The sequence below is a fragment of the Streptomyces sp. LaPpAH-108 genome (assembly GCF_000373625.1).
GTDB lineage: Bacteria > Actinomycetota > Actinomycetes > Streptomycetales > Streptomycetaceae > Streptomyces.
Map to the genome: position 1 here is coordinate 1,295,168 of NZ_KB891987.1, position 43,273 is coordinate 1,338,440.

At 71.0% G+C, this 43,273-nt stretch carries 34 protein-coding genes (1 of these 34 only partly in view); 19 read left to right on the forward strand and 15 right to left on the reverse strand.

Translation table 11 applies throughout. The annotated features are described in order from the left end of the window. On the forward strand, positions 1-1,734 hold the 3' portion of the coding sequence (locus B079_RS0105900) for a S1 family peptidase (protein ID WP_018544855.1). Its footprint begins 1,620 nt before the window's first position; the window shows 1,734 of its 3,354 coding nt (coding positions 1,621-3,354); its start codon lies off the left edge, out of view; its stop codon occupies positions 1,732-1,734. 188 nt (positions 1,735-1,922) lie between these two features. After that, positions 1,923-2,870, forward strand: coding sequence for a bifunctional riboflavin kinase/FAD synthetase (locus tag B079_RS0105905; protein WP_026248396.1), 948 nt, complete (start codon positions 1,923-1,925; stop codon positions 2,868-2,870). A gap of 108 nt (positions 2,871-2,978) precedes the next feature. Here the strand turns inward: B079_RS0105905 and B079_RS31405 are convergent, their stop codons facing one another. The 3 genes from B079_RS31405 to eccE form a co-directional block, all read right to left on the reverse strand. Continuing rightward, positions 2,979-5,852 carry an SCO5717 family growth-regulating ATPase gene (locus tag B079_RS31405; protein ID WP_037801284.1) on the reverse strand — a complete coding sequence of 958 codons (2,874 nt, stop codon included), beginning with the start codon at positions 5,850-5,852 and terminating at the stop codon, positions 2,979-2,981. Positions 5,853-6,208: 356 nt separating this feature from the next. Next, entirely contained in the window at positions 6,209-6,988 is a 780-nt protein-coding gene (locus tag B079_RS0105915; RefSeq protein WP_018544858.1) for a hypothetical protein, read from the reverse strand. Next, on the reverse strand, positions 6,985-8,322 hold the full coding sequence (eccE, locus tag B079_RS0105920) for a type VII secretion protein EccE (RefSeq protein WP_234016745.1): 1,338 nt from the start codon (positions 8,320-8,322) through the stop codon (positions 6,985-6,987). The genes B079_RS0105915 and eccE overlap by 4 nt, the downstream gene beginning before the upstream one ends. Before the next feature lie 197 nt (positions 8,323-8,519). Here eccE and eccB point away from each other — a divergent pair, with 197 nt between their 5' ends. Together eccB and mycP are read left to right on the forward strand one after the other, a co-directional pair. Next, positions 8,520-10,043, forward strand: coding sequence for a type VII secretion protein EccB (gene eccB / locus B079_RS0105925; protein ID WP_018544860.1), 1,524 nt, complete (start codon positions 8,520-8,522; stop codon positions 10,041-10,043). 10 nt (positions 10,044-10,053) lie between these two features. Further along, positions 10,054-11,295 (forward strand): type VII secretion-associated serine protease mycosin, encoded by a 1,242-nt coding sequence (mycP, locus tag B079_RS0105930; RefSeq protein ID WP_018544861.1) that lies wholly within the window; start codon positions 10,054-10,056, stop codon positions 11,293-11,295. 135 nt (positions 11,296-11,430) lie between these two features. On the opposite strand, the gene B079_RS0105935 is transcribed toward mycP, so the two are convergent. The 5 genes from B079_RS0105935 to B079_RS0105955 form a co-directional block, all read right to left on the reverse strand. Then, on the reverse strand, positions 11,431-11,973 hold the full coding sequence (locus B079_RS0105935) for a hypothetical protein (protein ID WP_018544862.1): 543 nt from the start codon (positions 11,971-11,973) through the stop codon (positions 11,431-11,433). Between the two features lie 22 nt (positions 11,974-11,995). After that, positions 11,996-12,532, reverse strand: coding sequence for a hypothetical protein (locus B079_RS0105940; protein ID WP_018544863.1), 537 nt, complete (start codon positions 12,530-12,532; stop codon positions 11,996-11,998). A gap of 24 nt (positions 12,533-12,556) precedes the next feature. Further along, positions 12,557-12,985 (reverse strand): hypothetical protein, encoded by a 429-nt coding sequence (locus tag B079_RS0105945; RefSeq protein ID WP_158684944.1) that lies wholly within the window; start codon positions 12,983-12,985, stop codon positions 12,557-12,559. 92 nt (positions 12,986-13,077) lie between these two features. Beyond that, entirely contained in the window at positions 13,078-15,387 is a 2,310-nt protein-coding gene (locus B079_RS0105950; protein WP_018544865.1) for a DUF6571 family protein, read from the reverse strand. Positions 15,388-15,396: 9 nt separating this feature from the next. Continuing rightward, the gene (locus tag B079_RS0105955; protein WP_018544866.1) at positions 15,397-15,879 is read right to left on the reverse strand and encodes a hypothetical protein; all 483 of its coding nucleotides are present in this window, start codon (positions 15,877-15,879) and stop codon (positions 15,397-15,399) included. A 438-nt stretch (positions 15,880-16,317) separates the two neighbouring features. On the opposite strand from B079_RS0105955, the gene B079_RS0105960 reads away from it, so the two are divergent. From B079_RS0105960 to B079_RS0105980, 5 genes are all read left to right on the forward strand, one after another. Beyond that, entirely contained in the window at positions 16,318-16,782 is a 465-nt protein-coding gene (locus B079_RS0105960) for a hypothetical protein (RefSeq protein WP_018544867.1), read from the forward strand. Further along, positions 16,779-18,473: a WXG100 family type VII secretion target gene (locus tag B079_RS0105965; protein ID WP_018544868.1), complete on the forward strand. Its 1,695-nt coding sequence runs from the start codon at positions 16,779-16,781 to the stop codon at positions 18,471-18,473. Before B079_RS0105960 ends, B079_RS0105965 begins: the two co-directional genes overlap by 4 nt. A 135-nt stretch (positions 18,474-18,608) precedes the next feature. Beyond that, entirely contained in the window at positions 18,609-19,766 is a 1,158-nt protein-coding gene (locus tag B079_RS0105970; RefSeq protein ID WP_018544869.1) for a S8 family serine peptidase, read from the forward strand. Between the two features lie 101 nt (positions 19,767-19,867). Continuing rightward, entirely contained in the window at positions 19,868-20,206 is a 339-nt protein-coding gene (locus B079_RS0105975; RefSeq protein WP_018544870.1) for a WXG100 family type VII secretion target, read from the forward strand. A gap of 40 nt (positions 20,207-20,246) precedes the next feature. After that, a complete protein-coding gene (locus B079_RS0105980; RefSeq protein WP_018544871.1) occupies positions 20,247-20,549 on the forward strand; it encodes a WXG100 family type VII secretion target in 303 nt (100 codons plus the stop codon). Positions 20,550-20,635: 86 nt separating this feature from the next. Here B079_RS0105980 and B079_RS0105985 read toward each other — a convergent pair whose 3' ends face one another. The 4 genes from B079_RS0105985 to eccCa form a co-directional block, all read right to left on the reverse strand. Beyond that, positions 20,636-21,181, reverse strand: a complete 546-nt coding sequence (locus tag B079_RS0105985; protein WP_018544872.1) for a hypothetical protein — start codon at positions 21,179-21,181, stop codon at positions 20,636-20,638. 135 nt (positions 21,182-21,316) lie between these two features. Then, the gene (locus B079_RS0105990; RefSeq protein ID WP_018544873.1) at positions 21,317-23,599 is read right to left on the reverse strand and encodes a DUF6571 family protein; all 2,283 of its coding nucleotides are present in this window, start codon (positions 23,597-23,599) and stop codon (positions 21,317-21,319) included. Positions 23,600-23,604: 5 nt separating this feature from the next. Then, entirely contained in the window at positions 23,605-24,051 is a 447-nt protein-coding gene (locus B079_RS0105995) for a hypothetical protein (RefSeq protein ID WP_018544874.1), read from the reverse strand. Between the two features lie 72 nt (positions 24,052-24,123). After that, entirely contained in the window at positions 24,124-28,092 is a 3,969-nt protein-coding gene (eccCa, locus tag B079_RS0106000) for a type VII secretion protein EccCa (RefSeq protein WP_018544875.1), read from the reverse strand. Positions 28,093-28,433: 341 nt separating this feature from the next. Between eccCa and eccD the strand changes: the two genes are divergently transcribed. Continuing rightward, complete coding sequence (gene eccD, locus B079_RS0106005; RefSeq protein ID WP_037801290.1) at positions 28,434-29,933, forward strand: type VII secretion integral membrane protein EccD; 1,500 nt, start codon at positions 28,434-28,436, stop codon at positions 29,931-29,933. Between the two features lie 57 nt (positions 29,934-29,990). On the opposite strand, the gene B079_RS0106010 is transcribed toward eccD, so the two are convergent. Further along, positions 29,991-30,326 (reverse strand): DUF397 domain-containing protein, encoded by a 336-nt coding sequence (locus tag B079_RS0106010; protein WP_018544877.1) that lies wholly within the window; start codon positions 30,324-30,326, stop codon positions 29,991-29,993. Positions 30,327-30,838: 512 nt separating this feature from the next. Here B079_RS0106010 and B079_RS31410 point away from each other — a divergent pair. The 6 genes from B079_RS31410 (at position 30,839) to B079_RS0106040 (ending at position 37,926) form a co-directional block, all read left to right on the forward strand. Further along, a complete protein-coding gene (locus B079_RS31410) occupies positions 30,839-32,302 on the forward strand; it encodes a PQQ-binding-like beta-propeller repeat protein (RefSeq protein ID WP_018544878.1) in 1,464 nt (487 codons plus the stop codon). Between the two features lie 195 nt (positions 32,303-32,497). Further along, positions 32,498-32,788 carry a 30S ribosomal protein S15 gene (gene rpsO / locus B079_RS0106020; RefSeq protein ID WP_018544879.1) on the forward strand — a complete coding sequence of 97 codons (291 nt, stop codon included), beginning with the start codon at positions 32,498-32,500 and terminating at the stop codon, positions 32,786-32,788. A 292-nt stretch (positions 32,789-33,080) separates the two neighbouring features. Further along, positions 33,081-35,300 carry a polyribonucleotide nucleotidyltransferase gene (locus B079_RS0106025; protein WP_018544880.1) on the forward strand — a complete coding sequence of 740 codons (2,220 nt, stop codon included), beginning with the start codon at positions 33,081-33,083 and terminating at the stop codon, positions 35,298-35,300. Next, entirely contained in the window at positions 35,297-36,676 is a 1,380-nt protein-coding gene (locus B079_RS0106030; RefSeq protein ID WP_018544881.1) for a M16 family metallopeptidase, read from the forward strand. Before B079_RS0106025 ends, B079_RS0106030 begins: the two co-directional genes overlap by 4 nt. A gap of 34 nt (positions 36,677-36,710) precedes the next feature. Continuing rightward, positions 36,711-37,463: a 4-hydroxy-tetrahydrodipicolinate reductase gene (gene dapB / locus B079_RS0106035; RefSeq protein WP_018544882.1), complete on the forward strand. Its 753-nt coding sequence runs from the start codon at positions 36,711-36,713 to the stop codon at positions 37,461-37,463. Between the two features lie 10 nt (positions 37,464-37,473). Then, the gene (locus tag B079_RS0106040; protein ID WP_018544883.1) at positions 37,474-37,926 is read left to right on the forward strand and encodes a hypothetical protein; all 453 of its coding nucleotides are present in this window, start codon (positions 37,474-37,476) and stop codon (positions 37,924-37,926) included. A 60-nt stretch (positions 37,927-37,986) separates the two neighbouring features. On the opposite strand, the gene B079_RS31415 is transcribed toward B079_RS0106040, so the two are convergent. Together B079_RS31415 and B079_RS0106050 are read right to left on the reverse strand one after the other, a co-directional pair. After that, positions 37,987-38,541: a membrane protein gene (locus B079_RS31415; RefSeq protein WP_018544884.1), complete on the reverse strand. Its 555-nt coding sequence runs from the start codon at positions 38,539-38,541 to the stop codon at positions 37,987-37,989. Between the two features lie 87 nt (positions 38,542-38,628). Further along, positions 38,629-38,865, reverse strand: a complete 237-nt coding sequence (locus tag B079_RS0106050) for a hypothetical protein (RefSeq protein WP_018544885.1) — start codon at positions 38,863-38,865, stop codon at positions 38,629-38,631. Positions 38,866-39,025: 160 nt separating this feature from the next. Between B079_RS0106050 and thyX the strand changes: the two genes are divergently transcribed. From thyX to B079_RS0106065, 3 genes are all read left to right on the forward strand, one after another. Beyond that, complete coding sequence (gene thyX / locus B079_RS0106055; protein WP_420705755.1) at positions 39,026-39,802, forward strand: FAD-dependent thymidylate synthase; 777 nt, start codon at positions 39,026-39,028, stop codon at positions 39,800-39,802. A gap of 214 nt (positions 39,803-40,016) precedes the next feature. Then, complete coding sequence (gene dapA, locus B079_RS0106060; RefSeq protein ID WP_018544887.1) at positions 40,017-40,916, forward strand: 4-hydroxy-tetrahydrodipicolinate synthase; 900 nt, start codon at positions 40,017-40,019, stop codon at positions 40,914-40,916. Between the two features lie 110 nt (positions 40,917-41,026). Then, positions 41,027-42,712, forward strand: coding sequence for a ribonuclease J (locus tag B079_RS0106065; protein ID WP_018544888.1), 1,686 nt, complete (start codon positions 41,027-41,029; stop codon positions 42,710-42,712). Positions 42,713-43,273 lie beyond the last annotated feature (561 nt).

Sequence of the window (43,273 nt, forward strand, 5' to 3'; positions counted from 1 at the left end):
GTCGAAGGGCTTCTGAAGCCCACCGGCACCGGCTACCGCTTCGCCCGCACCGAGCTGTCCGACTGGCTCCAGGGCAGCCATCTCGACCTGGAGGCGGCCCTGGACGTGCTGGTGCACCGCCCGCGCGGATCCGCCCCCGTCGCCGTACCGCACCACCGCGCGGGCCCCGTGGTCCAGGCGCTGCTGCTGCTCGGCCGCAGGCGCGGGGCCCGGCTGCTCGCCTTCCGGCTGCGGGAGCTGGCCGACACCCTGGACGCGGACCCGACCTCCTGGTGGGCGGCCCGGCTGCTCTCCCGGACCCTGCTCGACGTGCCCGATGCGACGCCGTACCGCGAGGTGCTGCGCCATCTCGCCGGGCGGGTCGTCGCCTGGCGGCACGGGCGGCGCCCGGTGCCCGCCGACCTCGGGCCCGCCTTCTGGGCCGCGCTGCCGCTGCCCCCTGCCGAGCGGTTCGCGCTGCTGCGGGAGCTGGTGCTCGCGGACCGGGACACCGAGGAGGCGGGCCGGGGCGAGCGCTATCTCGACGCGGCGGCCCGGCTGCTGGCCGCCGACCCGGCCGCCGTACAGCCCCAGCTCACCCGCTGGTTCGAGGACGAACGCCCGCTGCCCGCCACCCCGGACGCCACCGTGGCCACCGCCGCGCAGGCCCTGCTGCACACCCACCGCCACGGCGCGCTGGACGCGCTGGCCGAGGCCCTGGCCGACAGCGGCCACCGGCGGGCCGACGAACTCCTCGCCGTCCTCGCCGAGGACGAACCCTCTGCCGCCTGCCGCGCCGCGGACCGCTGGGCGCGCGACGAACGCCCCGCCCGCCGCGCGGCGGCCACCGCCCTAGCCCTGCGTGCCGCCCCGCACGCCCGCACCCCGGACGACCGCGCCCTGCTGCGCCGCACCGCCCGCGCGCTGCTCGCCCGCCCCGCCGACCGGGACCTGCACGGCGGCGCCCTCGCCCTCCTGGTCCGCGACCCGCACACCCGCGAGGAGCAGCTGCCGGAGACGCTGCGCCGCTTCGCCGACGGCGACCTCGGCATTCCCGCCGCCGCCCTGCTGCCCGCCCTGGCCACCCACCCCGATCCGGTCCTCGGCGCCTTCCGCGCCCGGCTGCGCGGCGGCGGCCCGGACACCGCGCGGACGCTGCGCACGCTCGCGGACGTCACCGGTCCCGCGCTGGTCCACCGGGTCGCCGCCCTGGTCCGGGAGACGGTCGCACCGGGCGCGGACAGCGCCGCTTCCATGGCCGCGTACGTCGCCCGCCGTCTCGCCCAGGGCCCGACGGCCCGCCCCGAGCTGCTGCCCCTGGTGGGCGGTCTGCTCGGCACGGGCGCCGAACCGGTCCGTACGGCCCTCGCCACGGTGCTCGCCACGCCGGGCGAGACGGCGGCCGGGCCGCTGCGGCGCGAGCTGCTGGACCTGCTGTTCGCCCACGAACGGGAACCGGCCGTGCTGCTCGCGGCGGCCCGCGCGGCCGTCCGTCACCTGGGAGACGACGACGGCGGCGACGGCGAGGCCGAGGCGCGCGGGCTGCTGCACCGCACCGGCCTGCTGTGCGGCCGTACGCCCGAGGGCGCCGCCCGTTTCGACGACTGCCTGGCGGACCTCGCCGAAGAGGTGCCCGGTCTGGCCGCGCGACTGGCCCGCTGGTTCACCGAGGCCCCCGAGGACTGGGCCGCACTGCCCGGCCCCGGGGCCCGGCGCGCGATCGAGAGCGCGGCCGGGAGGCACGTACCGGCGTGAGCCCGGCCGCGTGCGCGCGTACCTCGGGCGGGGTCTCGTACGTGCGTCCGGTCACAGCGCCCGGCCGATGCGGGGCGCGGGCGGGCGGCATGGCACCCTTAGACCTGCACAAGAGGTCAAGGACGGAGACCGGGATCTGCGCGGCAGGTCCACGGTGGACACGGACACGGGTTCGAGGAGCGGTCACAGTGCAGCGCTGGCGTGGCTTGGAGGACATCCCCCAGGACTGGGGGCGCAGCGTCGTCACCATCGGGTCCTACGACGGAGTCCACCGCGGCCACCAGTTGATCATCGAGCACGCCGTCGACCGCGCCCGGAAGCTGGGCGTCCCGGCCGTCGTGGTCACCTTCGACCCGCACCCCAGCGAGGTCGTGCGCCCGGGCAGCCACCCCCCGCTGCTCGCCCCGCACCACCGCCGGGCCGAACTGATGGCCGAGCTGGGCGTGGACGCGGTCCTGGTGCTGCCCTTCACCACCGAGTTCTCGCAGCTCTCCCCGGCCGACTTCGTGGTCAAGGTGCTGGTGGACAAGCTGCACGCCAAGGCGGTCGTGGAGGGCCCGAACTTCCGCTTCGGGTACCGCGCGGCGGGCACCGTGGACTTCCTCGCCGAGCAGGGCAAGGTCTACGACTACGACGTGGAGGTCGTCGACCTGCACCTCACCGGTGAGGCGGGCGGCGGAGCGCCGTTCTCCTCCACGCTGACCCGGCGCCTGATCGCCGAGGGCGACCTGGCCGGGGCCCGCGAGATCCTGGGCCGTCCGCACCGGGTGGAGGGCGTGGTCGTGCGCGGCGCCCAGCGCGGCCGTGACCTGGGCTTCCCCACCGCCAACGTCGAGACCCTGCCGCACACCGCCATCCCGGCCGACGGCGTCTACGCCGGGTATCTGCACTGCCTGGGCGAGGCGATGCCGGCCGCGATCTCCGTCGGCACCAACCCGCAGTTCGACGGCACCGAGCGCACGGTGGAGGCGTACGCCATCGACCGGGTCGGCCTCGACCTGTACGGGCTGCATGTCGCGGTGGACTTCCTGGCGTATGTGCGCGGGCAGGCCAAGTTCGACTCGCTGGAGGCCCTGCTGGAGCAGATGGGGCGGGACGTGGAGCGGTGCCGGGAGATCGTGGCGGCGGAGGCGTAACGCCGGGGCGCGCGGGAGGCCCGGAAGGCTCGGGCACTCGGGACACTTGGGACATGAAAGGGCGGCCGGTTTCCCGGCCGCCCTTTTCCGTGCCTTCTGCTTTCCGCGCTACTGCTGCGGGGGCTGCTGTCCCGGCTGCTGCGGGTAGCCGTACGGCTGCGCCTGGGGCGGCTGCTGCGGCGGCTGGCCCGGTGCGGCCTGCGGCGGGTACGGCGGCTGTCCCTGCGGCGGGATGTACGGCTGGCCCGGCTGCGGGGGATACGGCTGCTGCGGCGGGTACGGCTGCTGGCCCTGCTGCGGCGGATAGGGCTGGCCCGGGTACGGCTGGCCGGTCGGCTGGCCCGGGATGTGCGGGTACTGGCCGGGCAGCGGCGGGGCGGCCACCGGCGGCGGGTTGCCGTCCCTGGTCCACAGCCCGTGCGCCTGCTGGTGCCGTACGAAGTCCTCGGCGACCATCGCCGCGAGGTTGAAGTACGCCTCCCGCACCTTCGGCCGCATCATGTCCAGGTCCACCTCGGCACCGGCGGCCAGATGCTCGTCGAACGGCACCACGACCACGCCACGGCACCGGGTCTCGAAGTGGGACACGATGTCGTCGACCTTGATCATCTTGCCGGTCTCGCGGACCCCGGAGATCACCGTGATCGACCGGGCGACCAGGTCGGCGTAGCCGTGCGCGGACAGCCAGTCCAGGGTGGTGCTCGCGCTGCTCGCGCCGTCCACGGACGGGGTGGAGATGATGATCAGCTGGTCGGCGAGGTCGAGCACTCCGCGCATCGCGCTGTAGAGCAGGCCGGTGCCCGAGTCGGTGAGGATGACGGGGTACTGCTTGCCGAGCACGTCTATCGCGCGGCGGTAGTCCTCGTCGTTGAACGTGGTCGACACGGCCGGGTCCACGTCGTTGGCGATGATCTCCAGACCTGAGGACGCCTGGGAGGTGAACCGCCGGATGTCCATGTACGAGCTGAGGTGCGGGATCGCCTGCACCAGGTCGCGGATGGTCGCCCCGGTCTCACGGCGCACCCGGCGGCCGAGCGTGCCCGCGTCCGGGTTGGCGTCGATCGCGAGGATCTTGTCCTGGCGCTCGGAGGCGAGCGTGGAGCCCAGCGCGGTGGTGGTGGTCGTCTTGCCGACACCGCCCTTGAGGCTGATCACCGCGATCCGGTAGCACGACAGCACCGGGGTGCGGATCAGCTCCAGCTTGCGCTGCCGCTCCGCCTCCTCCTTCTTGCCGCCCAGCTTGAACCGGGACGCGGCGGCGGCCGGGCGCCCGCTGCGCGCCTTCTGCCGCTTGTTGTTGAGCAGCCGGTCCGAGGACAGCTCCACGGCCGCCGTGTAACCGAGCGGCGCGGCACCGGGGTTGGTGGGCTGGCGCTGGTCGTGCTGGACGGCCTGCGGCCAGGCGGTACCGGTGCGCGGGTCGATCGGCGGGGCCTGCGGGGCCTGGCCCTGCGGAGCCTGCGGCTGGGGCTGCGCGGTCGGGGGGAAGGCGTAACCGGACGGCTGAGCCGGGGCGTTGGGGCCGGGCTGCGGTGCGGACTGGGGGCCGGGGTGCGGCGGGAAGGCGTAACCGGAGGCCGGGGGTGCCTGGTTGAGCGGAGGCGCCGGAGGAAAGGCGTAGCCGCCGGGTGAGTTGGGGGCCGCGACCGGGTCGGGCTGGGGCGGGAAGGCGTAACCGGTGGGCTGCGCCTGCGGGTTGGGCTGCGGCTGTGGGGCAGGCTGCTGCCCGCCTGCCGGGGTCGGGGCGCCCGGGTGGGGCGGGGTGGCCGGGGGCAACGGGGCGCCGGGCTGGTTCCAGCCGGCGGGCGCGGGCTGCGGCGCCTGCGGCGGGAACGGCTGACCGGGGGCGCCGTCCTGCCCGGCCGGGGGCTGCTGCGGCACCGGCGGCATCGGGCCCGGCTGCTGGGGCACACCGTGCGGGGGAACGCCGTGCGGCGGCGTGCCCTGCGCGGGCCACTGCGCCGCCGGTGCGGGCGCGGCGGGCTGGTACGACGGCGGCAGCGGGGGCACGCCCTGCTGCGGGGCGGGCGGGGTCCAGGCGGGGGGAGCGGTGCCCTCGGCCGGGGCGGGCTGGGGCTCGTCGGCGGAGGGCTGCTGCGGGTCGGCGTCCGGGGCGGACTGGGCGGCGGGGTCGGCTTCGGCGTCCCCAGCTTCGTCGGCGTCCTCGGCGTCCGTGTCGAGGGCGGTGGCTTCGGGGGTGTTGTCGCCGTCCGTGCCGTCGCCGTCCGTGGCCGGGGTGTCCTGGCCCTCCGGGGCGGTGTTCGTGTCCGTCCCCGCGTCCGTCGTCGCGGCCGGGGTCTCCTCGGACACGGCTTCACCGTCCGCCTCGTCAGCGCCCTCGGACGCGGGATCGGCGCCGTCGCCCGCCGGAGCCTCCTCGGCGGACGCCTCCGCACCCTGCTCCGGCTGCTTCTCCGGCGCCGTGTGCTCCTCGATCTCCCGCTTCAGGGCGGCGGCCGAGAACCGCATCGTCGCGCCGCTCTCCAGGTCCCCGTTGTCCGGCTCGGGCGCCGAAGGAACCTGCTCCGGCTGAGGTCGGCCCTGCTGCGGTTCGAACCCGACCGGAAGTCCCGGCACCGGCACGGGAGTTCCGGCCGGGGGAGCGGGCGGGGCGTACGGGGCGCCGGGTCCGGAGGCGGGAGCGGGCGGCGCGAAGGGCGCGCCCGGAGTACCCGGCGCGGGCGGCACCGGCGGCGTAGGACCGGCAACAGGCGGCGTAGGACCGGCCACCGGCGGGGCGGCCGGGACGAACGGCGGCGGCACCGGACCCGGACCCGTCGGCACACCGGCGCCGTCGGACCCCCCGGAGGAGGCGGCGCCCGTACCCCCGGACCCGCCGGAGGACGCGTTCTGCGTGTACCAGGCGGGCGGGGCGTAGTCGATGGTGAACTCGCCCGTGTTCTCGACGGCCGACTCCGCGTCGGGCTGGTCGTCGTCGGGTGTGGCCCAGCCCCCGCGCATACCGTCCCGATCGCTGCTCACAGTTCCTCCTGAAGTGGTCGCGCACCCTCAAACGCGTGCGGGGGCCGACCAAGTCGTGTCGTTCAAGTCGTCCGTCGTCGTGCCGGGCAGGCCCGTCCGCCGGTCCGCCCCCGGGGACGACGCCCCGCCCGCGGGTCCGGCATCGCGCCCCACTCCCAGCCTAATCACCACAGGCCCCGCGCAGGCAGGCCCGCCCACCCTCCGAAACGCGCTCCCCGTCCCGCGCCGCCGCCCCGACCGCCCCGCGATCCGGCCCAACCACCCGGGAAATAAAGGGGCAAACAACCGGGCACGCGACAAAACTCCGGCCATCCTTCGTCGCGCGAAAGACGAACAAAGCGGACAAGAAAGGTCGTTCAGTCCATGCGGCGCGGGTTGCCCAACAATCCGATCTCGGCGTCGGTCGGTTGGGTGAGCACGTACTGCCGGTCGCGATCGGTACACCAGAGGGTGACACCGTCGGGCAGCCCCGGCAGCGACTCCACCTCGGTCCGCGACAGCCCCATCGTGCGGCCCAGTTCGGCCGCCTCGTCCGGCGAGACCCGCTGGATGCCGGTGAGCCGCGCCTGCCGCAGCAACCGGGGCGCCACCGGGCTCAGATACGGCAGCAGCGTCACCACCGACTGCCAGGGCCCGGCCACCACGCGCCCGCGCGGCGGACGCATCCCGCAGTCCCGCACCACCAGGACGGGCGTACCCGCCGAGGCGCCCTGCGGGGGAACCCGCCCGACCTCGTACACGGCCAGGCCGTTCTGCCCGCCGCCCATGGCGTGCACCATCTGCATCCAGGACTGCGGACGGCCGGTCTCCACCGCCACCCGCGCACCCGTCGCCGCCGTACGCAGCGCCAGCACCTGCGCCGTCCACAGGCCGCCGATCAGCACCACGTCGTACGGCGTGGGCCGGTTGATGCCCAGTACCGCGGGGCGGCCCTCGGCATCCACACCGGCCACCACGCCGTCGTCCCCGATGGGCAGCGCCAGCGCGTCCAACTGGTCGCCGGGCAGCGTGTGCCAGGCGTGCCGGGGGCCGACCAGGCCGAGGCCCTGGCGCAGCAGCTCACCGGCCCGGCGCAGTCCCCGGGCGCCGCTCTCGCCGGTGACCGGGGCGGTGGCGGTCGTCCGCGTGGTCGTCATCGCGCACCTCCGAGGGGCAGCGTGGCCAGCATGCCCGGCAGCTGCTCGCGGTCGAGGCGGGCCAGACCGGCCCCGGCGTGCCGGGCCGCGCCCTCCAACGAGCGGCGCGCGGCCACCAGTTCGTCGTCACTGCGACCGGTCACCCGCAGATGCCCGGACAGCGACACGTCCTGCCGCTCACCGCGTGCGAGCGTGAGACTGAACGTCGTCGCCAGCGCCGGGGTCGACGTCACCAGGGCGAGGAACTGCGGCAGCGACTCGCCCCGCGCGCCGCCCAGTTGGGGCCAGCGTCTGATCCAGTACGTGGTGTGCCGCCGGTTGTCGCAGCGCCAGCTGCGCCCCGACTCCTCCGTACGCCGCTCGCGCCGCTCACCGCGCCCCGCCTCCGCCGTGACCAGCGGGTTGGCGCAGGCCGAGGTGGCCAGCGCAGTGATCAGCTCCTCCTCGTCCAGGATCGTGGCCCGAAAGCCCGCCCCGGTCAGCCTGCTCGCGAGATGGTCGGCCACCCGCGCCACACACTTCTGCGCACCGGTCAGACCGCCCCCGCGCGCCGCCACCGCCTCCGCGCACAGCTCCGGATCGAGCTTCAGCGCGACCCAGGTGATGCGCACCGCCGGGGCGCCCGTCTGCTCCTGGAGCGGAAGGTAGTTGGCGACGGCCACCGACTGCTGGGGCAGATGCAGCGCGGGCGCGGGCTGCGTGTGCAGCACCACCTGAGCGGACTCCAGGCGGATGTCGTCGACCTCCAGGGCGTCGCGCACCACGGAAAGCGGCAGCGGCTGCCGGTTCCGCTCGGCCCGCAGCGCCGTGGCGTCGGCCTCCACCTGGAGCACGGCGGTCAGGAACGTGCCGTCCCCGGCCATGCCGACCGGGCGGCGGTCCCGTCCCCCGTACGAGTAGGTCCGCAGCGCGGGCTCGCACTCGAGCGCGGGCACCAGCGCGGGTTCCGTGCCGGGCGGGACGGGCGTGCTCGCGGCGTGCCGTCTGCGGGCCCTCAACTCCCGTGCCGTGGCCAGCCATTCGGGCAGCGAACGACCGCGCCGCCGGACGAACGCCAGGGCGATCAGCACCAGCGCGACCACGCCCGCGGGCGCCATGGCCAGCGGACCGATCGCCCAGCCGACCAGCAGGATCGCCGCCGCGATCTCCACCAGCACAAGTCGTTGCAAACGAAACGAACGCGCGCGGCCCGGCCGGTGTCCCAGGCCGGGCGTGACGGTCTGCGGCGACGCACCGGACCGGCCGGACCCCGGCCGCGGCGCCGGTGCGGACCCGGACCTGCCGGGCCGCGCCGCCGACCGGCCGCGCAGCCGTGTCCGCGTTCCCGAAGCCATCACTCCATCCCCCCGCTTTGCTCACAACTCGCTGGAACCATGCGCCCGCACAAGGCCCTTGAGGGCCCAGGTACCCTACCCGCTCCGCAGGACCCGACCCGTACCAGGCATAGTAGGGGCCGGGTCCGACAACGGAGGGCGGGGGAGAGCGGTCCCCGGGCGCGCTCCGCGTGAGACACGGGGAGAAACGGGCACAGATGGCATCTCGGCGGGACCAACTCAACGCCTACACCTTCGCGAAGCGCCGCATGCTCGCGTCCTTCGTCCGCTCGGCGCCGGACGCCTCCGACGAGGGGGCGCCGAGCCCGCTGCGCGCGGTGCTGCCCGGCGCGATCGCCGCGGCGGTCGTGGTCGCGGCCTTCGGCGCCTGGGGCATGTTCAAGCCGACCGCGCCGCAGGGCTGGGACGCCCCGGGGCAGAAGGTGATCATCGCCAGCAAGTCCACCACCCGGTACGTGGTGCTGAAGACCGAGGGCAAGACCCAGCTCCACCCGGTGCTCAACATGGCCTCCGCCAAGCTCGTGCTCAACACCCAGAGCGACGTCGACGTCGTCACCGTGGACGAGTCGATCCTCGACAACGGCAAGATCCCGCACGGCGTCACCATCGGCATCCCCTACGCCCCCGACCGGCTGCCCTCGGGCAAGGAGGCGGGCGGCGCCAAGCGCTGGGTGGTGTGCGAACGCCCCAGCGGCAGCGGCGACTCCCTTCAGAAGGCCGCCTTCGTCCTCGCCGCCCGCGACCAGCACCGCACCGAGGGCCCCGAGCGCCTGCACGGCGGCCAGCTGCTCTACGTCGTCACCCCCGACAAGACCCGCTACGTGGTCGACGCGCACGGCTGGGCGTACCGCGTGGACGCCTCCGACGCCCTGCTGCTGCGCACCCTGGTCGGCCCGGACCGCGTGCCCGAGCGCGTCACCAAGGAGTGGATCGCGACCCTGCACCAGGGCTCCCCGATCCGCTTCCCGAAGATCGAGGGCACCCCCGCGGCACCGGCCCACGCGGGCGGCCAGCTCGACGCCCGCGCCGACCGCGTCGGCATGGTGCTCCGGGCGCCCGTCAACGGTGAGGAGCGGTACTACGTGGTGCTGCCCGGCCGTATCGCCCCCGTCTCCGACTTCGTCGCCGCCCTCCTGCTCGGCAGCGAGGACCTCGTCAAGCTCGGCCAGGTGGGCCATCCGCAGGAGGTCAGCCCCGGCGCGGTGGAGGAGGGCAGCCCCTTCGCCACCGAGTACAAGTGGCCCGTGCACACCCCCAAGGCGGTCAACGAGGCGTCCACCGCCTCCGGCAGCCGCAACACCGTCTGCAACGTGCTGCACCACGTCTCCGGCAGCGGCGCGACGACGCTCAGCACCTGGGCGGGCAGCGACTTCCCGGCCGTCCTCGCCACCGGCTCCTCCAGCGCCTACGTCACCGCGGGCTCCGGTCAGCTCTACCGCCAGTACCAGGGCAAGGAGACCTCCGTCGGACCGGTCTTCCTGGTCACCGACACCGGGCTGCGCTACGCCCTCCAGTCCAACGACGACAGCGCGGGCGACGACGCGGGGATCGGCGTCTCGGCCGGGCAGCGCAAGCAGCTCCAGCAGGAGGCCAAGCTGGCGCAGACCCACCTCGGGTACGCCGACGTCAAACCCGCGCCCGTGCCCGTCGCCTGGTCCGAGTTCCTGCCGACGGGGCCCCGGCTCTCGACGGCGGGCGCGCGCCAGCCGCAGGGTTCCTGAGGGAGGGACGATGACGCGTTCCGGACTTCTGCCGCTGCCGCTGCCCCTGGCCCGTGCGGGTGTCGCCGCCGCTCTCGCCGTGGGCGGCGGGCTGCTGACGGCGCCCACCGCTGCCGCCGACTCCGACCAGTGCACGTTCAGCAAGACCAACCATGTGTACTCCGGGACGCCCTGGGCGCTCCAGCGCGTCATCCTGGACGACCTGTGGAGCCGCTCCAAGGGGCGGGGCGTGCGCGTGGCCGTCATCGACACCGGTGTCGACACGGAGAACCCGCAGCTCACGCACGCGGTGGACGCCTCCCTCGGCGCCAACCTCCTGCCCGCCAAGGACGATAAGGGTCAGCGCATCGACCGGGGCCGCAAGGACGGCACCACGGACACGGTCGGCCACGGCACCCGCGTCGCGGGCATCATCGCGGCCCGCCCGATGAAGGGCACCGGCTTCGTCGGGCTCGCCCCCGAGGCCACGATCATCCCGATCAAGCAGAACGACTCCGAGGGCAACGGCACGGCCGCGACCCTGGCCGAGGCGATCCGCCACGCCACGGCCAAGAAGGCCCAGGTCATCAACATCTCCCAGGACACCGTGAAACCGGTGCCCCAGGACGCCGCCCTCCTCGCAGCCGTCGACGACGCCATCGCCCACAAGATCGTCGTCGTCGCCTCGGCGGGCAACGACGGCCTCGGCGGCAACGTCAAGAAGACCTACCCCGCCTCCTTCCCCGGCGTCCTCGCCGTCGCCGCCTCCGACCGCAACAACGAACGCGCCGCCTTCTCCCAGTCCGGCGACTTCGTCGGCGTCGCCGCCCCCGGCGTCGACATGATCTCCACCGTCCCCAAGGGCGGCCACTGCTCCGACAACGGCACCAGCTTCTCGGCGCCGTACGTGGCGGGCGTCGCCGCCCTGATCAAGTCCCGCCACCCCGACTGGACCTCCCGCGAGGTCATCGCCCAGATCGAGCAGACCGCCGAACGCTCCATCCCCGGCCACGACCGCCTCGTCGGCTGGGGCGTGGTGGACCCCGTCCGAGCGCTCACGGACGACGACCACCCCCTGGAATCCCCCCACCCCGACGCCGTCCTCACCCACGCCGAACCCCCCACCCCCGCCAAACTCACCCTCGGCGAAACCCCCCAGGAACGAAACGCCCGCCTGGCCACGTACGTGGCGATCGGCGCGGGGGTGCTGGTCGCGGGACTCACGGGGACGGGAGTGGCGGTACGGGACGCCCGGCGCCGGGGACGCCGCTAGTGATCAGCGCGCTGAGGTGATCCGCCGACTTCTGCCGCCGAACGATCAGACGACGGCCCAAGACGTTCCGCTCCTGTCACCCGCGCCGACCCACGCCCGACCCCGTACCCGGGCTCCCCACCAGCCGCCCTCGGATCACCCAGAAGTGGGACGACAAAGACGCTGCGGCGTCACTGACCGGGTGTATCCGCGTATCAACTGCCCCATGGCCTGCTCGTCCCGCCGCCCGGGCTCCAGCACCTTGATGAACGTGCCGACGTCGAACTTCTTCACCCCGGCGTCCTGACACTTCACCACCGACGCGGCACCCCTGTCGGAGTAGACGACGGCACCCCCATCTGCCGACTTCTGCTGCCAGACGGCCAGGCGCTTCCCCAGGACGCTCCGGGCACTGTCGCCCGCGCGGACCCATTCCGTGCTGACGACAAGCACGAGGCGCTTGTCGACCGTCACGTTGCAGAGCGGCGAATCCTTGTCCCAGGTGCCGTCCTGCTGGACGGAGACCTGGGTACCGTCGGCGGGGAGCAATCGGGAAAGGGCTGCGGACGGTACGGAGACGCCGCACAGGGAGGCGGGGACGGTGAAGTCCTGCTTGGCCTCGTTGGGCGAGCAACCGCTTGAGGCCAGGGCGGTCAGCAGGAGGGTGCCGATGCCCAGTGCGTACGACGACGGCTTCATCAGTGCTCCCTCCGGCTGCCGGTCAGTCGGGCTGGCAGGGGTTCCGGGCCTTCAACGACTTGGTGTACTCGCGGATCAGCTCTCCCATGGCCGTCTCGTCCGCCCGGCCCGGCTTCAGCAGTTCCACGACCGTGCTGACGTCCTCCTTCTCCACACCGGTCCCGCGGCACTTCAGCAGCGATGCGGCACCCCGGTCGGCATAGGCCACGGAGCCGCCGTCCGCCGACTTCTGATCCGAGATCACCAACTGGTGCCGCAGGATGTTCCGGGCCGTGTCACCCGCGTCGATCCACTCCTGGCTGACGTTCAGCACGGCGTGACCGTCGACCTCCACTCCGCAGAGGGTCCAGCCCTTCTCCACGCTTCCGTCCTGCCGGAAGGTGATGTGACTGCCGTCTGCGGGGAGGAGCCGGGAGAGTGCCTTGGGGGGTACGGAGACGCCGCAGAGGGACGTGGGAACGGTGAACTCTTGCTTCGCCTCGTCGGAGGAGCAGCCGGATGCTCCCACCGTGGCGAGCAGAAGCGCGCCTACGCCCAGTGCGTACGCCGATGACCTCACGATTGCCCCTCTCCATATCCGTGACTAGCAGGGATGCTGTTTTCCGAGTGCTGCCGTGTAGCCAGAGATCAGCGCCTTCATGGCGGACTCGTCCTCGCGACCCGGCTTCAGCGTTCGGATGTACGTACTCATGGACTTGTCCCGCGCACCCTTCCGGACGCAGGGAACGACCGATACGCCGGCCCGGCCCACGTAGGCGATCATGTCGCCCGCACCGGACTTCACCTGCCCGATGCGGTGGTCGTACGACGCGATGTTCCACGCCGACCGACCGGAATCGACGCGCTCACGCTCGACGGAAAGCACCTGCTGACCGTCGACCCCGACCTCGCAGACAATGCCCAGATCATCACCGGGCGCCGATGCTTTGGCAGAGAGCTTCCCGCCCGAGGCGGGCAACAACTTACTGAGTGAGGCTTGAGGGACGGCGACTCCGCACAACTCGGCGGGCACGGTGAACCCGGCGGTCGGCTCGGTCGCCGAACACGCGGTGGCACATCCCAGGACCAGGCCCCCCACCAGGACGGCTCCGACGGCGCGATACCTCAATGCGTGCCGCTTTCCGACTTCCACTGGGCGCCGTCGGAATGACTCTGGCCCGCGGATGTACGTGCCGCTCTGCGAAGGTCCTCGACCGTGTCCGGATTGACGGTGTGATTGTTCACCAGGGCAACGTCCACGGCAGCCTGCGCGGAGTCCAGGGCGGCGTTTCGCCCCTCCGTGTACCGCGTCCCCGCCTCGGTCTGAGCATCGTTCGACGTGTCCCTCTCGATGCTCTTCATGATGGACTCTTGGATGTCCTCGGAGGCCCATTCGAGCGGCGCACCGGCGATGGGAACCCGCTCGCCGACCTTCTCGATCCCCATGCCCAGAATGCGGTTCACCCACTTCTGTTTGTCGGCGGCCGCCTCGTTGAACTCCTTGTCGGACGCGGCGTGGTAGTCGTAGACCGCCTGCGTCCTGGCCTCGCTCATGACGCCCGCGATCACCGAGCCCGGAGCGACGGCGGCCCCTACGCGCCCGTCCAGCGAGGCAGTCGAATGGGTGGGGTCGTTGATCACATGGTCCACGACATTGCTCGTATACGCCTGCTGTGCGGTGGTGATGGCCGAATAGGCGCCGGGATCCTGTCCCACCTCGCCGAGGAACCGGGTGGCGTGATCAGGGTCAAGGCGCGCGGCAGCACCGAAGGTGGGGAACAGACTGCTGTTGGGGTCCTCGCGATACATGGCCTGCTGGAAATCCCCCATGTACTCAGCCGTAATATCCCCCAAACTCCCCCGCATCGCATACAACGGCCCCGACTCCGCGTCCTCCAGCTCCCCGTTCTCGTTGTGCCGGATCAGTTCCGGATGTTCGCCGAACTTGTCGACGATCTCGCTCACCAGTTGGGTTCGCGCCTCGGTGTGGCGGATGGCGTCGGCTGTGGGGTCGCTGTCGTAGGGGCGGCCGGTGGTGGCGGATTCCAGGGCGTGGCCGAGGGCGGTGGGGCCGAAGCCGAGGGCGGCCTTGGTCTTGTCCTCGTCGGCGAGGATGTTGGTCGCGTTGGTGTCGACCGTCCACTCGAAGTCCTTGTCGGTGAACAGGTCGAGGTAGGAGGAGAAACCGGGGTCGCCGCCCGGCTTCACGGTGCCGTCCTCGTTGTAGGCGGTCGGGGCCGAGGTGAAGAACTTCTCCGAGGCTTCCGGGCTGTGCCCGAGCGCTTCCAGCACGCTGTTGAGCGGATCGTTGCCGCTGCCGAGCTTCCCCGAGGGGTTGAAGCCGTAGAGGTCGGGGTTACCGGCCGGCTTGTCGGAGAGGAAGAAGTACGGGTCCTTCTTGTGGAGTTGGGTGACGTGCTCCGCGATCGGGTCGAGGAACCGCGGGTCGTAGTCGCCGTAGCGAAGCAGCCCGCCGAGCACCTGGTAGCCGTACGGCTTGTTCCACTGCCCCCGCTCCCAGCCGATCTGCTGGGTGCCGAGGCGCCGGAAGTCCTGCCCCCAGCTGTCCGGCAGATGGTGCCGGTGGTCGGGGTCGGTCGCGTTGGCGAGGTTGTAGCCCATCACCCGCTGGAGATCGCGCACTTCGTCCAGCCGCGTCTTGGACGCGTCGGCGCTCGTACCGTCGATGGACATCGAGGCGTAGAACTGCAGCGCCTTCTCGGGACCGCCGAGCCCCCGGTAGAACTCCGTCGAGAACTCCCCGTCCTTCTCACCGGCGTTGAACCGCAGCAGCTCGTTCAGCTCACGCAGCTCCGCGTCGGTCATCTTGTCGCCCTTGCGGGCGAGTTCGACCGCGCGCTCGGCCTCGGCGTCGTTCAGGGACTCATAGGTGGTGTGCCCCGCGTTGTGCCGGTCGTTGCCGTGGATCTTGCCCAGCGCGCGGGCGACCGAGGCGTCGATCTCCTCCGCGTGCGCGAGGAGCCGGTTGATCTTGCTCTCCAGTGCCTGCCGGGAGTCGAGTTGCTCCTGCGTCCGCTCGTCGGTGTCCCCGCGCACGTGCGGGAAGAAGCAGCGGACCTTCCCGCCCCCGATGTCCTCGACCCGCACACCGAGTCGCGCGGCCTCCACGTCGACGGCCGTCCGGAGCTGCTTCTGCAGCGAGGCCAACTCCCGGTGCCCGTCGTCCAGTACCTGGTGCACGCTGTGCGCCTCGGCGTGGAGATCCGCGACCTCCTTGGCCGTCTTGGCGACGAACTCCCGTGTCACGGTGGCGTTCACGCCCGCCCACCGGGCGGCGTCGGACTTCGCCCGCATCCCCGTACGCGCGCTGTCGGCGGCCTTCTTCAGACCGTCCGCGGTCGACTTCCAGTCCGCCACGGCGGAGGCCAGCCTGCCGAGGTCCACCTCGGCGAGATCGGTGAAGGTGAGAGCCACGGCGATCCCCTACTTGAAGTACTCGTCGAGCTGGGACACCGGCACGGCGCCCCCGTCACTGCCGCGCAGCACCGTCCCGATCTTGGCGTCGTCCTCCGCGTGCAGCCTCTTCGTGAAGTCCAGGTGGTCCGAGATGTGCGCGCACGCCTGGAGCACCGACTTCACCTGTGAACTCCACACGTCCACCGTCGTATTGAGCGCCCCGCCGAGCTGGAAACCGTGCGACTTCAGCGAGGCCGCCGCCTGCACCGTGGAGCCGTTCCCGCTCTTGTCCGCCCCCGCGCCCGCGATGTCCGCGCAGCCCTTGACCTCGTCGTACAGAAGATGTGCGGCATGGCCGACGGCTCCGAGGTCGTCCTGGTGCACCACCAGGTCCCCGCCCCCGCCGCCCCCGCCGTCCGGTGCGAGCTGGTTCAGCCGCGTGTGCGCCGTACCGTCCGAAGGCCGCTGTGCCGCCTGAGCCTTGAGCTGTTCCCACTCGTCCCACGCCATGGAGTGGCCCTCCGTTCCCCAGTGGCCGCGCCGGCCGTCCGGCGCCCCCGTGTCGGTCTGCCGTCAACGTAGCAACCACGGTTCGGTGAAATCTCCGTCCCGAACAGTTCGGCAAGGCGAGAGCCCTTTCACCGGGGTGATGTTTTGTGGATGCAAAGTTCCCGCCAGCCCGGACCCGGGACTCCGTACGCCCCGTTCCGTACGTGAGAATTCTGTGCCCACGGGGCGTAACTTCCGCTCGTTCGGCCCGAGTTGCCGGATCTGCGCGGCCCCGCGGACCCCTCGCCCCGGGACATGGTTGCAACTGAACCGTCGCAGAGTTCAGTTGGCCGCGATTTACACAGTGACTACAGTGGTCTGTGACGGTACGGGGGTACGACTGCGCGCACCCCCATTGTCGAAAGTTGCACAAACGGGGTACGGGGAAGGGGTCGTCCGGTGGCTGGCGGTAGCGGCTCGCACGTCAGGCGCGGCATCGACGCGCTGTCGAAGTTCAAGACGAAGGTCGACGACGCGCTGCGCACCTTCGAGGACGCCCCGGGCGGGCCGTCCAAGGTCGCGCAGCACAGGCTCGAAAGAAGCTCGTTCGGCGGCGCGAACGCCCCGTTCCACGAGGCGACCGACCTGCACGGCCAGTACGAGCGCGTCCACGAACGGCTCACCTATCTGTCGAAGTCCCTGGGACTCCAGATCGAGGCACTGACCCTCGCGACGCGGGCCTCCGACGGGGCGTACGACGGGGCGGAGGCCGAGGTGGAACGGCGGTTCTGGGAGATCAAGTCGCATCTCGACCAGGAGCACAAGAAGGCGACGGAGTCGCATCACAAGAAGCCGGAGTCGCACGACAAGAAGCCGGAGCCTCTTCGAGAGACCAGCAAGACCGCCGTGAAGGACTACCAGTGAGCGACAACTGGCGGCAGCAGCCGCAGTACAAGGCTGACGTCGAGCAGGCGGACGTCCAGGTCGGTGTGGTCGAGATGCTCCACGCCGTCGACACCATCTTCAAGGGCACGCCGATGGGGTCTCCGCTGTCCCTCGGCCGGACCGACTTCGAGGACCACGACCTCAACGCGATGATCGACCTGGTCGAGCACGCCAATCCGGAGCATCTGGAGCAGGCGAGCAAGACCCTGTGGGACGCCCGCACGGCCATCCACGACGCCGCCACCGACCTGCACACCAACCTCGGGCAGGTCGACTGGGAGGGCGAGGGCGCCGAGGCCTTCCACAAGTGGACCAAGGACCTCATCAGCTGGACCAAGGACCTCGCCACCTACGCCGACGTCGCCGCGACCCAGATCGACGCCGCCGCCACCGGCCTGGCCTCCGTCCGCAAGTCCATGCCCCCGCGCGACCCCCGCCCCGCCGCCGACCAGAAGCGCCCCCACGACCTCCCCAAGGCCAAGCAGGTCGACACCAACCCGGACTACACGGCCGCCGTGAGGGCCGAGAAGCACCGGCAGGAGGCGATCAACCAGATGAACCGGCTGGCGTCCTTCTACGCGGTGTCGGCTACGGCGCTGAAGGCTGCGCCGGAGCCGGAGCCGCTTCGGGGGATGCCGGATGTGGGGGTGCCGCAGCCGCCGAAGTGGGTTGAGGGAGGGCAGTCTTCAGCCCGTTCCGGAACGGCTGCGTCGTCGGTTGCTCCCGGGCATGTGGTCGAGGGCCGTCATGAAGCGCTGACCACACCTCATGGCGCGGAGGCGGCTGCAAGCGGGCTTGCGCACAAGACGCCGCACGAGCCCACAGCACCGGTCACTCATGACATCGGCACCGAGATCAACACGGTGGGCACACTGCCCGCGTCGGCTCCCACGGTGCCTACGGCCCACCCCGCGCCCACGCTTCCGGCAGCTGGCGGTGGGGGACAGTTCCCCGCGTCGTTCCCGGGGCCGGGGACACCGCCTCCGATCATGCCCACCACCGGGCGGTCCACCGGCTTCGGCGGGGGGCCGGTCAACCGGCTGCCCCTGTCCGGCCAAGGACGCACGGGTCCGGGAAGTATCGGCAGCGGCCGAGGTGCGCAGGGCCCCACCGCGCAGACGGGGCGGTCCCCGATCGGTGGCCGCACGCCGCAAGGCCCGCTGGGACAGACCGCTCGCGCCACCGGGCGTACGGATTCTCCTGGTCAGTCGCCGATGGGGCGTGGGGTCACCGGCGGAACGCCACGTGCCAGTGCGCCGACCGGACGTTCCGGCGCGGGCAACCCCGCCGGTCCGGTGCGCAATGGCGTGGTGGGCGGCAAGCCGATCGCCGCCCGTACGCCGGGAACGGCGGCCGGTCCCCGCGTGCCGCGCGGCATGGTCGTCGGCGCAGGCGAGTCGTCCTCCTCGACGCAGCCCAAGGGACAGCTCGGCGGCCGGGGCGTCATCGGGTCGCCCACGGCGAAGGCCGATCCCGCCGCCGGTCAGGCCGCGCTGCGCTCGGCGAGGAATCCCAACAGCGTGGTCGGCGCCCCCAGGACCAAGACCGACACGTCCAAGGATGCCGGGAAGGGCCTTGGGCGAGGAGCGGTGGGAGCCGACTCCCATGACGACAAGCGCGGCCCGTCGCAGAAGAAGAAGCGGCGTGACGCGCCGAAGCAGAGCGACTGAACACGAGCGAGGACGTACACAGGCATGAAGCCAGAGTTCAGCCGGCGGCGGGTGCCGAGCGCCCGCCTGACGAAACTCAATGCGAGACGTGTCTCTGCCGTGTGCTCAGCGCTGGGCGTGCTGGTCGTGGGGTCAGTGGCCGTGGGGCCCGAGGCGGCCGCATCGGACATTCAGTCGGAGCAGTGGTACCTGAAGGCGATGGGTGCCGAGGAGATGTGGAAGTACAGCACCGGCAAGGGGGTGAAGGTGGCTGTCATCGACAGTGGAATCAATCCGAACACGTCTTCACTCAAGGGCCAGGTGCTGGCAGACGAGGTGCCAAAGTCTGTGGCGTACCACGTCACCCAGGACTATGACGGCCACGGAACCGACATGGCCGAGCTGATCGCCGGTACGGGAGCGGGTGGCGGGATCAAGGGGCTCGCGCCGGGAGCCAAGGTCGTCCCTTACCGGATCTACGGGGAGGGGCTGAAGGACCCGAAGGAGCAGGCGCGAACTCCCAGTGCGACGTCCGCGATCAAGGCGGCAGCCGACAGCGACGTCAAGATCATCAACATGTCGTTCGCGAGCCCTTACTACAGCCTGGACGAGGAAGAGGCCATCAAGTACGCCGCTTCCAAGGGCAAGTTGCTGTTCGCGGGTATAGGCAATACCGGGGACAAGGGGAACAAGGGTCAGTACCCCGCCCAGTACCCCTACGCGATCGGCGTTTCCGCTATCAATCAGTCTGGCGAAGTCGGCAAGTTCTCCACCCACGGCAACTACGTGGACTTCGCGGCACCGGGCGTCGGCATCCCCTCTTGGTGTGACAACACCTTCACCAAGCACTGCATCGCGTACGGCACGAGCCCCGCGACCGCACTTGCCTCCGCCTCCGCCGCCCTCGTCTGGTCCGCCCACCCCGACTGGACCGCCAACCAAGTCCTCCGCGCGCTCATCGACACCGCCGCCCGCACCTGGCCCAAGGACAAGCCCGGCACGTACCTCGGCTACGGAGTCGTCCGCCCCCGCCGCGTGCTGATCAACAAGAACATCGACCCGGGCCCGGCGAACGTAGACCCCCTCGCGAAGGAGAACGGGACGGCGGACGGCGAGGGTGACGCCAAGGCCACCCCCACCCCGTCCCCCAAGCCCTCCGCAGGAGAGAAGTCCGGTGGACAGACCTCCGCCGCCGCCAAGACCACAGACTCCGGCGACAGCACCCGCACCTGGGTGACCATCGGCGCCGCAGCAGCCGTACTACTCATCACAGGGGCCGGTTTCGCCGTGCTGCGCGCACGCCGTAACGCCTAGACCGGGCCCCGCACGCCGCCGCTCACCGAGCGGCCGGCAGTCCGCCTGCCAGGGGTCAAGACGCCCCCACGCAAGGCCAGTTCACACAGAAGGGCATGGAAATGGCGCAGCGCCAGAAGGTAAGTGACAAGGACCTCATCGTCCTCGAAAAGGAGCTTCTGCACCGTTTCGAGAGCGTCAAGGGCCAGCTCAAGGAACTCCAGGCCCTGATCGACAGCCTTGAGGGCAACTGGAAGGGCATCGGTGCCGGTGCCTTCAACAAGAAGCAGACCGAGATCAACGAGCGCATGGTGCACATCGGCGGCATCCTCGCGAAGTTCATCGAGGCGATGAGCCAGACCCGCCGCATCAAGGACGGCACGGAGGACGAGGTCCGCGCCCAGGTGCAGGGCATCGACGTGGACCTCGGCGGCTCGCACTCCGCGCTGTCGAACTACTGATCCCCGCCCGCCCATCCCTTCTCGCGAAAACGGAGCAATCATGAGCGTCAACAACAGCGGCGAGCTGGAAGTCACTTACCAGAGCCTCGACGAGACCGCCACGCAACTGGCCAACCATGCCAAGCGCCTTGAGGAGAGCCTGGAGGCCATCAAGCAGAAGGTCGCCGGCGTCGCCGGCATGTGGGAGGGCGAGGCCCACACCGTCTACGCCGAGCGCCAGGCCGACTGGGACAAGCAGGCCAAGGGCATCCACGAGGCCCTGATGGCCATCAGCCGCGTCGTCCACTCGGCCGGCGGCGACTACCTCGGCGGCGACAAGAAGGCCGCCAGCTACTACATGTGAGCCACGGCACCGGCTGAGCCACGGCACCGACAAAGGGTGGGCACGCACGGGAGGTGCCCACCCTTCGCCGTACCCGCCTACGGACTTCAGGACCCCGTACGCCCCTCACCCAGCCCCGCCTCCGAGGAACACCCCGCCTCACGCGCCACCGCCCGGGACATCGAACCGAGGATCGCCATACGGTCCGTGTCCTGGCGCTCGTCCCGCAGCCTGCCCGCCGCCGAGTACATGTCCGCCTGCACGTACTTCGCGTCCCCGATGAACGCCTTCGCGGAGGGCGCCTTGGTGGCACAGCGGAAGAACACATTGGCACCGTCGCGCCCGACTCCCGCGTAGACGCCCAGCCGATACGGCTGCTTCCCGGCGGCCTTGGGATACCTCTCCGCTGCCGAGAACCGGATCTCCAGCAGCGGACGATCATTGCCGGCGCCGGTCTTGTACACCCAGCACGCGCCCCGCGTGGGGTATTCGTCGTGCAGATGCCGCACCGCGTACCGCACGGAGAACACGCTCGACTCTCCGGCCTCGTTGGTCCCCGTCATCTCGTCGAACCGCTCGACACCGGACAGACGGCGCAGCGCGGCCTGCGCCGCCGCGTCGAGCGTTCCGTCGCAGACCTCGCTCGCCGTCATGTTCGTGCCCGGCTCCTTGGCATCACCCTTCGCCGGACCCTCGCTGCACCCACCGACGAGCAGCCCGGCAGCCGCAACGGCGAGAACTGACCTGTAGACGCCCACCCATGAGTTTCGCTGCACTCTCGTCTCCGATCAGTCCTTGTACGGAGGCCGGCCTCGGAAGTCGTCCTCGGCCGAGCCGACACCCAAGTAGCTTTGCTTGATTTCTTCGATCCACCGCTGAGCGTCAGCAGTGTCCCGCGCCCGCGGGTGGTGCGCGAAGTACGAGTCGTAGGTCGTTCCGAGGTCCTCGGTTCCCTGCCCGTAGAACTTCTGGCTGGCCATCTGCGACGGCACCATGGGATCGTCCTCCGCGTCGTCTGTCGCCTTGTCGATCTGCTGCCCCAGTAGCGTGTTGGCCGCGTCGGTGAGGGTGTCCGCGGCGAGCGGGGCGATGACGACTGCGGCGGCGGTCGATCCGGGGAGCGGGACGGCGGCGACGCCACCGGCGACGACTGCTCCCACCGCCAGCTTCTTCCAGTCGGCAGACCGCCCCAGCGCCTTGTTGGCCTCCTCGGAGTTCTCGCCGTACGTCGTCGCCACCTGCTGTGCGCGGGAGTGGTCCAGAATGCCGCGTGCCTCGGCACCCACCGACATGATGTCCCGGGCGTGGTTCATATGGGCTTCGGTGGTCGGCGGGTGGGCATCGAGCATGCTCAGGGTGTAGAGGTGCTGGGCCACCGTCACCGCCTTGTGAGAGTGCTCGTCCTGTCCGAGAACGCTCAGGAAATTGATGGCTCCCTGGTTGCCGAACTGAGCCCGTCCACCGTACCGGGCGGGGAAGTCGTCCGTGTCTTTGGCGTGATCGCCGATGCCGGAGAGTTCGTAGTCGAGGTCGTCGATGTACGCGCCCGCCATTTTGCCCAGGCTGTCCGCGAGTTCGGGCTGGTCGTGCAGCATGGTCGGGCCGTCCTTGCCTCCGTAGAGGTAGGCGACCTGTTCCATGACGCCGGCCGTGGCCGCGGTGCGCCCGTCACCCGCCGTGATCTCTTTCGCGGTGGCGTCGGCGGAGTATCCGGTGGTGGCCGCTTCCAGCGCACGCCCCAGCGAGTTACGGCCCGCGACGTAGTCGTGGTCGCCCTCGAACGTCGCGTCGGACAGCCAGACGCGTTCCTTCGTCAGGTACTTCAGATGGTCGTTGACCTCGGAGTTCTTGGTGACGGTGTCGCCGGTTCCGTCGGGCTGTGCGAAGAACCGCGTCGATGCCTCCGGGTTGTGGCCCAGAGCCTCCAGGAAGCCGGTCATGGGGTCGCGGCCGCGGTCGTTCTTGTAGCCCCAGTAGTTGAGGTCGCCCTGGTTCAGATTGTTGATCCAGGGGCTCATGGGCTGCCCGTTGATCTTCTTGTCGTACGCAAGGAGCTTGTCGCCGTAGTCGTTGAGGAACTGGTCGTCATAGTCACCGAAACGCATCAGGTTGCTCATGACGGCGTAGCCGACCGGATTGTTCGCGTCGTCGATGCCGAGTTGGTCCGGGCCCAGCCCGATCATCCGCTTCTCCCAGCTCTGCATCTTGTCGCTGTCGGAGAGAGTGGCCCGGCCGATGACGGTTCCGAGGTTCTTCTGGAGCTGCTTCGCCTGCTTGGCACGCTCCGGGTCGTACGTGCCCTGGTACGGATCGGCGATGCCGGCCCAGAACGTGAGCACCTTCTTGGGGCTCACCTGGGTGGCGAACTCCTCCGCGAAGAGGGGATCGTCCCTGTACTTGGCCAGAGCGGAGTTGAGCGAGGCGAGTTCCGTGTTCGTCACGTCGTGGGGGTTCTTCTTGAGGATCCTGGCCAGCCGGTCGGCGTCCGCGACAGCCTTGGCCGCCGCGTCCCGGTCACCGTAAGCGGCGCTGGAGAAGCCGTACTTGGCCTGGTTCACGATCAGTGTGAGGGCCTTCGCCGCGGTGCTGTCGCTCTCGGTGGCCTTGCTCAGGATGCGCTGGATCTCGTCACGGAGGCCATCGACGTCCTTCTGGTCGACGGCGCCGGTGTTGCCGCTGGGGTCGGCGGCCCAGTCGGGGCGCGTGTTGCCGCTGACGGTGAACGTTCCGTGACCGGTGTCGACGACGGTGAGGTGCTTCGTCGCTCCTCGTGCGATGGCATCATGCAACTGGGCCCGGTAGTCGATGAGTTCGCTGCGGGTGTCCTTGAGGATCTTCGCCACGGTGTTCGCCTGCGTGTGGGCGTCCGTGAACTCCTTCGCCGTCTTGTCGATGAACTCACGGCTCACCTGGGCGTTGACGCCGGCCCAGTTCGCCTTGTCGGCCTTGGCCTTGAGGTTGTCGCGGGCTTCCTCCCGCAAGGTGTCGAGCTTCCTGGTCATCTCCTCCCAGTCGGTGATGGCCTCACCGAGCTGGGAGAAGTTGCCGTCGCGCAGCGCGTTGAGGTCCATCCCCGTCAGCCGCCCTTCCGCTCGTCGAAGCCCTGGTCCAGCTCGGAGATGCTGCTGAGGGTGCCCGCGATGTAGGACTCGTCGGCCGCGTGCTGGTTCTTGGTGTAGCGCAGATGGTTGGAGATGTGGGCGCAGGCGTCGAGAAGCGTCTGCACCTGGTCGACCCAGTGTCCGGCGACATGATCGAGGGCGGCTCCGATGGCGAAGCCCTCGCTCGTGAGTCCGCCGGCCGCTTTCAGTGAGGACATGCGCGCGTGGTCGCTGTAGTGCCCGAAGTCCTCGAACAGGTCGTGGGCCGCCTTGCCGATGGCAGCCAGGTCCGTCTCGTGCACGGTGAGATCACCGCGCGGAACCGGTCCGCCCCCATCGGGCGGCACATGGTCGATTTGCGTGTGCGTCGGCCGGTTCTTCGCGGCGTCCGCCTTCAGTTGCTCCCACTCGTCCCACGCCATCCGTCATCACTCCCCGTTTTGTCGTGCCGCGCCGCCCGGACGCGGCACCATCAAGCCACAACCGGTGACCGGCTAGTACTCCCCCTCCACCCACCCCGTCTGCACCAACGGCTTCCCCCGCTTGCGTGACACGAAGACCCCCCGCCCCGCGGGCATCGGCCGGGGCCGGACTCCGCCGAGGACGTCGCCCTCGCCGGGGTCGCCCGCGAGGATGAGGCCCTGGGCGCCGAGTTCCTTCATGCGTTGGAGGAAGGGTTCGTAGGAGGCGCGGCTGGCGCCCGCGGAGGAGCGGGCGATGATGAAGCGGACGCCGACGTCGCGGGCGAAGGGGAGCATTTCGGTGAGGCCCGCGAGGGGGTTGCCGCTGGAGGTGGAGACGAGGTCGTAGTCGTCGATGACGACGAAGACCTGCGGGCCCCGCCACCAGCTGCGCTCGCGGAGCTGCCGCGCGGTCACCTCGGCGGTCGGGGTGCGGCGCTGCATCAGGTCGGCGAGGGCCGTCATGTGGTGGTCCATCTGGCTGGACATGGGGATGTACTCGGCCAGGTGGGTCGCCGGGGTGACGTCCAGCAGGGAGCGCCGGTTGTCCACGACGAAGAACTTCGCCTCGTCGCCGCCGTACCGCAGGGTGAGCTGCCTGATCAGCAGCCGCAGCAGGTTGGACTTGCCGGACTCGCTCTCGCCGAAGACCAGCAGGAACGGGTCCTGCTCGAAGTCGAGGAAGACCGGCTCCAGGTTGTCCTCGTCGAGCGCGAAGGCGACCCCGCGCTTCGGGAAACGGTCACCGGAGGGCAGCTCGACCGCGTCCAACTGGCGCGGAAGCAGGCGTACTTCGGGCGCGCCCGGGCCCTGCCAGTGGCGGGAGACCTCGGTGGTCAGCGCGGCCGTGGCGTCCGCCAGATCGGTGTCGGAGGTCAGGCCGTCGATGCGCGGCACGGCCGCCATGAAGTGCAGCTTCTGCGGGGACAGACCGCGCCCCGGCACCCCCGCGGGCACGTTCGCCGCGACCTTGCGGTCGACCTCGGAGTCCATGACGTCACCGAGCCGCAGTTCGAGGCGGTTCATCAGGTGGTCCTTGAGGTTCGCCCGGACCTCCATGGAGCGCGACGCCGTGATGACGACGTGGATGCCGTACCCCAGACCGCGCGCGGCGATGTCCAGGACGGCGGGCTCCAGACCCTCGTAGTCGGTACGGAAGTTGCCCCAGCCATCGATGACGAGGAAGACGTCGCCCCAGGGCTGGTCGGTGACCGAGATGTCACCGCGCGCGCGGCGGGCGCGGAAGTCGGCGATGGAGGGGATGCCCGCCGAGCGGAAGTACTCCTCGCGCCGGGTGAGCACGCCGTACACCTCGGAGACCGTGCGCCGCACCCGCTCCGGGTCCAGGCGCGAGGCGATCCCGCCGACGTGCGGCAGCCCGGCCACGGCCGAGAGGCCGCCACCGCCGAAGTCCAGGCCGTAGAACTGCACTTCCTGCGGGGTGTGGGTGAGCGCGAAGGAGCAGATCAGGCTGCGCAGCAGCGTGGACTTGCCGGACTGCGGACCGCCGAGGATCTGCAGGTGCCCGGCCGCGCCGGAGAAGTCCAGCATGAGCCGGTCGCGCCGCTGCTCGTAGGGCTTGTCGACCAGACCGGCGGGGACGATCAGACGGCCCGCGCCCTCGTAGTCGGGCTGGGTGAGACCGCGGCCCGGCACCGGGGCGAGGCCGGGCAGCAGCGCGTCGAGCGCGGGCGGGCTCTCCAGCGGCGGCAGCCACACCTGGTGCGCGGCAGGACCCTGCGCCTCCAGACGGCGCACGATGACGTCCAGCACGGTGTCGGCGAGCGCGTCGTCCACGTCCTTGACGGACTCGGTGCGCTGCTGGGGCACCGCGACGTAGTGCACGGGCACCTCGGTCGCCGTGAACAGCACCGGGCGCCGGTCCACCGGCAGCGGACCGCCGGACAGCGCGGCGCCGCCCTGCGGCCCCGAGCGGTACACCCCGGAGACGTACGCCGCCTTGAAGCGCACCATTTCGTCCGTGCCGAACTTCAGGAAGCCGGAGCCGGGCACGTTCGGCAGCTCGTAGGCGTCCGGGACACCGAGGGCGGCGCGGGACTCGGCGGCGGAGAAGGTCCGCAGACCGATCCGGTACGACAGATACGTCTCCAGACCGCGCAGCCGCCCCTCCTCCAGGCGCTGCGAGGCCAGCAGCAGATGCACGCCGAGCGAGCGGCCGATGCGGCCGATCTGCACGAACATCTCGATGAAGTCCGGCTTGGCGGTGAGGAGTTCGCTGAACTCGTCGATCACCAGGACCAGCGAGGGGATCGGCTGCAGGGGCGCACCGGCGGCGCGCGCCTTCTCGTAGTCGTGGATGTTGGCGTAGTTGCCCGCGTCGCGCAGCATCTCCTGGCGGCGGTTCAGCTCGCCGCGGATGGAGTCGCCCATGCGGTCGACCAGGGTGAGGTCGTCGGCCAGGTTGGTGATGACGGCGGCGACGTGCGGCATCTGCGACATGCCCGCGAAGGTCGCGCCGCCCTTGAAGTCGGCCAGGACGAAGTTCAGGGTCTCCGAGGAGTGGGTGACGGCGAGGCCGAGCACCAGCGTGCGCAGCAGCTCCGACTTGCCGGAACCGGTCGCGCCCACGCACAGACCGTGCGGACCCATGCCCTCCTGCGCGGCCTCCTTGAGGTCCAGCATGACCGGGCGGCCGTCCTCGCCGAGACCGATCGGCACGCGCAGCCGCTCGGCAAGGGCGCGGGGCCGCCAGGTCCGCTTGGTGTCGACGGAGGCGGCGTCCCCGAGCCCGAGCAGGTCGGTGAACTCCAGGTTGGCGAGCAGCGGTTCGTCGTCGTCACCGCCGGAGGCCATCCGCAGCGGCGCGAGCTGGCGGGCCAGCGCCTCGGCGGACTCGGGGGAGAGGGCGTCGGGGGTGCCCTCGTAGACGATCCCGTGTCCGGACTCGAGGCGCAGCGAGCCGGGCCGCACCACGACCGACAGATCGCCCGCCGGGCCGGTGGGCTCGCCCGGCGCGACCTCGACCAGGGTGACGCCGTGCAGGCCGTCGGCCGAGGCGAGCACGGAGTCGGGGAGCAGGGACAGGTCGTCCAGGACGATCACGATGTGCGGCTCGTCCAACAGGGGCGCCGCGTCCGGGTGGAAGCGCGGGCGGCCGGTGAGCCGGGTCGCCAGCAGGTCCTCCAGCTCGCGCACGTCCGAGCCGATCAGACGGCGGCTGCCCGCGCCGTCCACCGCGCCCGGGGCCTGCGCGTGCGGCAGCCACTTCGCCCAGTCCCAGTGCGGCAGCGCCTCGCGCCCGGCGGCCACCGCGACGATCAGGTCCTCGGGGGAGTGCAGCGAGGCCAGCGAGCCCACCAGGGCGCGGGCGCAGGCCCGTACGGAGTCCGGCTCACCGCTGAGCACGACGTGCGAGAAGGCGCGCAGCGAGACGGCCATCGGCAGGTCGCCGAGCGTGCCGTGCGCCGCGACGAAGCGCTGCATGGCGCCCGCGGTCAGCGGCTCCAGCTGCTCGACCGGACCGGTGTCCGGCGCGATCAGCGGGGTGGCCAGCGGCTGCGGACCGAGACCGATGCGCACATGCGCGAAGTCCTCGTCGCCCGCCCGGCGTTCCCACACCCGGCTGCCCTCGGCGACCAGCGCCCACAGCTGCTCGGGGGAGGGGTGCAGGTAGTACTGCGCGTCCCGCTGCGCCCGCGCGGTGCGTACGGCGTCCTTGCGGGTCTGCGAGAGATAGCTGAGGTAGTCACGGCGCATGTCGGCCAACTGGCCCTGGGAACCGCGCCGGAAGCGGACGACCATCGCGACGGACATGGCGATCGTCGACGCGATCATGATCATTCCCATGATCTTCATGAACGGCTGGCCGTTCGTGAAGAAGAAGACCACGGAGCCACCCATGCCGAGCGTGGGCAGCAACTGCATCAGCACGCTCTCCTGATGCCCGCGCGGCAGTTCCGGCGGCGGCTGGACGGCGATCTCCTGCGTCGGCACGTCGGACGGAAGCGCCCGAGGCGGGCGTTTGACGACGATCTGGCTCACTGCTCACCAATTCCCTTGCCCGACCCCGGCTTTCCGTCCGCCGCCCCGTATCCGGCGGACGCGGGCCGCCGCGCGATCCTACTGAGTTCACGGCGCGCGGGTGAGCGGTAGGGTGCCGGATGTTCGCGTGAGCACACGCCGACGCGACCGGAGAATCCGGGGCAACTCGCCTCATCCCCGCGCGGGAGGGGCCCGGAATCCGGCCGTACGACGGGTCAGCCGCCGCACCCGCGGTGGACGCGGGAGCGAACGGCACAGGACCTTCACCACACGGACGCGCCCTCGTCACCGGGCGAGCGGAACGCGTCACACCATCACCGAGGGGGAGCAGACAGGTGAGCATGACGGCCGCCACCGGCGGACCCGGAACCGGAACACCGGCCGGGGCCGGTACGGGACTCGGCTTCTGCCGGGTCACCATCGTCGCCCCGGACAGCCGCATCGACGTGGCACTCCCCGACGACGTGCCCGTCGCCGACCTCTGCCCGGAGATCCTCCGCCTGGCCCGGCAGAGCCCCGAGACGGGCGCCCCGGTCGGCTACCACCTCGTCCGCACCGACGGCACCGTGCTGGACAGCTCCCGCTCCTTCGCCGCCCAGCGCATCCTCGACGGCGAACTCCTCACCCTGCGCCCCTTCGCGGAGTCCCTGCCCCCGGCCGTCTTCGACGACGTCGCCGAGGCGGTCGCCGCCGCCGTCACCAAGCAGCACCGGCTCTGGAGCGGCGACCTCACCCGGATCGCGGGTCTGATCGGCGGCGGCGTCCTGCCCGCCCTGCTCGCCTTCGTGGCCTGGACCGCCGACCCGCGCCACGACATGAACGGCCTGGCGGGCATCCTCGCCGCCGTCACCGGCGTCCTGCTCGTCGTCCTGTCCGCCGTCCGCGCCCGGGTCTACGACGACCGCGCCTCCTCCGTCGCCCTCGGCCTCGGCGCGCTGCCCGGCATCGGCGTCGCGGGCAGCGGACTGCTGCCGCTCAGCGGCGGCGAGGGCATCGGCAGACTCCAGTTCCTGCTGGCGTGCGCCGCCGTGCTCGTCGCCTCGCTCGTCCTCGCGCTCGTCTCCCCGCACCGGGACGGCCCGTTCGTCGCCTTCGTGTTCGCCTCCGGCGTGGCCCTCGTGGCCGTCTTCGTCGCCACCCTGGCCGACTGGGCGCCCACCGAGACGGTGGCCCTGTGCGCCACCGTCGCCGTCGGCGCGCTGGCCTTCCTGCCCGGCCTGTCCCTGCGCATCGCCCGGCTCCCGATCGGCTTCGAGGCGCCCAACTCGGCGCCCCGCGCCACCGCTTACGGCACCGAGACCGCCGCCCCCGAGCCCGTGGACACCGAGCGCGTCGAGGCACAGGCCCGGCGCGGCCACGAAGTCCTCGTCGGACTGGTCGGCGGCTGCGCCCTCCTCGCCGTCGGCGCCGGAGCGGTCCTCGGCTTCTCCGACGACGTATGGGCCCAGCTCCTCGCGCTCGCCGCCGGTGTCGCCCTGCTGATGCGCGCCCAGCTCTTCCGCTACACCGCGCAGGTCGCCGCCGTCCTCGCGGCGGGCCTCGGCACCCTGGTCCTGCTCGGCCTCGGACTCGCCCTCAACCCGCCGGAGTCGGTGATGCGCGCGGCGCTGGCGGGCGACCGCACCGACCTCTCGATCCGCACCGTCTGGCTCATCGCGGTCATCGGCCTGGCCGCCGCGCTCTTCACCGGCCTCGGCCTGGTCCTCTCGCGCGGCACCCTGACCCCGTTCTGGGGCCGGTTCCTGGAGATCTGCGAGGGCTTCGTCCTGCTCACGCTGATCCCGCTCACCCTCGCCGTGTTCGACGTGTACGCGACCGTGCGGGCGATGACCAGCAAATGAGCCGACGGGGGACCGGAGCGTCGGCTCCGGCCCCCCGTCGGGTCGTACGCGGTGCGCTCAGCCCTCCCCGGCCTGGGCCTCCTCGGCCCGGAACCGCTCCTGCGCCTCCAGCCCGCCGTTGTGCTCCATCGGGCGCAGGTCGAACTCCCCGTCCCGTGCGCCCAGGACGAAGGCCCGCCACTCGGCCTCGGTGTAGCGCAGCACGGTGTCCGGGTCCAGCGAGGACCGCATCGCCACCGCGCCCTCGGGCATGTACGCGATCTCCACCCGCTCCTCGTGCTCCTCGGTACCCGGCGCCGAGTGCCACTCCAGCCCCGAGATGTCCACCGCGTACAGCTCGTCCCGCTCCCGTTCCTTACGCGCTTTCAGTTCCAGGTCCTCGGCGTCGGTCATCGCGGCCGTCGTCCTTCCATCCGTACCGGCGAACTGTGAAGTCACCCTACTGGGCGGGGTTCTGGCAGGTCATGGATTCGGGAGGGAGCGTGCCTGGGGCTTCGGACGGGGTACGGCGACGGAGGCCGGCCGGGGGTGGGGCGCGGGAGGTGCCGCCCCGCCCCTGGCCCAGACGGTGCACTGCCCCGTCGCCGACAGCCGGGGCGCGGTCGGCGACACGTCCCGCCCGTCGGCGACGAGGCGGACGACGACACCGCCCGGCCTGGAACTGCCCGGGCCGAGCCCCGTCCCGTCCCGGAACCGCCCGGGACGCGCCACCTCCCGAATCGGAACCGCCCGGGACGCGCCACCTCGCCCTGGCCCGGAACCGTCAGGGACGCACCACCTCGCCCTGGCCCGGAACCGTCAGGGACGCACCACCTCGCCCGCGTCCCCCCCCATCGCCGAACCACGCCAGGCCCAGAAAGACCAGCGGAGCACCCCGCCCCCCCAACGCCCCCGAAAGGCCCCCGATGACCTCGCCCCCGCCCTCCGCCTTCACCGCCTCCACCCTCGCGGTCGACCAGCAGCGCCGCCGTCGCCGTACCCGGCTGCTCCTCGGCGGAGCAGCCGCCGTCGTGCTCGCGTGTCTGGCGCTGTGGGCCTGGGCCGGCAGCGGAGGGACGTCCGGGGGTGACGACCGGCCCGCGCCCGCCCCGCAGGCGCCGGACGCGGTCCGTCGTACGGCCGAGACGCCGCCCCGGTCGGTCGAGGGGCGGGCGGCCGTGCGGTACCGCGAGGAGATCCGCCAGGTCGGCGCCACCGCGGACGCGCCCGGAGCCTGGGCCACGGAGAGGACCTTCGCCAAGGGCTTCGTCAACACCGTGAAGGGCTTCTCCCTCACCCGGGCGAACGCGACCGACGCGAAGGGCGACCGCCCCGCCTGGACCCTGACGTTCCCCGGCCCGCTGTGCGCCACCACCCGGCACGTCAGCGCGGCGGGCTGGACGGCCGTCGCCTACGCGGGTGAGCGCGTGGACCCGGGCCAGAGCCTGAGCGCCCCCTGCGACCGGCTCGCCGTCATCGACCTGGACACCGGGAAGAAGCGCTGGGAGACCCGGCTCGGCACTGCCGACGCCCCGGCGGGCAACGTCAACGTGACGATGACCGACGGCGCCGTGATCGTCGCGGGCGACCAGGGCTCCGCCGCGTACGACACCACCCACGGCACGCGCCTGTGGACCCGCTCCGACCGGGGCACCTGCACGGACACCGGCTTCGCGGGCGGCGGCCCCGCCCTGCTCGCCCTCGCCCGCTGCGGCGACTCGGCGGCCCCCCGCTTCCGCGTCGAACGCGTCGACGCCCACACCGGCCGCACCACCTGGACGTACCGCGTCGGCGACGGCATCGAGAGCGTCCACCTCGCCTCCGCCCGGCCCGCCGTGATCGCCGTCGCCGCCGGAGACGTCGAGGTCAGCCATCTGATCCCGCTCGACGAACACGGCCGGGCCCGCGGCACGATCCGGCTGGCCGACACCCACACGCCCACCGGCTGCGACCGCCCCTTCAGCGCCGTGGTCGAGAGCTGCCCGTCGGTCGTCGTCGGCACCCGGCAGCTGTTCCTCCCCGTGGACGACGACATCGTCGCCTTCGGCCTGGCCACCGGGAGGAGCGGTCGCCGCTTCGCCTCGCCCACCGGCGCCATGACCCCGCTGGAGATGAACGGGGACCAGCTCATCGCCTACCGTGAGGGCAGCGGCTTCACCCCCTCCGCCGTGGTCTCCCTGGACCCGGCCACCGGCAAGGAACGCCCGCTGCTGCTCTTCGGCGCGAACCCCGACGACCTCGCCGGGACGGACGACCCCACCCGGGACGACATCCTCTACGAGCACGGCCGCCTCTTCTTCGCCGCGACCAGCGCCTACGGCCCCATCGACAAGGGCCACCGGGGCGAGCTGTCCAACGTGGCGGTCGGCATCGAGAGCGTCGCCCGCTGACCCCGGCCGGAGCCGCCGCGACCCCCTGGTACCCTGAGTGACGGCCGTTCGTGTCAGCACCCCCGCAGCAGCTGCTTCATCGCACCCGCTTCGGAGGCCGCGCCCGACGGCTTCCCCGCCTTCCGAGTCACGGAAGCACCCCCGAGAGTCAGACCGGGGGCACTCGAAGGCAACCCAAGAACCCGAGGAGTACGCGTGTCGCTCGACGCCGCTACGAAGAAGCAGATCATCGCCGAGTTCGGCCAGAAGGAGGGCGACACCGGCTCCCCCGAGGTCCAGGTCGCCATGCTCTCGCGTCGGATCTCCGACCTGACCGAGCACCTCAAGGCCCACAAGCACGACCACCACTCCCGCCGTGGTCTGCTGATCCTGGTCGGCCAGCGTCGCCGCCTGCTGCAGTACCTGGCCAAGAAGGACATCCAGCGCTTCCGCGCCCTGGTCGACCGCCTCGGCATCCGCCGCGGTGCGGCCGGCGGCGCCAAGTAAGACGCCACGAAGGGAGCGGTTCCCGATAAGGATCGGGAACCGCTCCCTTTGCCGTACGTGCGGAAACGTGCGGAGTGTCACCGACCCTTTGTAGGGTGTTGGCACAACGCATCACGTACGACACAGAACGAGGAGACGCGCACCTCGCCGCCGCCGGTCCTCGGTAGTGGCCCCCGGGGGGAAGACGCCCCGGGTGCTTCGATCGAAGACCGGCCCGCACCAAAGGGGCGCTTCTCCCACCACCGTCCCCCGCCACACGGGCGAGCGGGACGAAGACGAGGAGAAAACGCTAGTGGAGAACGAGACCCACTACGCCGAGGCCGTCATCGACAACGGCTCGTTCGGCACCCGCACCATCCGCTTCGAGACGGGCCGCCTGGCCAAGCAGGCCGCCGGTTCCGCCGTGGCGTACCTGGACGACGACACCATGGTGCTGTCGGCCACCAGCGCTTCCAAGACCCCCAAGGACCAGCTCGACTTCTTCCCCCTCACGGTGGACGTCGAGGAGCGGATGTACGCCGCCGGCAAGATCCCCGGCAGCTTCTTCCGTCGTGAGGGCCGCCCCTCCGAGGACGCGATCCTCACCTGCCGCCTGATCGACCGCCCGCTGCGCCCGTCCTTCAAGAAGGGCCTGCGCAACGAGATCCAGATCGTCGCCACGATCATGGCGCTCAACCCCGACCACCTGTACGACGTCGTGGCGATCAACGCCGCGTCCGCGTCGACGCAGCTGGCCGGTCTGCCCTTCTCCGGCCCGATCGGCGGCGTCCGCGTCGCGCTGATCCGCGGCCAGTGGGTCGCGTTCCCGACGCACACCGAGCTGGAGGACGCCGTCTTCGACATGGTCGTCGCCGGTCGCGTCCTGGAGGACGGCGACGTCGCGATCATGATGGTCGAGGCCGAGGCCACCGACCAGACGATCAAGCTGGTCGAGGGCGGCGCCGAGGCGCCGACCGAGGAGGTCGTCGCCGCCGGTCTGGAGGCCGCCAAGCCCTTCATCAAGGTCCTGTGCCGCGCCCAGTCCGACCTCGCCGCCAAGGCCGCCAAGCCCGAGGGCGAGTTCCCGGTCTTCCTGGACTACCAGGACGACGTGTACGAGGCGCTGAAGAAGGCCGTCCAGCCGGAGCTGGCCCAGGCCCTCACGATCGCGGGCAAGCAGGAGCGCGAGGCCGAGCTGGACCGCGTCAAGGGTCTGGCCGCCGAGAAGCTGCTGCCCGAGTTCGAGGGCCGCGAGAAGGAGATCTCCGCCGCTTACCGCTCGCTGACCAAGCAGCTGGTCCGCGAGCGCGTGATCAAGGAGAAGAAGCGCATCGACGGCCGCGGCGTCACGGACATCCGTACGCTCGCCGCCGAGGTCGAGGCCATCCCGCGCGTGCACGGCTCGGCGCTGTTCGAGCGTGGCGAGACCCAGATCCTGGGCATCACCACCCTGAACATGCTCCGCATGGAGCAGCAGCTGGACACCCTCTCCCCGGTGACCCGCAAGCGCTACATGCACAACTACAACTTCCCGCCGTACTCCGTCGGTGAGACCGGCCGCGTCGGCTCCCCGAAGCGCCGCGAGATCGGCCACGGCGCCCTCGCCGAGCGCGCCCTCGTGCCGGTGCTGCCGACGCGCGAGGAGTTCCCCTACGCGATCCGCCAGGTGTCCGAGGCTCTCGGCTCCAACGGTTCGACGTCCATGGGCTCGGTCTGCGCCTCCACCATGTCGATGCTGAACGCCGGTGTGCCGCTCAAGGCCCCCGTCGCCGGTATCGCCATGGGCCTGATCTCCGAGCAGGCCGACGGCGAGACGCACTACGTCACCCTCACCGACATCCTCGGTGCGGAGGACGCCTTCGGCGACATGGACTTCAAGGTCGCCGGCACGAAGGACTTCGTGACCGCCCTCCAGCTCGACACCAAGCTGGACGGCATCCCGGCCTCCGTCCTGGCCGCGGCCCTCAAGCAGGCCCGCGACGCCCGTCTCCACATCCTCGATGTGATGACCGAGGCCATCGACCGGCCGGACGCCATGTCCCCGAACGCGCCGCGGATCATCACCGTCAAGATCCCGGTCGACAAGATCGGTGAGGTCATCGGCCCGAAGGGCAAGATGATCAACCAGATCCAGGAGGACACCGGCGCCGAGATCACGATCGAGGACGACGGCACCATCTACATCGGTGCCGCCGACGGCCCGGCCGCCGAGGCCGCCCGCGCCACGATCAACAGCATCGCCAACCCGACGATGCCGGAGGTCGGCGAGCGCTACCTGGGTACGGTCGTCAAGACCACCACCTTCGGTGCCTTCGTCTCCCTGATGCCCGGCAAGGACGGTCTGCTGCACATCTCGCAGATCCGCAAGCTCGCCGGCGGCAAGCGCGTGGAGAACGTCGAGGACGTGCTCGGTGTGGGCCAGAAGGTCCAGGTCGAGATCGCCGAGATCGACTCGCGCGGCAAGCTCTCCCTCATCCCCGTGATCGAGGGCGAGGACGGCTCGGACGACAAGAAGGACGACGCCGACCAGTGACGTCCCGTGGCTTCAAGGCGACGGCCCGCACCTCTTCGGAGGGGCGGGCCGTCGCCCGTACCCAAACCCTGATCAAGGGCACCAACGGCATCGGCACCGTCCGCAGGACCACCCTCCCGGGCGGTCTGCGCATCGTCACCGAGACGCTGCCCTCCGTGCGCTCGGCCACCTTCGGCATCTGGGCGAACGTCGGCTCCCGTGACGAGACCCCCGCGCTCAACGGCGCGACGCACTACCTGGAACACCTGCTCTTCAAGGGCACCGGCCGCAGGTCCGCCCTGGACATCTCCTCCGCGCTCGACGCGGTCGGCGGCGAGATGAACGCGTTCACCGCCAAGGAGTACACGTGCTACTACGCACGCGTGCTCGACACCGACCTCCCGCTCGCCATCGACGTGGTGTGCGACATGCTGACCGGCTCGCTGATCCGCGAGGAGGACGTCGACGTCGAACGCGGCGCCATCCTCGAAGAGATCGCGATGACCGAGGACGACCCGGGCGACTGCGTGCACGACCTGTTCGCGCACACCATGTTCGGCGACAACGCCCTCGGCCGCCCGGTCCTCGGCACCGTGGACACGGTCAACGCCCTCACGGCCGACCGTATCCGCCGCTTCTACAAGAAGCACTACGACCCGACCCACCTCGTGGTCGCCGCCGCGGGCAACATCGACCACACCAAGGTCGTACGCCAGGTCCGCGCCGCCTTCGAGCGGGCGGGCGCCCTGACGAGGACGGACGCCCGGCCCGCCGCCCCGCGCGAGGGCCACCGCGCCCTCCGCGCGGCGGGACGCGTCGAACTGCTCGGCCGCAAGACCGAGCAGGCGCACGTCGTCCTCGGCATGCCGGGCCTCGCCCGCACCGACGACCGCCGCTGGGCCATGGGCGTGCTGAACACCGCCCTCGGCGGCGGCATGTCCTCCCGGCTCTTCCAGGAGGTCCGCGAGAAGCGCGGCCTGTGCTACAGCGTGTACTCGTACACCTCCGGCTTCGCCGACTGCGGCCTCTTCGGCGTCTACGCGGGCTGCCGTCCCAGCCAGGTGTCCGACGTGCTCAAGATCTGCCGCGACGAGCTGGACCACGTGGCCGAGCACGGTCTCACCGACGACGAGATCGCCCGCGCCATCGGGCAGCTCAAGGGCTCCACCGTCCTCGGTCTGGAGGACACCGGCGCGCTGATGAACCGCATCGGCAAGAGCGAGCTGTGCTGGGGCGAGCAGATGTCGGTGGACGAGATGCTGACCCGGATAGCCCAGGTGACCCCGGACGAGGTCCGGTCGGTCGCCCGCGACATCCTGGGACAGCGCCCGTCGCTGTCGGTCATCGGCCCGCTCAAGGACAAGCAGGCCGCGCGGCTGCACGACGCGGTCGCCTGATCCCTCGGTCCCCACTGGGTGTAAGGAAACGGAAATGAGCAAGCTGCGCGTGGCGGTCCTCGGTGCGAACGGTCGCATCGGTTCCGAAGCGGTACGAGCCGTCGAGGCGGCCGAGGACATGGAGCTGGTCGCCGCCCTCGGCCGGGGCGACAAGCTGGAGACCCTGGTCGACACCGGCGCCCAGGTCGCCGTGGAGCTGACCACCCCGGCCTCGGTCATGGGCAACCTCGACTTCTGCGTGCGCCACGGCATCGACGCGGTCGTCGGCACCACCGGCTGGACCGAGGACCGCCTCGCGCAGCTGACGGGGTGGCTCGACCAGTCCCCGGAAACCGGTGTGCTCATCGCCCCGAACTTCTCCATCGGCGCCGTCCTCACCATGAAGTTCGCGCAGATCGCCGCGCCGTACTTCGAGTCCGTCGAGGTCGTCGAGCTGCACCACCCGAACAAGGTGGACGCCCCCTCCGGCACCGCCACGCGCACCGCCCAGCTCATCGCCGAGGCCCGCCGCACGGCGGGTACGGCCCCGGCGCCCGACGCCACGGTCACCGCCCTGGACGGTGCCCGGGGCGCGGACGTGGACGGCGTGCCCGTGCACGCGGTCCGGCTGCGCGGCCTCCTCGCCCACCAGGAGGTGCTGCTCGGCGCCGAGGGCGAGACCCTCACCATCCGCCACGACTCCCTGCACCACAGCAGCTTCATGCCGGGCATCCTGCTCGGTGTACGCCGTGTGGTGTCCGCCCCGGGCCTGACCTTCGGCCTGGAGAACTTCCTCGACCTCGGCTGAGAGCCCCGTCATGCGCGCGAAGATCACCTACCTCGTCACGGCCGCCGTCCTGGTCTTCTACTTCGTCCTGGTCGGCAGCCGGGGCGTCATGCTCATCGAGTCCGGCACGCTCCTCACCGTCACCTTCGGCGTGGCGGTGCTGATCCTGCCGGTCATCGGCCTGTGGTTCCTGTGGAAGAACACCCAGTTCGTCCGCCGGGCCAACGCCCTCGCCGCCGAGCTGGACGCCGAGGGCGGGCTGCCCGTCGACGAGCTGAAGCGCACCCCGGGCGGCCGGATCGACCGCGACTCGGCCGACGAGGTCTTCGCCCGCCGCAGGGCCGAGACCGAGGCGGCCCCGGACGACTGGCGCAGCTGGTTCCGGCTCGCCGTCGCCTACCACGACGCCCGCGACACCCCGCGCGCCCGCAAGGCGATGCAGCGCGCCATCGCCCTGCACGACGGCAGGCCCGTCCCGGCCTGAGCCCGCTCACAGCGAAGGGGCCGTCCCGCGACAGCGCGGGACGGCCCCTTTTCCACGTCGTCAGCGGGGCCGGTACTCCGCCGCCCACGCCTCCACTGCGTCCGCCGCCCGGTCGAACCCGGCCGGGCGGTTCAGGAAGTCCAGGTCGTGCGTGGTGAGCAGCGGCGCGGTGTCGTCGGGCGCCCGGTCGGCGCGCACCAGCGTCAGTGCCTGCCCCTGCACCGTGCGCGGCAGCCCCAGCCAGCGCACCGGCTGCTGCGCGGTCCGCACCGAGACCACCCGCTGCCAGGGCACCGTCCGCGTCATCAGGAAGTTCACCTGGCGCAGCCCGCGCTCGCTGACCCACACACCCATGCGCAGCACCCGCAGCGCGGCGAGGATGATCGCGAAGGCCAGCCCGAAGATCGCCCCGGCGGAGCCCGCCGAGCCGGTCAGCGCGATGAGTACGGCGGCGAACAGCACGAAGGACGACAGCAGCAGCCCCACGGCCACCCCGCCCACCCGCCAGGGCCCGGGGCGGTACGGCCGCCGCCAGCGGTCCCGGTCGTCGTACGGCAGCGAGCTCTCGGGCGCCGCCTCGGTGGTGCGGTCGGCCGTCAGGAAGGGGAGGGGCACGGCTGTTCCTCACTCGGTCGCGTGGGCTGTGCCCGGTGAGGCTATCCGCCGGTGATCGCGCTCACCAGCCATGGACCGCCGTAAGAGTCAGTGTCCCTGCGCCGCCTGGGACTGCGGCCCCTCGGGAGCACTGGGCGTGGAGAGCGCCGGCATGCCGAGCATCAGCGAGCCGACCAGACCCGCGACGAGGGTGAGCCCCAGCAGCCAGCGCCCGGCTATCTCGCCGGTGGAGGCCCGCTCACGGGGCGGGGGAGCGACATTGCCGCGGAACCTGTCGGCTTCGGCGAGGAAGGCGAAGGGCACGGGCTCACGGCGTCGGAACATGGGGGGCGTGTCTCCTCTCGGGGGCTTTCGGGGCGTATGGGGATGCGGCTCATTCATACAGACGAGCGATTGGCCCAAAAGGTGCCCATGTCAGGAAAACCCGCTGGATGGGATCTTTGGGGTGAGGTGGTGGTGTCCTGAGAGGGTGCGCGTGCCCCGTATGGTGGGCGCGAACCTCAGAAGTGCCAGAAGTGATGGAAGGACCCGCGTGACCACCCCCCAGCCGCTCACCCTCCGCAGCGACGTCACCGTCGAACTGGTGAAATCCAGCGCGTCGGACGCCGACGTCCTCTTCGCCGCCCGTGTCTCCACGCTCGGCGAGCAGTCCCTGGACGAGCTGGGGAAGGACCCGGAGCGCTCCAAGGGGCTGATCAACTACCTGATGCGCGACCGGCACGGCAGCCCGTTCGAGCACAACTCGCTGACCTTCTTCATCAGCGCCCCGATCTTCGTCTTCCGCGAGTTCATGCGGCACCGCGTCGGCTGGTCCTACAACGAGGAATCGGGCCGCTACCGGGAGCTGGAGCCGGTCTTCTACGTCCCCGACACCTCCCGCAAGCTGGTGCAGGAGGGCCGTCCGGGCAAGTACGTCTTCGTCGAGGGCAGCCCCGCCCAGCACGAGACGGTGCGCACCACCCTGACGGAGTCCTACGAGCAGGCGTACGCGGCCTACCAGAAGCTGCTCGCCGAGGGCGTCGCCCGCGAGGTCGCCCGCGCGGCCCTCCCGGTCGGCCTCTACTCCTCGATGTACGCCACCTGCAACGCCCGCTCCCTGATGCACTTCCTCGGCCTGCGCACCCAGCACGAGCTGGCCAAGGTGCCGTCCTTCCCGCAGCGCGAGATCGAGATGGTCGGCGAGCGGATGGAGGCCAAGTGGGCGGAACTCATGCCGCTCACCCACGCCGCCTTCAACGCCAACGGCCGGGTCGCCCCGTAAAAACGAAGCCCCGTTCCCCTCGACGGAACGGATGTACGGAGCAACGTTGCGAAGTGTCCGTATTGCGGCATTTAGCGAAGTTCATCTAGCCTGATCAAACGGACCCGGCACTGCTTGAACCCCCGAGCAGGCAGTGCCGGGCTCCTCTTTTGTCCTGACTTACCCGGCACCCCACGGGGCGACCATGGATCGAGTACCGAGTAGCGTGTCACCCATGGCTCCGACCTCGACTCCGCAGACCCCCTTCGGGCGGGTCCTCACCGCCATGGTCACGCCCTTCACGGCGGACGGCGCACTCGACCTCGACGGCGCGCAGCGGCTCGCCGCCCACCTGGTGGACGCAGGCAACGACGGCCTGATCGTCAACGGCACCACCGGCGAGTCCCCCACCACCAGCGACGCGGAGAAAGCGGACCTCGTCCGGGCCGTCACCGAGGCGGTCGGCGACCGCGCCCACGTCGTCGCCGGAGTCGGCACCAACGACACCCACCACAGCACCGAGCTGGCCCGCCAGGCCGAGGCCGCCGGCGCCCACGGCCTCCTGGTCGTCACGCCGTACTACAACAAGCCCCCGCAAGAGGGCCTGTACCGGCACTTCACCACCGTCGCCGACGCGACCGGCCTGCCGGTCATGCTCTACGACATCCCCGGCCGCTCCGGCGTCCCGATCAGCACCGAGACGCTGGTCCGCCTCGCCGCGCACCCCCGGATCGTGGCCAACAAGGACGCCAAGGGCGACCTCGGCCGCGCCAGCTGGGCCATCGGCCGCTCCGGCCTCGCCTGGTACTCCGGCGACGACATGCTGAACCTGCCGCTGCTGTCCGTCGGCGCCGTCGGCTTCGTCTCCGTCGTCGGCCACCTGGTCGCCCCGGACCTGCGCGCGCTCGTCGACGCCTACACCTCGGGCGACGTCGTCAAGGCCACCGAGATCCACCAGAAGCTGCTCCCGGTCTACACCGGTGTCTTCCGCACCCAGGGCGTCATGACCACCAAGGCCGCCCTCGCCCTCCAGGGCCTGCCCGCGGGCCCGCTGCGCGCGCCCATGGTCGAGTGCTCGGCGGAAGAGATCGCGCAGCTCAAGCTCGATCTCGCCGCCGGCGGGGTACAGCTCTGACAACAGACTTCCGCACCACCTGGCTTCACAACTGAATCGACAACTGCACGCACGAACGTCACCCGCGCCACGTGCCACCGGTACGTGGCGCGGGTGGTCAGGAGAGTCTTTTGAGTCATCCGCACCCTGAACTCGCCCCCCCGCCGCCGCTCGCCAAGGGCGGCCTGCGGGTCACTCCGCTCGGCGGTCTCGGTGAGATCGGCCGGAACATGACGGTCTTCGAGTACGACGGCCGTCTGCTGATCGTCGACTGCGGAGTCCTCTTCCCCGAGGAGGAGCAGCCCGGAGTCGACCTGATCCTTCCGGACTTCTCGTCCATCCGGGACCGCCTCGACGACATCGAGGGCATCGTCCTCACGCACGGCCACGAGGACCACATCGGCGCCGTGCCCTACCTGCTCCGCGAGAAGCCGGACATTCCGCTGATCGGCTCCAAGCTCACCCTCGCGCTGATCGAGGCCAAGCTCCAGGAGCACCGCATCCGCCCGTACACCCTGGAGGTGGAGGCGGGCGACCGTGAGCAGGTCGGTCCGTTCAACCTCGAGTTCGTCGCGGTGAACCACTCCATCCCGGACGCCCTCGCGGTCGCCATCCGCACCCCGGCCGGCATGGTCGTGCACACCGGTGACTTCAAGATGGACCAGCTCCCGCTGGACGGCCGCCTCACCGACCTGCACGCCTTCGCGCGGCTGAGCGAGGAGGGCATCGACCTCCTCCTTTCGGACTCCACGAACGCCGAGGTACCCGGCTTCGTCCCGCCCGAGCGCGACATCTCCAACGTGCTGGACAACGTCTTCGCCGGTGCGCACAGCCGCATCATCGTGGCGAGCTTCGCCAGTCATGTGCACCGCATCCAGCAGATCCTGGACACCGCCCAGAAGTACGGCCGCAAGGTCGCCTTCGTCGGCCGCTCCATGGTCCGCAACATGGGCATCGCGCGGGACCTCGGCTACCTGAAGGTCCCGCCGGGCCTGGTCGTCGACGTCAAGCAGCTGGACGACCTGCCGGCCGACAAGGTCGTCCTGGTCTGCACGGGCTCCCAGGGCGAGCCGATGGCGGCCCTGTCCCGGATGGCCAACCGCGATCACCAGATCCGGATCGTCGAGGGCGACACGGTCATCCTGGCCTCGTCCCTCATCCCCGGCAACGAGAACGCGGTCTACCGCGTGATCAACGGCCTGACCCGCTGGGGCGCCAACGTGGTGCACAAGGGCAACGCCAAGGTGCACGTCTCCGGACACGCCTCGGCCGGCGAGCTGCTGTACTTCTACAACATCTGCAAGCCGAAGAACCTCATGCCGGTCCACGGTGAATGGCGCCATCTGCGCGCCAACGCCGAGCTGGGCGCCGCGACGGGCGTCCCGCACGACCGCATCGTGATCGCCGAGGACGGCGTCGCGGTCGACCTGATCAAGGGCAAGGCCAAGATCGCGGGCAAGGTCCAGGCCGGTTACGTCTACGTCGACGGCCTCTCCGTCGGCGAGGTCGGCGAGCCCGCGCTGAAGGACCGCAAGATCCTCGGCGACGAGGGCATCATCTCGGTCTACGTGGTCATGGACTCGACCACCGGCAAGATCACGGGTGGCCCGCACATCCAGGCCCGTGGCTCCGGTATCGACGACTCGGCCTTCGCCGAGATCCTTCCGAAGATCACCGAGACGCTGGAGAAGTCCGCCCAGGACGGCGTCGTGGAGCCCCACCAGCTCCAGCAGCTCATCCGTCGCGTGCTCGGCAAGTGGGTGTCGGACACCTACCGTCGGCGCCCGATGATCCTCCCGGTCGTCGTCGAGGTCTGACCTCCGACGCTCTGACCTGCACAGAGGCCCCCCGACTCCGGTCGGGGGGCCTCTGGCGCACCCCTCCTGGAAAAAATCTTGACAGCCGGGGTTGACACCCCCTGGCCAGATCCGTAGAGTTCTTGGTCTGCCCCGGAGCCGTAACGGTTCTGTGGTGGCACCTCCGCCGCGTAAGCGGCACTCCAACCACCAGCACGATCTCCCGTTCGGGACTGCATTCGGCACGTCCGAATTCAATTCGAATGGGGCTCGGCAGCCCGATTAGGAACTGCCGGGGTTGATCCGCTAAGGTTTGAGACGTCGGAACGGCCGCGAGGCCGGGAAGACAAACCCCGCTGACTGGGGGTCAGACACCGAAAAGGATCTGATAGAGTCGGAACCGCCGGGAAAGGGAAACGCGAGAGCGAGAACCTGGAAAGCACCGAGGAAATCGGATCGGAAAACGGTCTGATAGAGTCGGAAACACCGAAGGGAAGCCCGGAGGAAAGCCCGAGAGGGTGAGTACAAAGGAAGCGACCGTTCCTTGAGAACTCAACAGCGTGCCAAAAATCAACGCCAGAT

Excerpts from the sequence above, each read along its gene's own strand:
- B079_RS0105915 (WP_018544858.1), bottom strand. The coding sequence starts at position 6,988 with ATGACGACCACGCGGACGACCGCCACCGCCCCGGTCACCGGCGAGAGC.
- eccE (WP_234016745.1), bottom strand. The coding sequence starts at position 8,322 with ATGGCTTCGGGAACGCGGACACGGCTGCGCGGCCGGTCGGCGGCGCGG.
- eccB (WP_018544860.1), top strand. The coding sequence starts at position 8,520 with ATGGCATCTCGGCGGGACCAACTCAACGCCTACACCTTCGCGAAGCGC.
- mycP (WP_018544861.1), top strand. The coding sequence starts at position 10,054 with ATGACGCGTTCCGGACTTCTGCCGCTGCCGCTGCCCCTGGCCCGTGCG.
- B079_RS0105935 (WP_018544862.1), bottom strand. The coding sequence starts at position 11,973 with ATGAAGCCGTCGTCGTACGCACTGGGCATCGGCACCCTCCTGCTGACC.
- B079_RS0105955 (WP_018544866.1), bottom strand. The coding sequence starts at position 15,879 with ATGGCGTGGGACGAGTGGGAACAGCTCAAGGCTCAGGCGGCACAGCGG.
- B079_RS0105975 (WP_018544870.1), top strand. The coding sequence starts at position 19,868 with ATGGCGCAGCGCCAGAAGGTAAGTGACAAGGACCTCATCGTCCTCGAA.
- B079_RS0105980 (WP_018544871.1), top strand. The coding sequence starts at position 20,247 with ATGAGCGTCAACAACAGCGGCGAGCTGGAAGTCACTTACCAGAGCCTC.
- B079_RS0105985 (WP_018544872.1), bottom strand. The coding sequence starts at position 21,181 with ATGACGGCGAGCGAGGTCTGCGACGGAACGCTCGACGCGGCGGCGCAG.
- B079_RS0105990 (WP_018544873.1), bottom strand. The coding sequence starts at position 23,599 with ATGGACCTCAACGCGCTGCGCGACGGCAACTTCTCCCAGCTCGGTGAG.
- B079_RS0105995 (WP_018544874.1), bottom strand. The coding sequence starts at position 24,051 with ATGGCGTGGGACGAGTGGGAGCAACTGAAGGCGGACGCCGCGAAGAAC.
- eccD (WP_037801290.1), top strand. The coding sequence starts at position 28,434 with ATGACGGCCGCCACCGGCGGACCCGGAACCGGAACACCGGCCGGGGCC.
- B079_RS0106010 (WP_018544877.1), bottom strand. The coding sequence starts at position 30,326 with ATGACCGACGCCGAGGACCTGGAACTGAAAGCGCGTAAGGAACGGGAG.
- B079_RS31410 (WP_018544878.1), top strand. The coding sequence starts at position 30,839 with ATGACCTCGCCCCCGCCCTCCGCCTTCACCGCCTCCACCCTCGCGGTC.
- dapB (WP_018544882.1), top strand. The coding sequence starts at position 36,711 with ATGAGCAAGCTGCGCGTGGCGGTCCTCGGTGCGAACGGTCGCATCGGT.
- B079_RS0106040 (WP_018544883.1), top strand. The coding sequence starts at position 37,474 with ATGCGCGCGAAGATCACCTACCTCGTCACGGCCGCCGTCCTGGTCTTC.
- B079_RS0106050 (WP_018544885.1), bottom strand. The coding sequence starts at position 38,865 with ATGTTCCGACGCCGTGAGCCCGTGCCCTTCGCCTTCCTCGCCGAAGCC.
- thyX (WP_420705755.1), top strand. The coding sequence starts at position 39,026 with ATGGTGGGCGCGAACCTCAGAAGTGCCAGAAGTGATGGAAGGACCCGC.
- dapA (WP_018544887.1), top strand. The coding sequence starts at position 40,017 with ATGGCTCCGACCTCGACTCCGCAGACCCCCTTCGGGCGGGTCCTCACC.